The 56,466-nt window shown below is 66.5% G+C and carries 53 protein-coding genes and 1 pseudogene (1 of these 54 only partly in view); 20 read left to right on the top strand and 34 right to left on the bottom strand.

Translation table 11 applies throughout. The annotated features are described in order from the left end of the window. The 4 genes from J7024_RS05370 to J7024_RS05355 form a co-directional block, all read right to left on the bottom strand. Positions 1 to 1,163 carry the 5' portion of an MFS transporter gene (locus tag J7024_RS05370; protein ID WP_175750808.1) on the bottom strand. It extends 163 nt beyond the left edge of the window, so only the first 1,163 of its 1,326 coding nucleotides appear in the window; its start codon is at positions 1,161 to 1,163; its stop codon lies off the left edge, out of view. Between the two features lie 74 nt (positions 1,164 to 1,237). After that, entirely contained in the window at positions 1,238 to 1,987 is a 750-nt protein-coding gene (locus J7024_RS05365; protein WP_234744846.1) for an SDR family NAD(P)-dependent oxidoreductase, read from the bottom strand. 162 nt (positions 1,988 to 2,149) lie between these two features. Further along, the gene (locus tag J7024_RS05360) at positions 2,150 to 3,049 is read right to left on the bottom strand and encodes a LysR substrate-binding domain-containing protein (protein ID WP_124826993.1); all 900 of its coding nucleotides are present in this window, start codon (positions 3,047 to 3,049) and stop codon (positions 2,150 to 2,152) included. Between the two features lie 236 nt (positions 3,050 to 3,285). Continuing rightward, positions 3,286 to 4,170, bottom strand: a complete 885-nt coding sequence (locus tag J7024_RS05355) for a LysR family transcriptional regulator (protein ID WP_175750807.1) — start codon at positions 4,168 to 4,170, stop codon at positions 3,286 to 3,288. Positions 4,171 to 4,251: 81 nt separating this feature from the next. On the opposite strand from J7024_RS05355, the gene J7024_RS05350 reads away from it, so the two are divergent. The 3 genes from J7024_RS05350 (at position 4,252) to J7024_RS05340 (ending at position 6,947) form a co-directional block, all read left to right on the top strand. Next, positions 4,252 to 5,553 carry an aspartate aminotransferase family protein gene (locus tag J7024_RS05350; RefSeq protein ID WP_124826991.1) on the top strand — a complete coding sequence of 434 codons (1,302 nt, stop codon included), beginning with the start codon at positions 4,252 to 4,254 and terminating at the stop codon, positions 5,551 to 5,553. Between the two features lie 84 nt (positions 5,554 to 5,637). Beyond that, positions 5,638 to 6,495, top strand: a complete 858-nt coding sequence (locus tag J7024_RS05345) for an AraC family transcriptional regulator (RefSeq protein ID WP_124826990.1) — start codon at positions 5,638 to 5,640, stop codon at positions 6,493 to 6,495. A 44-nt stretch (positions 6,496 to 6,539) separates the two neighbouring features. Further along, positions 6,540 to 6,947, top strand: a complete 408-nt coding sequence (locus J7024_RS05340) for a DUF2000 domain-containing protein (protein WP_175769972.1) — start codon at positions 6,540 to 6,542, stop codon at positions 6,945 to 6,947. A gap of 26 nt (positions 6,948 to 6,973) precedes the next feature. Here the strand turns inward: J7024_RS05340 and J7024_RS05335 are convergent, their stop codons facing one another. From J7024_RS05335 to J7024_RS05310, 6 genes are all read right to left on the bottom strand, one after another. Then, positions 6,974 to 7,324 carry a VOC family protein gene (locus J7024_RS05335; protein ID WP_124826988.1) on the bottom strand — a complete coding sequence of 117 codons (351 nt, stop codon included), beginning with the start codon at positions 7,322 to 7,324 and terminating at the stop codon, positions 6,974 to 6,976. Positions 7,325 to 7,490: 166 nt separating this feature from the next. Further along, on the bottom strand, positions 7,491 to 8,192 hold the full coding sequence (locus J7024_RS05330) for an ABC transporter ATP-binding protein (RefSeq protein ID WP_096501694.1): 702 nt from the start codon (positions 8,190 to 8,192) through the stop codon (positions 7,491 to 7,493). Next, positions 8,192 to 8,965 (bottom strand): high-affinity branched-chain amino acid ABC transporter ATP-binding protein LivG, encoded by a 774-nt coding sequence (gene livG / locus J7024_RS05325; RefSeq protein WP_124826987.1) that lies wholly within the window; start codon positions 8,963 to 8,965, stop codon positions 8,192 to 8,194. The genes J7024_RS05330 and livG overlap by 1 nt, the downstream gene beginning before the upstream one ends. Beyond that, positions 8,962 to 10,233, bottom strand: coding sequence for a high-affinity branched-chain amino acid ABC transporter permease LivM (locus J7024_RS05320; RefSeq protein WP_124826986.1), 1,272 nt, complete (start codon positions 10,231 to 10,233; stop codon positions 8,962 to 8,964). The genes livG and J7024_RS05320 overlap by 4 nt, the downstream gene beginning before the upstream one ends. An 11-nt stretch (positions 10,234 to 10,244) precedes the next feature. After that, positions 10,245 to 11,171 carry a high-affinity branched-chain amino acid ABC transporter permease LivH gene (gene livH, locus J7024_RS05315; RefSeq protein ID WP_124826985.1) on the bottom strand — a complete coding sequence of 309 codons (927 nt, stop codon included), beginning with the start codon at positions 11,169 to 11,171 and terminating at the stop codon, positions 10,245 to 10,247. Between the two features lie 174 nt (positions 11,172 to 11,345). Further along, positions 11,346 to 12,464 carry a branched-chain amino acid ABC transporter substrate-binding protein gene (locus tag J7024_RS05310; RefSeq protein WP_124826984.1) on the bottom strand — a complete coding sequence of 373 codons (1,119 nt, stop codon included), beginning with the start codon at positions 12,462 to 12,464 and terminating at the stop codon, positions 11,346 to 11,348. An 811-nt stretch (positions 12,465 to 13,275) separates the two neighbouring features. On the opposite strand from J7024_RS05310, the gene J7024_RS05305 reads away from it, so the two are divergent. Next, positions 13,276 to 13,896, top strand: coding sequence for a hypothetical protein (locus J7024_RS05305; RefSeq protein WP_175750804.1), 621 nt, complete (start codon positions 13,276 to 13,278; stop codon positions 13,894 to 13,896). A gap of 260 nt (positions 13,897 to 14,156) precedes the next feature. Here the strand turns inward: J7024_RS05305 and J7024_RS05300 are convergent, their stop codons facing one another. Further along, on the bottom strand, positions 14,157 to 14,378 hold the full coding sequence (locus J7024_RS05300) for a type I toxin-antitoxin system SymE family toxin (protein ID WP_234744845.1): 222 nt from the start codon (positions 14,376 to 14,378) through the stop codon (positions 14,157 to 14,159). Between the two features lie 468 nt (positions 14,379 to 14,846). Continuing rightward, on the bottom strand, positions 14,847 to 15,023 hold the full coding sequence (locus J7024_RS05295; RefSeq protein ID WP_175750802.1) for a hypothetical protein: 177 nt from the start codon (positions 15,021 to 15,023) through the stop codon (positions 14,847 to 14,849). Between the two features lie 38 nt (positions 15,024 to 15,061). On the opposite strand from J7024_RS05295, the pseudogene J7024_RS05290 reads away from it, so the two are divergent. Then, a pseudogene (locus tag J7024_RS05290) lies at positions 15,062 to 15,811 on the top strand (IS256 family transposase); the annotation flags it as partial. Positions 15,812 to 16,131: 320 nt separating this feature from the next. Here J7024_RS05290 and J7024_RS05285 read toward each other — a convergent pair. The 5 genes from J7024_RS05285 to J7024_RS05265 all read right to left on the bottom strand — a co-directional run bounded on the left by J7024_RS05285 (position 16,132) and on the right by J7024_RS05265 (position 21,697). Then, positions 16,132 to 16,641 (bottom strand): OmpA family protein, encoded by a 510-nt coding sequence (locus J7024_RS05285; RefSeq protein WP_234744844.1) that lies wholly within the window; start codon positions 16,639 to 16,641, stop codon positions 16,132 to 16,134. Positions 16,642 to 16,726: 85 nt separating this feature from the next. Further along, on the bottom strand, positions 16,727 to 17,995 hold the full coding sequence (locus tag J7024_RS05280) for a diguanylate cyclase domain-containing protein (protein ID WP_124826982.1): 1,269 nt from the start codon (positions 17,993 to 17,995) through the stop codon (positions 16,727 to 16,729). Then, positions 17,992 to 18,690, bottom strand: coding sequence for a YfiR family protein (locus J7024_RS05275; RefSeq protein WP_124826981.1), 699 nt, complete (start codon positions 18,688 to 18,690; stop codon positions 17,992 to 17,994). The genes J7024_RS05280 and J7024_RS05275 overlap by 4 nt, the downstream gene beginning before the upstream one ends. A gap of 261 nt (positions 18,691 to 18,951) precedes the next feature. Further along, on the bottom strand, positions 18,952 to 21,201 hold the full coding sequence (locus tag J7024_RS05270) for a xanthine dehydrogenase family protein molybdopterin-binding subunit (RefSeq protein WP_124826980.1): 2,250 nt from the start codon (positions 21,199 to 21,201) through the stop codon (positions 18,952 to 18,954). Position 21,202: 1 nt separating this feature from the next. Beyond that, the gene (locus J7024_RS05265; RefSeq protein ID WP_124826979.1) at positions 21,203 to 21,697 is read right to left on the bottom strand and encodes a (2Fe-2S)-binding protein; all 495 of its coding nucleotides are present in this window, start codon (positions 21,695 to 21,697) and stop codon (positions 21,203 to 21,205) included. Between the two features lie 129 nt (positions 21,698 to 21,826). Between J7024_RS05265 and J7024_RS05260 the strand changes: the two genes are divergently transcribed. Continuing rightward, positions 21,827 to 22,720, top strand: coding sequence for a LysR substrate-binding domain-containing protein (locus J7024_RS05260; protein WP_124826978.1), 894 nt, complete (start codon positions 21,827 to 21,829; stop codon positions 22,718 to 22,720). A gap of 13 nt (positions 22,721 to 22,733) precedes the next feature. Here J7024_RS05260 and J7024_RS05255 read toward each other — a convergent pair whose 3' ends face one another. Continuing rightward, complete coding sequence (locus tag J7024_RS05255) at positions 22,734 to 23,624, bottom strand: LysR substrate-binding domain-containing protein (RefSeq protein ID WP_124826977.1); 891 nt, start codon at positions 23,622 to 23,624, stop codon at positions 22,734 to 22,736. A gap of 241 nt (positions 23,625 to 23,865) precedes the next feature. On the opposite strand from J7024_RS05255, the gene J7024_RS05250 reads away from it, so the two are divergent. The 9 genes from J7024_RS05250 to J7024_RS05210 all read left to right on the top strand — a co-directional run bounded on the left by J7024_RS05250 (position 23,866) and on the right by J7024_RS05210 (position 33,984). Continuing rightward, positions 23,866 to 24,768 carry an amidohydrolase family protein gene (locus J7024_RS05250; protein ID WP_175750799.1) on the top strand — a complete coding sequence of 301 codons (903 nt, stop codon included), beginning with the start codon at positions 23,866 to 23,868 and terminating at the stop codon, positions 24,766 to 24,768. A 36-nt stretch (positions 24,769 to 24,804) separates the two neighbouring features. After that, positions 24,805 to 25,710, top strand: coding sequence for an amidohydrolase family protein (locus J7024_RS05245; protein WP_124826975.1), 906 nt, complete (start codon positions 24,805 to 24,807; stop codon positions 25,708 to 25,710). Positions 25,711 to 25,790: 80 nt separating this feature from the next. Continuing rightward, positions 25,791 to 27,185, top strand: a complete 1,395-nt coding sequence (locus J7024_RS05240; RefSeq protein WP_234744843.1) for a UbiD family decarboxylase — start codon at positions 25,791 to 25,793, stop codon at positions 27,183 to 27,185. Then, positions 27,182 to 27,808 carry a UbiX family flavin prenyltransferase gene (locus J7024_RS05235; RefSeq protein ID WP_124826973.1) on the top strand — a complete coding sequence of 209 codons (627 nt, stop codon included), beginning with the start codon at positions 27,182 to 27,184 and terminating at the stop codon, positions 27,806 to 27,808. The genes J7024_RS05240 and J7024_RS05235 overlap by 4 nt, the downstream gene beginning before the upstream one ends. Then, a complete protein-coding gene (locus J7024_RS05230; RefSeq protein WP_124826972.1) occupies positions 27,805 to 28,902 on the top strand; it encodes a CobW family GTP-binding protein in 1,098 nt (365 codons plus the stop codon). The genes J7024_RS05235 and J7024_RS05230 overlap by 4 nt, the downstream gene beginning before the upstream one ends. A gap of 60 nt (positions 28,903 to 28,962) precedes the next feature. Beyond that, positions 28,963 to 30,336: a nucleobase:cation symporter-2 family protein gene (locus J7024_RS05225; RefSeq protein WP_175750797.1), complete on the top strand. Its 1,374-nt coding sequence runs from the start codon at positions 28,963 to 28,965 to the stop codon at positions 30,334 to 30,336. A gap of 78 nt (positions 30,337 to 30,414) precedes the next feature. Continuing rightward, complete coding sequence (locus J7024_RS05220; protein ID WP_175760696.1) at positions 30,415 to 31,797, top strand: amidohydrolase family protein; 1,383 nt, start codon at positions 30,415 to 30,417, stop codon at positions 31,795 to 31,797. A gap of 14 nt (positions 31,798 to 31,811) precedes the next feature. Next, the gene (locus J7024_RS05215; protein ID WP_234744842.1) at positions 31,812 to 32,537 is read left to right on the top strand and encodes a maleate cis-trans isomerase family protein; all 726 of its coding nucleotides are present in this window, start codon (positions 31,812 to 31,814) and stop codon (positions 32,535 to 32,537) included. Between the two features lie 205 nt (positions 32,538 to 32,742). After that, positions 32,743 to 33,984 carry an NAD(P)/FAD-dependent oxidoreductase gene (locus J7024_RS05210; RefSeq protein WP_124826969.1) on the top strand — a complete coding sequence of 414 codons (1,242 nt, stop codon included), beginning with the start codon at positions 32,743 to 32,745 and terminating at the stop codon, positions 33,982 to 33,984. Positions 33,985 to 34,008: 24 nt separating this feature from the next. Here J7024_RS05210 and J7024_RS05205 read toward each other — a convergent pair whose 3' ends face one another. The 9 genes from J7024_RS05205 to J7024_RS05165 all read right to left on the bottom strand — a co-directional run bounded on the left by J7024_RS05205 (position 34,009) and on the right by J7024_RS05165 (position 43,227). Continuing rightward, complete coding sequence (locus J7024_RS05205) at positions 34,009 to 34,770, bottom strand: FadR/GntR family transcriptional regulator (RefSeq protein ID WP_124826968.1); 762 nt, start codon at positions 34,768 to 34,770, stop codon at positions 34,009 to 34,011. Between the two features lie 71 nt (positions 34,771 to 34,841). Further along, positions 34,842 to 35,732 (bottom strand): amidohydrolase family protein, encoded by an 891-nt coding sequence (locus J7024_RS05200; RefSeq protein WP_175750795.1) that lies wholly within the window; start codon positions 35,730 to 35,732, stop codon positions 34,842 to 34,844. A 47-nt stretch (positions 35,733 to 35,779) separates the two neighbouring features. Beyond that, a complete protein-coding gene (locus J7024_RS05195; RefSeq protein ID WP_234744841.1) occupies positions 35,780 to 36,721 on the bottom strand; it encodes an ABC transporter substrate-binding protein in 942 nt (313 codons plus the stop codon). 82 nt (positions 36,722 to 36,803) lie between these two features. Continuing rightward, entirely contained in the window at positions 36,804 to 37,841 is a 1,038-nt protein-coding gene (locus J7024_RS05190) for an ABC transporter permease (RefSeq protein WP_124826965.1), read from the bottom strand. Between the two features lie 19 nt (positions 37,842 to 37,860). Continuing rightward, entirely contained in the window at positions 37,861 to 39,405 is a 1,545-nt protein-coding gene (locus tag J7024_RS05185; protein ID WP_124826964.1) for a sugar ABC transporter ATP-binding protein, read from the bottom strand. Positions 39,406 to 39,417: 12 nt separating this feature from the next. Further along, a complete protein-coding gene (locus J7024_RS05180; RefSeq protein WP_124826963.1) occupies positions 39,418 to 40,194 on the bottom strand; it encodes an SDR family oxidoreductase in 777 nt (258 codons plus the stop codon). A gap of 81 nt (positions 40,195 to 40,275) precedes the next feature. Beyond that, positions 40,276 to 41,553 carry an L-fuconate dehydratase gene (locus tag J7024_RS05175; RefSeq protein WP_175750794.1) on the bottom strand — a complete coding sequence of 426 codons (1,278 nt, stop codon included), beginning with the start codon at positions 41,551 to 41,553 and terminating at the stop codon, positions 40,276 to 40,278. A gap of 23 nt (positions 41,554 to 41,576) precedes the next feature. Then, a complete protein-coding gene (locus J7024_RS05170) occupies positions 41,577 to 42,419 on the bottom strand; it encodes an ureidoglycolate lyase (RefSeq protein WP_234744840.1) in 843 nt (280 codons plus the stop codon). A 43-nt stretch (positions 42,420 to 42,462) separates the two neighbouring features. Continuing rightward, positions 42,463 to 43,227, bottom strand: a complete 765-nt coding sequence (locus J7024_RS05165; protein ID WP_124826960.1) for an SDR family oxidoreductase — start codon at positions 43,225 to 43,227, stop codon at positions 42,463 to 42,465. Between the two features lie 679 nt (positions 43,228 to 43,906). On the opposite strand from J7024_RS05165, the gene J7024_RS05160 reads away from it, so the two are divergent. The 3 genes from J7024_RS05160 to J7024_RS05150 all read left to right on the top strand — a co-directional run bounded on the left by J7024_RS05160 (position 43,907) and on the right by J7024_RS05150 (position 45,857). Then, a complete protein-coding gene (locus tag J7024_RS05160) occupies positions 43,907 to 44,197 on the top strand; it encodes a DUF3331 domain-containing protein (RefSeq protein ID WP_124826959.1) in 291 nt (96 codons plus the stop codon). A 156-nt stretch (positions 44,198 to 44,353) separates the two neighbouring features. Next, on the top strand, positions 44,354 to 45,340 hold the full coding sequence (locus J7024_RS05155; RefSeq protein ID WP_124826958.1) for an oxidoreductase: 987 nt from the start codon (positions 44,354 to 44,356) through the stop codon (positions 45,338 to 45,340). A gap of 214 nt (positions 45,341 to 45,554) precedes the next feature. Then, positions 45,555 to 45,857, top strand: a complete 303-nt coding sequence (locus tag J7024_RS05150) for a DUF4148 domain-containing protein (protein ID WP_096501752.1) — start codon at positions 45,555 to 45,557, stop codon at positions 45,855 to 45,857. A 193-nt stretch (positions 45,858 to 46,050) separates the two neighbouring features. Here the strand turns inward: J7024_RS05150 and J7024_RS05145 are convergent, their stop codons facing one another. The 6 genes from J7024_RS05145 to J7024_RS05120 all read right to left on the bottom strand — a co-directional run bounded on the left by J7024_RS05145 (position 46,051) and on the right by J7024_RS05120 (position 51,844). Beyond that, on the bottom strand, positions 46,051 to 47,004 hold the full coding sequence (locus J7024_RS05145) for an alpha/beta hydrolase (RefSeq protein WP_124826957.1): 954 nt from the start codon (positions 47,002 to 47,004) through the stop codon (positions 46,051 to 46,053). Between the two features lie 22 nt (positions 47,005 to 47,026). Further along, entirely contained in the window at positions 47,027 to 47,515 is a 489-nt protein-coding gene (locus tag J7024_RS05140) for a thioesterase family protein (RefSeq protein ID WP_124826956.1), read from the bottom strand. 4 nt (positions 47,516 to 47,519) lie between these two features. Continuing rightward, positions 47,520 to 48,485 (bottom strand): L-carnitine dehydrogenase, encoded by a 966-nt coding sequence (locus tag J7024_RS05135; protein ID WP_124826955.1) that lies wholly within the window; start codon positions 48,483 to 48,485, stop codon positions 47,520 to 47,522. Between the two features lie 89 nt (positions 48,486 to 48,574). Beyond that, a complete protein-coding gene (locus tag J7024_RS05130; protein ID WP_124826954.1) occupies positions 48,575 to 49,504 on the bottom strand; it encodes a 3-keto-5-aminohexanoate cleavage protein in 930 nt (309 codons plus the stop codon). A gap of 100 nt (positions 49,505 to 49,604) precedes the next feature. Then, positions 49,605 to 50,558 (bottom strand): choline ABC transporter substrate-binding protein, encoded by a 954-nt coding sequence (locus J7024_RS05125; protein WP_124826953.1) that lies wholly within the window; start codon positions 50,556 to 50,558, stop codon positions 49,605 to 49,607. A 314-nt stretch (positions 50,559 to 50,872) separates the two neighbouring features. Next, complete coding sequence (locus tag J7024_RS05120) at positions 50,873 to 51,844, bottom strand: LysR substrate-binding domain-containing protein (protein ID WP_124826951.1); 972 nt, start codon at positions 51,842 to 51,844, stop codon at positions 50,873 to 50,875. A gap of 137 nt (positions 51,845 to 51,981) precedes the next feature. Between J7024_RS05120 and J7024_RS05115 the strand changes: the two genes are divergently transcribed. Both J7024_RS05115 and J7024_RS05110 read left to right on the top strand, forming a co-directional pair. After that, positions 51,982 to 54,282 (top strand): NADP-dependent malic enzyme, encoded by a 2,301-nt coding sequence (locus J7024_RS05115; protein WP_175750791.1) that lies wholly within the window; start codon positions 51,982 to 51,984, stop codon positions 54,280 to 54,282. A gap of 264 nt (positions 54,283 to 54,546) precedes the next feature. Then, positions 54,547 to 54,903: an STAS/SEC14 domain-containing protein gene (locus J7024_RS05110; protein WP_124827041.1), complete on the top strand. Its 357-nt coding sequence runs from the start codon at positions 54,547 to 54,549 to the stop codon at positions 54,901 to 54,903. Positions 54,904 to 55,247: 344 nt separating this feature from the next. Here the strand turns inward: J7024_RS05110 and J7024_RS05105 are convergent, their stop codons facing one another. Beyond that, positions 55,248 to 56,375, bottom strand: a complete 1,128-nt coding sequence (locus J7024_RS05105) for an aminotransferase class V-fold PLP-dependent enzyme (RefSeq protein WP_234744839.1) — start codon at positions 56,373 to 56,375, stop codon at positions 55,248 to 55,250. Positions 56,376 to 56,466 lie beyond the last annotated feature (91 nt).

Raw genomic sequence — 56,466 nt, 5'->3', positions numbered from 1 at the left:
GCGGCGATGCCCGCCGCCGCCGACATGCCGCCCAGCAGCGCCGTCGGCAGCGACCAGAACTGCGACGACGCCGCGAGAATGCCGGCGGACGCAATGCTCAGGCACACGATCGACGCGCCGACGCTGCCCAGTATCGGCAACGTCGCGAAGCCCGCCGCCGCGATCAGCATCGGCACCGCGAGATGGAAGCGGCGCTCGCGACGACGATCCGCGCTCATGCCGATCAGCGGCAATGCAACGATCGCGCACGCATACGGAATCGCGGTGAACAGTCCGACCCACAGCGGATCGGCGACGCCGGCCTTGCGAATGATCGTGGGCAGCCAGAACGTGAGGCCGTACTGCCCGAGCACGACGCAGAAGTAGATCGCGGCCATCAGCCACAGCCGGCGATCGGCGACGAACGCGCGGATCGACAGGTGGGCGGTCGTGTGCGCGGCATCGGCCGACACGTTGCGTGCCAGCAAGGCCTTTTCGGCATCGGTCAGCCATTTCGCGCGGTCGATGCCATCGTCGAGATACAGCAGGATCGCAAAACCCAGCACGCACGACGGCAGCGCTTCGAGCAGGAACAGCCACTTCCAGCCGGCCATCGACATCGCGCCGTGCAGCGAATGCATGATCGCGCCGGATAGCGGGCCGCCGACGATCCCCGCGAGCGGAATCGCCATGAAGAACAGCGACAGCGCCTTCGCGCGACGCGCCGACGGGAACCAGTACGTGAGATACAGGATCACGCCCGGCGCAAAGCCCGCTTCGGCGACGCCGAGCAGAAACCGCAGCACGTAGAACGCGGTGGGCGACTTCACGAACACGAAGCTCGCGGAAATCACGGCCCAGGTCAGCATGATGCGCGCGAGCCAGCGGCGCGCACCGACGCGATGCAGGATCAGATTGCTTGGCACTTCGAACAGAAAGTAGCCGAGAAAGAAAATGCCTGCGCCCACGCCATACACCGTCTCGCTGAAGCGCAGGTCGTTGAGCATCTGCAGTTTCGCGAACCCGACGTTGACCCGGTCGAGATACGCGCCCAGGTAGCACAACATCAGGAACGGGATCAGCCGGCGCGCCACCTTCGCATACGTGGCCGCCTCGAACGTCGACGCATCGTCCCGTTGCAGCATCTCGCCCTGAACGGGCGGTGCGGGGTACTTTGCTCTCATCTTTGTCTCCTGCCATGGCCCCGGGTTGTCCCGGGTGCGTGATGGGCGGCGCCGCGCGTGTCGCGGCGCCGTTCTCAGTGGATCAGCATGCCGCCGTTGACGTCGAGCGTGACGCCCGTCAGGTAGCTCGACAGGTCGCTCAGCAGGAACAGGCACGCGTTGGCGACATCGGCGGCATCGCCGAGCCGGCCGAGCGGAATGCCCTTGACGATGTCCTCGCGCATCGCGGGCGTCAGCTTGTCGCCCGTGATGTCGGTCTGGATCAGGCCCGGCGTGATCGAATTGACGCGGATATGGTCGGCGCCGAATTCGCGCGCCATCGCCTTCGCGAGACCCAGCACGCCGGCCTTCGCGGCGCTGTAGTGCGGCCCGCCGAAGATGCCGCCGCCGCGCTGCGCGGACACCGACGACATGCAGACAATGCTGCCGCCGCGCTGCTCCTGCATCGCCGGCAGCACCGCCTGCGACATGTACAGCGTGCCGCGCAGGTTCACGTCGACAATCGCGTCGAAGTCGCGCCCGGAAATCTCCATCGTCCGCACCGGCTGCGTGATGCCGGCGTTGTTCACGAGGCCGTCGATGCGGCCGAAGCACTCGAGCGTCGCGCGGGCAGCCGCCTCGCACGCGTCGCGGTCGGTCACGTCGCATGCCAGGCCAAGGTGGCCCGGGCCGAGGTCCGCCGCGGCGGCCTGCGCGTCTTCGCGGCGAAGGTCGAGGATCGCCACGCGCGCGCCCTGCGCGGCCAGTGCGCGGGCCGTGGCCTTGCCGATACCGCGCGGCGACGCGGCGCCGGTCACGATGATGGTCTTGTGGTCGAGCAACATCGTTTGTCTCCTGTGTTGATGTGTGTGCAGAGTGTCGGCTTGCCCGACACCCGCATCAACGCGGAAACGCTCAGCCATAGCTGAGAAAATTTCAGATGTCGCCGCGCGCCCCGTCGCGGCGTGCTGCAGCGCAATATCGCCTGCAGAGCGGACGCGCGACGCTCAGCTCGCCCGCCCGTGCGCCGCGACCTCGCGCTCGATCCACGAGAGGAAGCGCTTCACGCGCGGCAGCTCCGCGTTCTGCCGCGGATACACGAGATGATGCGCGCCGACTTCGACCGCGTGGGTCGCGTCGAACACCGGCACCAGCAGCCCTTCCCGGATCTTCACCGACGCAAGCATCAGGCTTTCGAGCGCAATGCCGAGACCCAGCGCGGCGGTTTCGAGCGACATGTACGAGCGGTCGAATGAAAAATCGAAGGTTTTCTGCGTGGCGAGCGACACGCCGGTCCTGCCGAACCACTGCTTCCATTGCACCAGCGGCGTTTCGGAATAGATCAGCCGGTGCGCGAGCAGGTCCTCCGGCGCGTTCACCGGATGCCGTTCCAGGTATCGCGGCGAAGCGAGCGGCGCGATGAACTCGCCGCGCACCGTTTTGACCTCGAGATTGTCCCAGTTGCCGTAACCGTGACGCACATCGATATCGTAGAAGCCGTTCGAGAACGACACGTTTTCGTACGAGCACGCCAGGTTCAGCTGGATATCGCCGTTCGCCTCCTGAAACGACGACAGCCGCGGCAGCAGCCACATCAGCCCGAAGCTCGGGCTCGAATGCACGCGCAGGATATCGACCTCCGTGCGACTCGACGCGCGCTCGGTGGCGCGGCTCAGATCGGCCAGCGAGCCGGTGACGTCCGCCAGGTAGCGTTCCCCGGTGGGCGTGAGGACGAGGCCGCGCCCCGAGCGCTGGAACAACGGCTGACCGATCTGCGATTCGAGGTTGCTGAGCTGGTGGCTCACGGCGGACGCGGTCAGGCCGAGCTCTTCCGCCGCGCGGTTGACGCTTTTGGTTCGGGCCACGCTTTCGAATGCGATGATTGCCTTGAGCGGTGGGATGCGCATGCTGGAATCCGTTGAAGAGAGCGGTTCGTCCGACAGGCCGGCGGCGGTATCGAAGCATCGACCGGGCCGCGGCATCCCGGTCGATCAGGGGTCAATTCTAGAGCGCCGGCCGGCTCCGGCCGCGCGTCCCCGCGGATCGACACGCGGTTTTCGCGCGATCCCGTCGCGGACAACCTTCGCGGTGATGCCGAACGACTGACGGCCGCCGCGTCATTGTCCGGAGCGAAGACTTCGCATCACAGCACCGGCAACACCGCCCGAATGTGCTCGGCAAACGCGACCGTCAGATGCGACGGCCGCTTCCGGTCGAACTTAAGCGTGATCCCCACCGCCGGCAACGGCGGCAACCCGCGGTCGCCGGCGAGAATCGCCAGATCCGCGGGCACGGCCGTCTGCGTCATCACCGCGAACGCCTGCCCGGAACGCACCAGCGCGGTCAGCCCCGCAAGGCTGCTGCTCGCATACGCGACGCGGTAATCGCGCCCCGCTCGATCCAGCGCCTCGCAAGCCGCGATGTGATCGAGCGTATCGGGATCGGACAGCGCGAGCGGCAACGGGTCGAACTGCGCGGCATCCAGGCCCGGATAACCGATCCAGACCAGTTGCTCGCGACGAATGAAGTCATCGTCCGAATCGTCGTCCGGCAACGAGATCATCGCCAGATCGACCGCCCGCTTGTCCAGTTGCTCGAGCAAGCGCGGCGTCGGCCCGCACACGACTTCGACGATCGCCTGCGGATGCTGGTTCGAGAACTGCCGCAACAGCGTCGGCAGGAACACAGCCGCGTAATCGTCCGGGCAGCCGAAACGGATGCTGCCCGACAGCCCCGTGCCGCACAGGTCGGCCATCGCCTCGTCGTGCTGCCGCAGGATACGCTGCGCATGCGCGAGCAGCCGCTCGCCGGGATGCGTCAGCAGTACGCCGCGGCCGGTGCGCTGGAACAGCGGCTGATCGACGACCTCCTCGAGCCGCCGCATCTGCTGGCTCAGCGCGGACTGCGTGCGGCCGACCCGCGCCGCCGCGCGGCTGAGCGAGCGCACCTCGGCGATCACGACGAACGAGCGCAGCAGGTCGATTTCGAGCGAGCGCCCCAAGGTATTAGCTCCTTTTCTACCTTGCATAAGAACTATTCGTTTCCATCAAACCAGACCGGCGCCTAGACTGCAAGCGACCCCTGCCCTTGCCCTTGCCGGAGAAGCCCGATGTCCCTGAACGACGACGCAACCTTCTGGCGCAACGCCAGACAGCACCTGATCCGCTACGGCGGCACATTCGAGCCGATGATCATCGAGCGTGCGCAAGGCAGCTTCATCTACGACGCGGACGGCCGCGCGATCCTCGACTTCACGTCGGGCCAGATGAGCGCGGTGCTCGGGCACAGCCACCCGGAGATCGTCTCCGTGATCGGCGAATACGCCGGCAAGCTCGACCACCTGTTCAGCGGAATGCTGTCGCGTCCGGTCGTCGATCTCGCGACGCGCCTGGCCGACATCACGCCGCCGGGGCTCGACCGCGCGCTGCTGCTGAGCACCGGCGCGGAATCGAACGAAGCGGCGATCCGGATGGCGAAGCTCGTCACCGGCAAGTACGAGATCGTCGGCTTCGCGCAGTCGTGGCACGGGATGACGGGCGCCGCGGCGTCCGCCACGTACAGCGCCGGGCGCAAAGGCGTCGGCCCGGCCGCCGTCGGCTCGTTCGCGATTCCGGCGCCGTTCACGTACCGGCCGCGCTTCGAGCACAACGGCACGTACGACCCTCTCGCCGAGCTCGACTATGCGTTCGACCTGATCGACCGCCAGTCGAGCGGCAACCTCGCCGCGTTCATCGCGGAGCCGATCCTCAGCTCGGGCGGCATCATCGAATTGCCGGAAGGCTACATGGCGGCGCTCAAGCGCAAGTGCGAAGCGCGCGGGATGCTGCTGATCCTCGACGAAGCGCAGACGGGCGTCGGCCGGACCGGCACGATGTTCGCGTGCCAGCGCGACGGCGTGACGCCCGACATCCTCACGCTGTCGAAGACGCTCGGCGCCGGGCTGCCGCTCGCGGCCGTCGTCACGTCCGCGCAGATCGAGGAACGCGCGCACGAGCTCGGCTACCTGTTCTATACGACGCACGTATCGGATCCGCTGCCCGCCGCGGTCGGCCTGCGCGTGCTCGACGTGGTGCAGCGCGACGGCCTCGTCCGGCGCGCGAACGTGATGGGCGAACGGCTGCGGCGCGGCCTGCTCGACCTGATGGAGCGCTTCGACTGCATCGGCGACGTGCGCGGGCGCGGCTTGCTGCTCGGCGTCGAGATCGTCAAGGATCGCCGGACGAAGGAACCGGCGGACGGCCTCGGCGCGAAGATCACGCGCGAATGCATGAACCTCGGGCTCAGCATGAACATCGTGCAGTTGCCCGGCATGGGCGGCGTGTTCCGCATCGCGCCGCCGCTGACCGTCAGCGAGGCCGAGATCGACCTCGGCCTGTCGCTGCTGGAACAGGCGATCGCGCGCACACGCTAGCCGCGCGGTCCCGTCGCTGCCATACCGGTTTAGCGCGATCTGCGTACACTACCGGGCAGGCAACGACGGCGAACGAGGCAAGCGATGACAACCGCTGTGAACGGAACCGGCACGACCGACCACTGGCTCGTCGCGCGGCGCGACGCGGAAACGGGTATCGAAAGCCTGCACGCGCATTTCAACGGCCACGCGTACGATGCGCACGATCACGACGACATGCTCGTCGGCTTCACCGAACAAGGCGTGCAACGCTTCCAGTGCCACCGGTCGCTGCATACGAGCGTGCCGGGCCGCGCGATCCTGATCGAGCCCGGCGCGATGCACGACGGCCACGCGCCCGAAGCCGGCGGCTTCACCTACGGCATGCTGTACCTGCCGCAAGCCTGGGTCGCGCGCGCCGCGCACCGTCTGGACCTGCCGGGGCTCGGCGCTGTCGAAGCCACCTTCGGCCATACGCTCGTCGACGACAGCAGCCTCGTCGAGGCGATCCGGAACGCCTTTTTTGCAATCCACGACAACGAAGGCCGGCTCGCACGCGACCAGACACTGGATCGCCTGCTGATGCGGCTCGGCGGCGAACTGCGCGGCCCGCTCGCGCCGGAAAGCGGCGTCGTGCCGCCCGCGATCGCGCGCGTGCGCGATCTGCTGCATGAGCACATGGACGGCAACATCGGCCTCGACGAACTCGCCGGCGTCGCCGGCATCGACCGGTTCCGGCTGACGCGCATGTTCCAGCGTGCATTCGGCACATCGCCGCACGCCTACCTGGTGCGCCTGCGGCTGCGCGCCGCGCGCCGGTTGCTCGCGGCCGGCCGTACCCCCGCCCAGGCAGCCGCGGATGTCGGTTTCGCCGACCAGAGCCATCTGGGCCGCTGGTTCCGCCGCGCTTACCGGATCACGCCGGCCGCGTACCGGCAGCTCTGCACAAACGTTCCAGACTGATCTCGCACGGTATTCGATCATGAGCGCTTCAACGAGGAGCACTCATGTTCGATACGAAAGTGGCATTGATCGTGCGCGACGATCTCGCGGCGTGGCAGAAACTCAATGTGGTCGCGTTTCTCGCGACGGGCGTCGCGGCCGGTGCGCCCGAAGCGCTCGGCGAGCCTTACGAGGATGCGGCAGGCCGCCGCTACAGCCGGATGCTCGGCCAGCCGATGCTGGTGTTCTCGGCCGACTTGAACGGGTTGCAGGCCGCGCACCGCCAGGCGCTGTCGCGCGAACTCACGATCGTGCCCTACGTGCGCGCGATGTTTTCGACCGGGCACGATGCAGCCAACCGCGAAGCGTTTCGCGCCGAAGATGCGGCGAATCCCGACCTGGTCGGCCTGGCGTTGCACGGACCGAAGAAGGCCGTGGACAAGGCGGTGAAAGGATTGGCGCTGCACGCGTGAGGCTCGGGCGACGCCGCCGCTTCGAGTCAGCTGTGAGCGAGCACGTTGACGAGCTTGCCGAACGGATCGCGGACGTAGAAACGCCGCACGCCCCACGGTTCGTCGGCCGGGCCGTATTCGACGGGAATGCCGGCTGCACGCACACGTTCCAGCGCTTCATCAACGTCGTCGACCTCGATCGAAAGGTCGGGGGTCGGCGTACCCGATCCGCCCTCCGATGCGAAGCTGATCTGCACGTCCATCTGCTCGGCATTGCCGTAAGTCGCGATCCAGCCGTGGTCCATCAGCAGGTCGAGGCCGAAGATCCGTTGGTAAAAACGCCTGGCGTCGTCGACGGACTGCGTGTCGACGTTCGCGACGATGCGTTTGACTTTCATGGGATTCCTCTCGAATGCGAATGCGATTTGACGGGAATGGCTACCTACTTTATGGCAAGTCGGGCAGTGCTTCACCGGGTTCGGCCCAATTTGCCGCGATCGGAGCCAAATCGGCTACATCACTCCTGTCGGCCGCCGGCCCGTTGCAGGCCGGCGGCTTCCCGCCTCAACCGCCGAGATAGGCCTGCTTGATCCGGTCGTTCGCGAGCAGGTTCGCGCCCGTGTCGGCCAGTACCACGCGCCCCGTTTCGAGCACGTAACCGCGATCGGCCACACCCAGCGCCTTGTTCGCGTTCTGCTCGACCAGGAACACCGTGACGCCCTCGTCGCGAATCGCACGGATGATGTCGAAGATCTGCGCGATCACGAGCGGCGCGAGGCCGAGCGTCGGCTCGTCGAGCAGCAGCAAGCGCGGCTTGCTCATCAGCGCACGGCCGATCGCCAGCATCTGCTGCTCGCCGCCCGACATCGTGCCGGCCCGCTGCGTCGCGCGCTCCTTCAGCCGCGGAAACAGCTTGAACACATGCTCGATGCCGTCGTCGATCTCGTGACGGCTCGCGAAGAAGCCGCCCATCTTCAGGTTCTCGAGCACCGTCAGGCTCGGGAACACGCGCCGCCCTTCCGGCGAGATTGCCATCCCCTGCCGCATGATCTGGTGCGTCGACATCCCGGTGATGTCGTTGCCCTCGAACAGCACGCGGCCCGACGAGGCGCGCGGCGTGCCGCACACGGTCATCATCAGCGTCGTCTTGCCGGCGCCGTTGCTGCCGATCAGCGTGACGATCTCGCCCTTGTTCACCTCGATCGACACGCCCGCGAGCGCCTCCACCGCGCCGTAGTGCGTATGGACCTGTTCCAGCTTCAGCATCACTCTTCCCCCAGATACGCCTTGATCACGCGCGGGTCGTTGCGGACCGCTTCCGGCGTGCCGATCACGATCGGCCGGCCGTGCTCCATCACGAGGATGCGGTCCGACACGCCCATCACGAGGCTCATGTCGTGTTCGATCAGCAGCACCGATACGCCGAATTCACGGCGCAGCTTGTCGATCAGGTGCTGCAGTTCGATCTTTTCCTGCGGGTTGAGGCCGGCCGCCGGCTCGTCGAGCATCAAGAGGCGCGGCTCGGTGATCATGCAGCGCGCGATCTCCAGGCGCCGCTGGTGCCCGTACGACAGCGTGCCGGCCGGCCGGTTGGCGACCGCCTTCAGCCCCATCCGGTCGAGCCATACCGCCGCGCGTTCGAGCGCCTCCTTCTCCGCGTGACGATATGCGGGCGTCGCGAACAGGCCATGCAGCAGCCCCGACTTCACCTTGCGATGTTGCGCGACGAGCAGGTTCTCGACGACGGTGAGCGACTTGAACAGGCGGATGTTCTGGAACGTGCGCACCAGGCCCTTCAACGCGATCTTGTGGCTCGGCAGCCCGCCAATCGCGTGGCCGTCGAGCACGACGTCGCCGCCGGTCGGCTTGTAGAAGCCGCCGACGCAGTTGAACACCGTGGTCTTGCCCGCGCCGTTCGGCCCGATGATCGCAAACACCTCGTTGCGGCGCACATCGAAATCGATGCCGTCCACCGCGAGCAACCCGCCGAAGCGCATCTGCAGCCCGGCGACCTTCAACAGTTCTGCATTCGCGCTCATTGCGGCAACTCCACGTGGGGACGGCTCGCGGGCAGCAGGCCCTGCGGACGCCACATCATCATCAGCACCATCACCAGACCGAAGATCAGCATCCGGTACTCGGCGAACCCGCGCGCGACTTCCGGCAACACGGTCAGCAGGATCGCCGCGAGAATCACGCCGAGCTGCGAGCCCATCCCGCCGAGCACGACGATCGCGAGAATCAGCGCCGATTCGATGAAGGTGAACGATTCAGGATTCACGAGGCCCTGACGCGCCGCGAAGAACGCGCCGCCGATGCCCGCGAACGCCGCGCCGAGCGTGAACGCCGACAGCTTGATGCGCGTCGGGTTCAGGCCGAGCGAACGGCACGCGATCTCGTCGTCGCGCAGCGCTTCCCACGCGCGCCCCATCGGCATGCGGATCAGGCGGCTCGTCACGAACAGCGTGAAGCCGACCAGCAGCAGCGCGATCAGGTACAGGAAGATCACCATGTGCTCGCCGCTGTACTCCAGCCCGATCAGTTCATGGAAGGTCTTCGCGCCTTCGACGCTCGCCGTGCGCGCCATCTCGAAGCCGAACACCGTCGGCTTCGGAATGCTCGAGATGCCGTCCGGACCGCCCGTCAGGTCGGTCAGGTTGTTTGCGAGCAAGCGGATGATTTCGCCGAAGCCGAGCGTGACGATCGCCAGATAGTCGCCGCGCAAGCGCAGCACCGGGAAGCCGAGCAGGAAGCCGAACGTCGCCGCCGCGATCGCCGCGAGCGGCAGGCACTCCCAGAACGACAGCCCGAAATACTGGTTCAGCATCGCGTACGTATAGCCGCCGACCGCGTAGAACCCGACATAGCCGAGATCCAGCAGCCCCGCGAAACCGACCACGATGTTCAGCCCCAGACCGAGGATCACGTAGATCAGCGCGAGCGTCGCGACGTCCACTGCACCGCGCGAGCCGAAGAACGGCCACACCAGCCCGACCGCGAGGAGCACCCAGATGATCGCGCGCTGCTGCCGCGCGCCCATCGCGGGCGCTGCCGGCAGCTTCACGGCCGCTTTGGCGCGCATGAGCCACGGCTTGAACAACTGGAACAGGAACACGCCCGCGACCGCGATCCACACCGGTCGCCAGTGCGGCGTCAGCACGACCTGGTAGCCGTCGAGCTTCAGTTGCAGCCCGAGCACGGGGATCGTGAGGATCGCCGTCAGGATCGCGGCGGCCACGGCATTCTTCAGCGCCTGGCCGAACGAAGCGTCGGCGGCCGGGCGGCGAACGGAAATGACTGTACTCATCTGCGTCTCCGTCAAACCTTTTCGATGTCCGACTTGCCGAGCAGGCCGGTCGGGCGGAAGAGCAGGATCAGCACGAGCAGGCCGAACGCGACGACGTCCTTGTACTCGGCCGGCATGTAGCCTGCGGCGAAGGTTTCGGCAAGGCCCAGCAGCACGCCGCCGAGCATCGCGCCCGGGATGCTGCCGATCCCGCCTAGCACCGCGGCGGTGAACGCCTTGATGCCTGCGACGAAGCCGATATACGGGTTCAGCTTGCCGATCGTCAGCCCGATCAGCACGCCGCCGACGGCCGCCAGCATCGCGCCGAGCACGAACGTGAACGAGATCACGCGGTTCGTGTCGATGCCGAGCAGGTTCGCCATCTTCATGTCCTCCGCGCACGCGCGGCACGCCCGGCCCATCCGCGAATGCGAGATGAACAGCGTGAGCGCGATCATCAGCACGAGCGTCACGCAGACGATCAGGAGACGCGCATACGGGATCGTCACGTCGAAGTCGCCGCCGAGATGGATGTCGAACGCGCCGGAGATCAGGATCGGCACGGACACGTCGCGCGCACCCTGGCCGATCTGCACGTAGTTCTGCAGGAAGATCGACATGCCGATCGCGGAGATCAGCGGCACGAGGCGCGGGCCGCCGCGCAGCGGGCGATACGCGACGCGCTCGACCGCGAAGCCGTACAGCCCCGTGACGATCACCGACACGATCAGTGCGGCGCCGAGCACGAGCGGCAGCGGATAACCGGCGGAGATGCCGATGGCCGTGAGGGTTACGAGGCCCACGTACGCGCCGATCATGTAGATCTCGCCATGGGCGAAGTTGATCATGCCGATGATGCCGTAGACCATCGAATAGCCGATGGCGATCAACGCATAGATCGCACCCAGCGTCAGGCCGTTGACCAGCTGCTGGGCGAATTGCGGAAAGAAGTCAGTCATGTGCGGGAAGCTCCCGTTGGCGCTGTGTCGCATGCCGTCGCCGGATCACGGCGGTCGGCCGCGCGCAACGCACGGTGTCGTCTCGGGCCGCCCCTTGGCCGCGCAACGGCCAAATGCGCACGCGCCCTGCCCGGGTGACGGGCAGAGCGGGTGCGCGGGGGCGGGTACTCCGTATTACTTGGCGGCGGTCTTCGTCGCGTCCTTGTGCCACGTGTAGACGACGAACTTGAACGCCTTCAGGTCGCCCTGTGCGTCATACGCGACCTTGCCGATCGGCGTGTCGAACGTCGTCTTGTGCATGTACGCGGCGACCTTCGTCGGGTCCGTCGTCTTCGCTCCCGCGATCGAGTCGGCGATGATCTTCACCGCTGCGTACGCCGGCATCTGGAACGGGCCGTTCGGATCGCGCTTCTTGTCCGCGAACGCCTTCACCAGCGCCGCGTTGGCCGGATCGGCCGAGAAGTCGGCCGGCAGCGTGACCAGCATGCCTTCCGAAGCCGGGCCGGCGATGGCCGTCACGTCCTTGTTGCCCACGCCTTCAGGCCCCATGAACGTGGCCTTCACGCCCTGCTCGCGCGCCTGGCGCATCAGAAGGCCCATTTCCGGGTGGTAGCCGCCGAAGTAGACGAAATCGACACCTTGCGACTTCAGCTTCGTGATGATCGCCGAGTAGTCCGAATCGCCGGCGTTGATGCCTTCGAACAGCACGACCGGGATCTTCGCGGCTTCGAGGTCCTTCTTCACCGACGTCGCGATGCCCTGGCCGTACGACTGCTTGTCGTGCAGGACCGCAACCTTCTTCGGCTTCACGTGGTTGATGATGTATTGCGCGGCAGCCGGGCCTTGCTGGTCGTCACGGCCGATCGTGCGGAAGATGAAGTGGCGCTTCTTGCCTTCGGTCAGCTGCGGCGCGGTGGCCGACGGCGTGACCATCACGATGCCTTCGTTTTCGTAGATGTCGGACGCGGGAATCGTCGAACCCGAGCACACGTGGCCAATCACGTACTTGATCTTCTGGCTGACGATCTTGTTGGCGACGGCGACGGCCTGCTTCGGCTCGCATGCGTCGTCCATCATTACCACTTCGAACTTGTTGCCGCCCGCGCCGCCTGCGGCGTTGATCTGCTCGATCGCGGTCAGCGCGCCGGCCTTCACCATGTCGCCATACTGGGCGACCGAGCCGCTCATCGGGCCAGCGATGGCGATCTTCACGGTGTCCGCTTGCGCGGCGGCGGCGCCCGCGGCGAACAGCACGGCGGCGACGGAAATGGACGTAAGACGGGACAGCGTCATCAGGAGCTCCTCGATGTTGTTAGTCATACGGGCAAAGGCGGCATGACTTGCGCAATCGAACAGCACCCGGGGCGAGGACATGGGACACGCCCGAGACACATAGAAGACGGAACTCCGGCGGAATGTTGCGTAGCGGGGCCCGGCTCTTGCAGTCCCCGAAGGGGACGTCTGGTTCGGAAAGACATCGTGATGCGTCTTGCATTGCGCAAGCGTTTCGCCTGCCCCGCTTGCCAACCGCTTGATCGGAGGGATGGTCCGACAGCCGTTGGCAAGGCAGCCGAAATTATATGGGCGTTTTTTAATCGTCTGTCAAAAATGCCGCCCTTCTTGGGGAAAACACGGAGAAACTTGCCGATTCCCGGGTGGCTACTCGGTAGCAACCTGATCGTGGCACCATCGTTTGCGGACGGGTGCAATTGGGTTGCGATTCGGGTGGGTTGGTGAGGTTCAGGCTTGCCGGGATTGGGTTTTGGGGATTCGGTGGTTCGTGGGAGGCTGCTTTTTGATTGTTTGGGGTCCGATCGTTGAAAATTATTCGACTGATGATTGTTGGGGCGTGCACCGACTCGGGGCGGTAGTCCACGGGCGTCAATCATTCTGATTGCTAACGCGCGGCGTCACACAGAAAGCTTTTTGTGATTTTTATGAAATAATCCGGGCTCGCTTCTGCAATCCAGCCAGCCTTCCTGCGGGTCGCACCCTCCGCGCCTCGCAGTCGCTTCAGGGCCGCGTCGACGCCCCTCCGTCGCCGAGCCGCCAGCCAGTGATCTGCCGTTTTTTCTCATTGCTTATCACGTGGTTCGGAGCCCCGATGAATCCTCCTCTTCGCTTTTCTTCTGCCGCCGCGCTTGCTTGCGCGCTTTCTGTTTCTACCGTCGATGCTTCCGGTCACGATTCGCTGGTCGATCGTTCAGACGGGGCCAATGTGTTTCGTTCGGAACGTCGGGCTATGGCTCGGGACGTTGAGCGTTCAGTGCCAACGACGCAGCGCGTGAAGTACGCGGCGCCGGTTGAACGCAGTCCGTTCGATACGCCGGATACGCGGCCGTTGAGGGTTTCGGGCGATTCGCTTAAACCGCAGCCTTCGGCGGAACATGGATCTCGCGATTCTGTTTGGCCTTCGAATCGCGTCGAGCTCGGTGCGGGCGGGAACGATAGCTTCGGTCGCGTGCTGCCGAGACACGAACAGCGCGAGCTGAACTGGAATGAATATCTGCGGGCCAATGGGTCACATGCGCGTGGCGGCGGGAATGCGTATGCGCCTGCGTGGCCCTTCGATGCTGCGCGCGGTCCGCACGCTGTGCCGAATCCGTACGATCCGTCAGTGCCGCAACCAGAAACGCGGACGTTTTATGACGGCGGCGCGGGTTCGCGTTGCACGGCGACGGGTGGTGCTGGGACGGCGCGGTCGTCTTGCAATATCGCCTGGTGATGTTTTTTCGTGGCCGGAGGCTGCTGCCCTACCCGGCTTGATGTGCTGCCTTGCGCTCCGCGGTTGCATGCTTGCTGCACCGAGGCGCGCATTTGCGCGAGTTGAAGTTCGATCAGGCCGCGCGGTGCTGTCTGCGCGGCCTTTTGTATCGCCGGCTCATCGGCGATCACGGTCTGAATGTAGGGGTTCGCGCCACACTAGCCGATCGGCCGATTCGCATCGAGACGAATCGGGCCGATGTACAGCGCCGCTGTCGCATCTCACATCGTCGTGATGACCAGCCATCCCGGATCGACCGCTATCCGCACCTTTTGGCCTGGCTCAAAACCCACGTCATTGATGAGCCACATTCCGCCAATCTTCATATACGGAAAGAACGTCTTCGGCCTCGGACCAAATCTTTTCGGAACACCCCAGATTTCCTGGACCGTCACGTAGCGTTCCGCAATCGGGGGACGTGCTTTATCATTCGCCTTAGCCATGGGCAACTCCTTGTAAGTTGGCTGTGGCCAGCGGGTCGTGAGTGTTGGTAGCACTTGCGGCCCGCGCTCGTTTACTGCAGTGTTTTTTATATTTCGGATTCCTCCCTTTCCACTTCATCGATGAAATAGTGCTTGGACCGGATCTACAGGCTGCTTAGCGCTCGTTCGCGCGCGATCAGCATTGAATACTTCTATTAGACCATCGCTAACACCATATATTTTCCGCTTGCGCGAGCGTTAGCCATTAGGCATAGGCACGTAATTTCGTCAGCACCCACCGGGCTATTGCATGCGACGATGCGAACGGAAAAAGTGAGCTGAAACAGACGTCGGTCGGCCTCGGAACGCAACGATTCGAAACAGTTTGAATGAATCGGCTTCACTCAGCGCAAGAACGCGTTTCGGGACAAAAGCGCCTGTTGCTTCCCTTCGGACGACCGGATCCGCTGACCCTGCCGACGGGCGACTTCAGCGCACTGACGCGTCCGGCGTACTCATGAAGAGCACGCTCAACCCCGGCGCGCGGAAATAGTCGAGCGTACCCTTTGCGCCAAGGAAGTATCCGTGCCCGACCTCGTCGGGCACCGCATTCTTCTGCAGAAACAGCGTGCCGGCTGTCGCCAGGATTGGTCTGCGTGATGCCACCGCTCCAGTCAAAAGAAAGCTCGAGAAACGCCTCGAAACTTGAGGCGATGTATCCGGTCGTCTTCTTCGACGCGCTGCGGGTCAAGATCCGCGACGACGGCGTGGTCAGCAATAAGGCCGTCTATATGGCTTTGAGCATTCAGGCCGACGGCCAGCACGACGTACTCGGCCTCTGGATCGAGCAGACCGAGGGCGCCAAGTTCTGGCTCAAGGTGTTCAACGAACTCAAGACGCGCGGCTGCCAGGGCATCCTGATCGCCGTGGTTGATGGTCTAAAAGGATTGACCGAGGCCATCAGCGCAGCCTACCCGCGGACAACCGTGCAGACCTGCATTGTGCATCTGATCCGCAACAGTCTCGAGTACGCCAGCTACAAGGATCGCAAGGCACTGGCCGCCGCGCTACGCCCGATCTACGCGGTCGCCAGCGAAGAGGCGGCAAGGCAGGCGCTACAAGACTTCGCCGACGGTCCTTGGGGCGCGAAGTACCCGACCATCGTGCAATCGTGGCAGCGGGCATGGGAGCACGTCGTACCGTTCTTCGTGTTCCCGCCGGAAATTCGACGGGTTGTATACACGACAAACGCCATAGAAAGTCTGAACATGCAGCTGCGCAAGATCATCAAGACGCGTGGTCACTTCCCGAATGACGAGGCGGCCATCAAGCTGCTCTGGCTGGCGCTGCGCAATGTGCTGGCCAAGACCGTACGGACCGCCTTCGACTGGAAATCGGCGATGAACCAGTTTGCTATCCTGTTCGGAGACCGATTTATGCCGGCGCGTGGATAACGTGCTGCTCAACCGCCTCGCCCACAAAAATGCGGACAGGTTCAGGGCCATACACGTTCCGGTCGTCGCTGCGCTGGCAGCATGGCCACGCAGCGTTCAAAACTGACGGAACGATTTTATTCAGGCAATTGAAATCCTCGTTTCGAACGTGTCGAACGGCTTGCAGCCGCGCATGACTGTTTCACGACGCCGATACGTCCCGGATGCCACGTACATCAAGGTCCGCTGCGCGCGAACGGACGCGCGCGAATGTGCCCCGCAATGGTGGCAAACAGTTACAACGGATTGCCCCGAGGCACGCCCGTGCGCGGCGCGCCCCGTCACCTCGGCGAGATCACGATCGCCGCCCGCCGGTTCTGCGCCCGCCCGGCCGGTGTGCGGTTATCTCCTACCGGATCGCTCTTCCCCCTCCCGACGATCACGATGCGCTTCCCGTCCAGCCCGACATCCACCAGCTCGATGGCAACGACCTCCGCCCGCCGTCTCGACAACTCGAGATCGTAAGCAGCTTCCCCTTCCTCATCCGAGTAACCATAAACCCGGACCCCATTGATCCCCGCCGACTTCAACGTCCTGCCAATCCGCTCGACAATCCGCCTCACATCGGGCCGGAGGTTATATCGATCGAAGTCGAACAAAATCGGCCCGGTCGCCCCGAACTCGAACCCCTGCTCCGTCTCCTGAAAACCGGCCGACTTCAGCGCCGTGACCTGCGTCTGCGTGAGCCCCCGATGCAGCGGCGCCGTCTTGCACCCGCCCAGCAGCAGGCACAGCAGCACCGCGCTCCCGACGCACATCCGCCCTATGCACACTGGCAACGAGTTTTCCATCATCGACCCCTATGTACGCGCCCGCGTCGCGTGCGCTTTTTATCCCGCCGCTACGGCCTCGCCCGTAGCGCGAAACCAATAGACCTCAAACCGGTCCGGCAACGCCTTCCGCCTGCTGCCACGACCCCGGTCGCGTACGCTTGGCCCGGTACATCGCGGCATCGGCCGCGCGCAGCAAGCCGCTGGCGTCGGACGCATGGTCGGGATACAGCGCAACGCCGGCACTCATCATGGTGGCCACCATGCGTCCGTCGGACAGCTCGATCGACGGCACCATGCCGGACAAAATCGCGTCGGCGATCCGGCCTACGCTGTCCGCTTCGCGCACGGCCGTCAGCATCACCGCGAACTCATCGCCGCCCAGGCGCGCGACCAGATCGGTCTCGCGCACCTGCGTGCGCAGCCGCGCGGCAACGCCAACCAGCACCGCATCGCCCGCGTCGTGTCCGAGACAATCGTTGATCTCCTTGAAGCGGTCGCAGTCGAGATACAGGATCGCGACCCGCTGCCCCGTCACGACGGCATCGCAAAGCGCAAGCGACAGACGCGTCTCGAACTGCGCGCGGTTGGGCAGCCCCGTGAGCGCATCGTGAGTCGCCCGGTGTTCGAGCGACGCGTTCTCGTCACGCAGCGTGTTCTGCCAGTCTTCGAATTCATCGAGCAACGCATTGAAGTCATCGCCGAGCTGGTTCAGTTCGGCGATCGCCACGGGCTCGACGCGCCGCGCGAACGCCCGCTCGCGCCGCACGGCGTGCGCGACGCCGGCAAGCGCGCGCAGCGGCGCGACGATGTTGCGAAGCAGACGCTTCGAGCTGACATACGCGCCGAGCACGCTGACGGCCAGGCAGCCGAGAATGCCGCCGATGCCGCCGAGCAGGAACCCGAAGAACTGATGTCCGCGGCCACGCACGATGACCTGACCAACGACGATGCCGTCATGCATCACCGGGACGGTCGCGGGCCCGGGCAGCGCAAGATCGGCGACGCCGCGCTCGAGCCGGGCAATTCGTCCTTCGGCAGGCAGCTTCCAGGTCGCGAACAACTGGCCCTTGCTGTCGGTGACCACCACCTGCGCGACGTCCTCGTCGTTGGCGATGGTTGCGATGGCCTCGCTCGCGGCGACGCGATCGCCGAACACGAGCGCCGCCTCGACGGTATAACCCAGCGAGCGCGCCAGCAGGTTCAGGTTGTTGCCGGCGTATGCGCGCAACGCGATCACGGCGACGACGATCAGCGACACGGCAGCCATCGCAACCGCGACGAAAGCCAGGCGCAAATGCGCGCGGCGCAACACGCTCTGCAGCGTCGGGCGCGGCACACGTGAAGACGAAATGGAGGACGCGGAACGTGTCATGGCGTCAGCGGCCGCCGCGCGAGGTTGAGGACATTCGGATGGACGCGCACGCCGCTGCGCGCGACGGCATCGAGATTGATGTCGAAGGTGACGCGTTCGCGGTCGACCGTGAGGCAGAACATCGCGCCCGCGGTGCAGGACGCATCGTGTTCGGCAATCGTCAGCACGGGGTGGCCGGCCAACGCGGCCCTCACGCGCGTTCGCTCGTCGCTGCCGAGGGTGCCGAGATAGACGACGTCGCACGCGATGCCCAGCGCGGGATCGTCGAAGCGTACGCGCTCCACGTCGAGCACGGTCGAGCCGGCCTGCAACGGGGCGGTGAGTCCGCCCGCGTAGTCGGGCTTGCCCGTCACGCACAGATGCAGACGAACGGGCGTCGCGGGCCAGCGCGTGAAACTGACGATGCCGAGCACGACCTGGCGCACGGCGGAGTCGGATGACGAAATCGCCGGATCGGCGGGAGGCACTGCGGCGGCGATCTGCACCGCGTCGATCGGCACATCCGCATCGGCGAAAACCCCGGCCATTACGCCCGGCGCGGCGCTCAGAACGCAAACGATTGCGACGAACGCATGCCGCAACGAGGCGACTCGACCCGGTCGGCCGGACGCCCTCCACGCGGCGATTGCCGCCGCGCCAGCTGGCGTCGATGCGGCCGCATGGTTCGCGACCGCCGCGCACACTCTCGCATCCATGATGGAAACATCTGCCGCAGTCGTTCCAGGTGATGCCCCGGCTTGCCATGCGCGTGCCGACACCGTCTCACACGCACGAACGCTTCCATCTTAGGTAAAAATGCGTATCCCAAACCAGTGGGATACACCCGCGAATCACGTCGAAAAGCCGGCTGGACCGGTGCCGCGGCAGCCCGCACCGATCCAGCGTCGACGGCGGCGAATTGATCAGCGGATTACGCAACCGAAAGCTGCAAACTTCATACTTTCTTCAGCGGCGCGCTATACGATCGCCGACAGATCGAACGGTGTCTGCCTCAACCGCTTCCCCGTCAGCCTGAACACCGCATTCGCGATCGCCGGCGTCACGGCCGGGCTCGACAACTCGCCGACGCCGCCCGGCTTCGCCGGATCGCCCTGCACGATATGAATGTCGGTCTCCGGCATGTCGCTCATCCGCATCACGCGATACGTATCGAAATTCGACTGCTGCACGCGCCCGTTTTTGAAATCGACGCGATCGGACGTCGCATGGCCGAGCCCCCACATCAATCCGCCGTACAACTGCTCGTCGACGCCGGCCGGCGACACGGCGATCCCGCAATCGGCCACGCACGTGAGCTTCTCCACGCGCACCGCGCCGCTCTTGCGAGCGACGCGCGCCACCACCGCGACATAGCTGTCGTACGCCTGATTCGTTGCGATGCCGAGCGCGACACCGTCCGGCAACGGCTGCCCCCAACCCGCGCGCCGCGCAGCTTCGCGCAGCACGGCCGCATGCCGCGGCCGGTCGCGCATGTGCGCGAGCCTGAACTCGACGGGGTCGCGCTTCGCCGCATGCGCGGCCTCGTCCATCACCGACTCGACCGCGAACACGTTCGGGATATAGCTGACCGCACGAAACCAGCCGGTCGGCACGCCCGTCTCCATGCGGATCCAGCCGAGGTCGCGATGCGGCGCCGCGTACGCGAATTCCCACTTCGTGATCGCTTCGGTCGTGCTGAAATCCATCCGGTCGGCGCGCTCCAGATAGCCGGGCTCCCACTGCTGCGGCGACGCGGGCATCACGCCGCGCAACCACAGCGACGCGAGATTGCCCCTCGCATCGAGCACCGCGCGCGCGCGGTGATGGCTCGCCGCGTGATAGAACAGCGCGCGCATCTCGTCCTCGCGACTGTTCATCAGCTTCACCGGCTTGCCTGTCTTCAGCGCGAGCCACGTTGCCTCGAACAGCCAGTACTTCGATTCGCGCGCGCCAAAGCTGCCGCCCGACACGAGTTCGTGCAGCGTCACGCGATGCGCGGGAATGCCGCCGATCACGTCGGCCGCCTCCATCGCGGTGGACGGCACCTGCAACCCGCCCCAGTACTCGATCCCGCCGTTGCGCGCCCACACGGTGATGTTGATCGGCTCCAGCGGATTCGCCGCCTTGTGCGGCATCGAATACGACGCCTCGATCGTGCGTGCGCCGGCGACGTTCGCCTTCGACGGATCGCCGTCGGCGATCGTCGGCACGACACGCGCGGCCGGATCGTCGATCCACGCGGCCTGGCGGGCGGCGAGCGTGCTGCTGTCGAACGTCTCGAACAGGCTGTCCTCCCATTCGATCCTCAATGCGGCCTGCCCCTTGTGCGCGGACCAGTAGTCGTCCGCGAGCACGGCGACCCCAGCCTGATTGCCGCCGAGCACGTCGGGACGCGGCGGGATCTGCAGCACGTCGCGCACGCCGGGAATCGCGAGCGCGGCCTTCGCGTCGACGCTGCGCAAGCGCGCGTCGATGACCGGCGCGCGCGTGACGACGGCGACGAGCATCCCCGGCAGCGACACGTCGATGCTGTACGGAAACGATCCGTCGGCCTTCTGCGCGGCATCGCGCTTCCTGCGCAGCTTGCCGATATAGCGAAACCGGGCGGGATCCTTCAGCACGACTTGTTTCGGCGCGGGCAGTTGTGCGGCCGCGGACGCGAGCGAACCGTACGTCGCGCGGCGCCCGCTCGCCGCATGCAACACGGCGCCGTCGGCCGTCGTGCACGACGACACCGGCACATGCCATTGCTGCGCGGCTGCGTCGACGAGCATCGCGCGCGCCATCGCACCCGCGCGGCGCAGCCGGTCGTATTCCATCGCGACGCTCGTGCTGCCGCCGGTCGAGAACACTTTCCACAGCGGATGGATGTAGTCGGCGAAGAACGGATCTTCGGGGGTCACGACATCGACCTTGAACGGATCGACGTCGAGTTCCTCGGCCACCACGGCGGCCAGCGCAGTGCGCGTGCCGGTGCCCGAATCGTGTTTGTGCACGACGAGCTTGATCGTGTCGTCGGGCAGCACGCGCACCCAAGCGTTCGGCTCGAACTCGCCGGCGGCAGGATGCGGATCGCCGCTCACGTTCCTGCCCGCGGCCATCGCATCGGGCATCCGGAAGCCGATCGCGATGCCGGCCGCGAGCAACGCGGAACTCTGCTTGAGGAAGCGGCGGCGCGGCGTGTTGCCGCTATCGTGCGGCACATCGGTCGTGAGATCGTCGCGCATGTCACGCCTCCTTCGCCGGTTCGGCTTCAGCCTTCAACGCAGGATCGCCCGACGCCGCGCGCCTGATCGCGCGATGAATCCGCGCATACGTGCCGCACCGGCAGATGTTGCCTGACATCGCCGACACGATCGCTGCATCGTCGAGCGGCTGGCCGCCCTTCAGCAGCGCGGCCGCCTGCATCAGTTGCCCCGGCTGGCAGTAGCCGCATTGCGGCACGTCCTCCGCCACCCACGCGAGTTGCAGCGGATGGCGGCCGTCCGGAGACAGTCCTTCGATCGTCGTCACGTGCTGCCCGTTCGCGGCGACGGCCGGGATCAGGCACGACCGCACGGCCTGCCCTTCGAGATGCACCGTGCACGCGCCGCACAAGCCCTTGCCGCAGCCGAACTTCGTGCCAGTGAGCTTGAGCCGGTCGCGCAGCACCCACAGCAACGGCATATCCTCGGGTACATTCTCGAGCGAATGGCGTGTATCGTTCACGACGATGTCGATCATGCGCTGTCTCCTGATTCGCATTCATGGTGTTCGCCCGCGTCGATGGCGCGGCGCCGGAGCATTATCGAAACGCGATGCGCGGGCGCGGGCGCGATCATTTCATCGAATCCCTGTCAGTCGGACTAACAGATGCTCAAGCGATACCCTTCGATCCAGTCGATGCAGGCGTTTCTGCAGGCCGCGCGGGTCGGCAGTTTTTCGAGCGCGGCACGCCAGCTGGCGCTCACGCACAGTGCGATCAGCCAGCAAATTCGCTCGCTCGAGGAATTCATCGGCCAGCCGCTGTTCGCGCGGGCCGGCGGCCGCGTGATGCTGACCGATGCCGGCACGCTGTTCGCGAACCAGTTGTCGGACGGCCTCGAACAGATCGATCGCGCGCTGTCGTCGGTGAAGGGGCGCACGACGGGGCCGTCGATCCGGCTCGACGTCGATCCGGAACTGATGCAGGGCTGGCTGCCCGCACGGCTGCCGGCGCTGATGCGCACGCTCGACGACGCGACGCTGACGGTACTGTCGTCGCCGCGTCACGACCGCGATGCATTCGATCGCGTCGATGTTGCGCTGCGCTATGGCTACGGAGAATGGGAAGGCGTCGACTGCGCGCTGGTGTGCCCCGACCGGCTGACCGCGATGGCCGCGCCCGCGCTGCTCGAACGCCACGGGCTCACCGCACCGCTCACGCCGGAGCAGGTGCTGGAACTGCCGCTGCTCGGCTATACGAAGCGTTCGTGGATTCCGTGGCTCGAAGCGGCCGGCCTCGAACCGACCGAACCGCAGACGATCGCGGTGTTCGACAACGCGGCCGGGCTCGTCGCGACGCTCGCGTCAGGGCTGGGCGCAGGCCTCGTCCGCGGCCTGCTTGCGGCCGACGCGTTGCGCGACGGCCGGCTCGTCGAACTCTGCACGATCGCGATTCCGACGCACTACAACCTCCATGCGATCTGGCCGCGCGAGCGGCACGCGCGCGTGAAGCCGCTGATCGACGCGATCGGCGAGCTGGTCGCGAAGTCGCTCACCCGCTGAAGCATGCGCGGACTCACGTGCTGAATGCCGTCGCGACTTCGCGCACGGTATCGAGAAATGCGCCGAGCACCGCGGACGTATCGTCGGCGCGATAGCGCGCCTGCAGCGACACCTCGAGTTCCGGCGACGACAGCGGCACGAACGCGACGCCGCCAGTCGAAATCTGCAGCGACGACGCCGGCAGCAACGCCACCCCCAGCCCCTCGCGCACCAGCGACAGCAGCGTGTGCACCTCGACGACTTCATGCGCGATCCGCGGCGTGAAGCGCGCATCGACGCAACTCTGCTGCAGGAACCGCGCCAGTTGCGAGTGCCGCAGGCCGAACGACACGAACTGCTCGTTCGCGAGTTCGCCGAGCGCGATGGCGTCGCGCGACGCGAGCGGATGACCTGCCGGCAACACGGCCACGGCCGTCTCGCGCACGACGATCTCGCTGCGGATCGACGGATCCTCCTGGAACAGCCGGAAGAAGCACACGTCGAGCCGCTTCTCCTTCAACGCATCGATCTGCGCGGCGGGCGTCATCTCGTGCAGCGACCAGTGCACGTGCGGATGGCGTTCGGCGAACACGCGCAACGCGCGCGGAATCGGCGCGACCATCGCCGAACTGATGATGCCGACCGCGAGACGCCCCACCTCGCCGCGCCCCGCGCAACGCGTGAGATCGATCGCGCGATCGAACTGCGCGACGATCAGCGGTACCTGCTCCTTCAGTGTTTTCCCTGCCTCGGTGAGTTCCACGCGATGCTGCGAGCGCACGAACAGCGCGGTGCCGAGCTGCTCCTCGAGCAGGCGGATCTGCTGGCTCAACGGCGGCTGCGAGATATGGAGCCGCGCGGCCGCACGCCCGAAATGCAGTTCGTCGGCAAGCACCGCGAAGTAACGCAACACACGCATGTCCATATCGCAAACGTATCAAGAGCGTCAGTAAAAAATATTGTACAGAGCACATTCGGCTTGTGACACTCGGTCCCAAGCAGCAGTGCACGTCGCAGTGTGTCACTCGATGCCGGCGAGGGGAAGGCGCCAAAAAAGGCGCCTTGCAAAAGGCCGCATGAATCCGACCGACACGGTCGCTTCATCGACGTGCCTGCCCGCGACCCGGCAACCGGCCTTTCCGGTTCCTCTCAAGGAGATCGAGTAGATGATCATCGACACCAGCTGTTACCCGACGAATCTCGTCGACCTCGCGTGGCGTCACGACGGCCCGCCGTTTACCGGCGAGCGCCTGATCGAGACGATGAACGGCCCGTTCCTCATCAACGGCAAGCCGCGCCGCGTCGACAAGGCGTTCATCCAGCCACCGCAAGGCAACACCATCTATACCTACACCGACGGTGAAAAATCGGGCGCCGAATCGATCGACGCGTACATGGCGTACACGGTCGAAATGGTGCGCAAGCACCCCGACCGCTTCATCGGCTGCTTCGTCTACAACCCGCGCTGCGGCGTGGAAAACGGCGTGAACGCGATCGATCACTACGTCCGCAAGCTCGGCTTCCGGATGGTGCAGTTCCAGGCCAACATGCATGCGTACCGGCCCGACCGCGCGCTCGACTGGCTGCGCCCCGCGCTGAAGAAATGCGCGGAGCTCGGCGTGCTCGTGAAACTGCACACGGGCGACGGCCCGTACAGCATCCCGACCGAGTGGGTGCCGATGATCAAGGAATTCCCGACGGTCAATTTCATCATGGCGCACTTCGGCGTGCAGACGGGCGGCGTCTATTGCTTCGAGCCGTTCCAGCTCGCGATGGACCTGCCGAACGTGTATTGCGAATCGGGCTGGTGCCTGCAGTCGCGCATCGTCGAATTCGCGAAGGTGCTGCCGAAGCACAAGATCCTGTTCGGCTCCGACACGCCGCCGAACGAGCCCGGCATGTGGCTGCGCCTGCTCGAAGTGCTGTGCTTCGAGCCGCCGCAGGGGATGAATCTCGACGAGGACACGCTCGAGGATTACCTCGGCAACAACACGGCCCGGATGATCGGTCTCGAACCGACGCCCGCGCCGCGCACCGTCGAAGAAGCGCGAGCGCTGCTCGCCGCCTGACGCCCGCGCCCTTCTCTCCCGAATCCGGAGCATTGCATGATCATCGATACGCACCTGCACCCGACCAACCTCGTCGACGAGGCCTGGCGCCACACCGGCGAACCGTTCACCGGCGAACGCCTGCTGAAGATGATGGACGGACCGTACATCATCAACGGCAAGCCGCGCCGCATCGACATGGGCTTCATCCAGCCGCCGCCGGGCAACACCGGCTATCGCGACGGCAACCGCCGCGGCCGCGAAGGCATCCGCGACTACATGGCGTACATCGCCGAACTGACGCAGAAGTACCCGGACCGCTTCATCGGCAACTTCACGTACAACCCGCGCTGGGGCCCGGAGAACGGCGCGGCAGAGCTGGAATTCCACATCAGGGAGTACGGCTTCAAGATGGTGAAGCTGCACGCGAACATGCACGGCTACCGGCCCGATCGCGCGCTCGACTGGCTGCGCCCCGCGATGAAGGTTTGCGCGAAGTACAACATCGTCGTGCTGATCCACACCGGCGACGGCCCGTACACGATCCCGACGCAGTTCTACCCGATCATCCGCGAGTTTCCGATGGTGAACTTCATCATCGGTCACTTCGGAATCCAGACGGGCGGCAACTACTCGTTCGAAGCGTTCTGGATGGCGATGGACACGCCGAACGTGTACTGCGAATCGGGCTGGTGCTACCAGTCGCGGATCGTCGAATTTGCGCGCGAGCTGCCGCGCAACAAGATCGTGTTCGGCACCGATTCGCCGCCGAACGAGCCCGGCATGTGGCTGCGCGAGCTGGAGATGCTATGCGGTCCCGCGCCGCAGGGGATGGATCTCGATGAAGACGGCCTCGAGGACTACATGGGCAACAACATCGCCCGCCTCGTCGGCATCGAGCCGACCCGGCCGCCGAAGGATCTCGACGAAGCGCACAAGCGCCTGACGGCGACCTACGTGTAACGCGCCGGCGGCCGGAGCGCGCATCGCCGCACGCATCGCGCGGTCCGGCCTTTCCTCTTCCGCATCCGACGGAGTGCATCATGGCGTCCAGTCCTTTCGCCGAGCAGCAGGATTTCCACCATTTCGCGACCGCGTACCGCGATCGCTTTCCGGACGACGTGCTGACGGTCGCGCAGCCGCTGTCCGCCGACCAGGACGTCACGGCCGTCGTCGCGTCGCTCGCCGCACGCGGGCGGCACGACATGCTCGTCTGCGAGCGTGTCGACGGTCTCGCGACGCCGCTCGTCACCAACGTGTTCGCGTCCCGCACACGGATCGGCCGGCTGTTCGGCGTCGATGCGAACGGCCTGTTCGACGCATGGCAGCAGCGCGCGAACGCGCCCGTCGCGCCGGTCGCCGTACCGCACGGCCCCGTGCTCGACCAGGTGATCGAAGGCGACGCGGTCGATCTCGCGCAACTGCCGATGATCCGCCACTTCGAAACCGATCGCGGGCCTTACGTCACCAACGCGGTGATCGTCGCCGAGGATCCGGTGACGGGCGTCGCGAACCTCAGCTATCACCGCTCGATGCCGCATGCGCGCAACGCACTGGCGACGAGCCTCCATTCGCGCGGCCATCTATGGCGGATGCTGCAGACCGCCAAGGCACGGGGCGACACGCTGAAGGTCGCGATGGTGATCGGTGCGCATCCGCTGTTCATGCTCGCGGCCGCCGCGCGCCTGCCGTTCGGCGCCGACGAGCGTGCCATTGCCGGCGGGTTGTTCGGCGCGCCGTTGCAGCTCGTCCGCACGCCGCGCCACGGAATCGGCGTGCCGGCCGCCGCCGAGTTCGTGCTCGAAGGCACGATCGATCCTGACGCACACGCCGACGAAGGCCCGTTCGGCGAGTTCACCGGATACTCGTCGGACCGCTCGACCAACAACGTACTGCGCATCGACACGATGATGCGGCGCAACGATGCGTGGCTCGTCGACGTGGTCGGCGGCCCGTATGCCGAGCACCTGACGCTTGCACGGCTGCCGCGCGAAGCCGAGATGAGCGAGAAGCTGAAAGCGCGCTTTCCGGCCGTCACCGCGATCCACTACCCGAACTCCGGCACGCACTTCCATTGCTACGTCGCGCTGAAGCAGACGCGCGACGGCGAAGCGCGGCAGATCATGCTCGCGCTGCTCGGCTGGGATCCGTATCTGAAGAACGTCGTCGCGGTCGACAGCGACGTCGACATCACCGACGACGCGCAGGTGCTGTGGGCGATCGCCACGCACTTCCAGCCGCATCGCGACCTGTTCGTCGTCGACGGCCTGCCCGGCAGCCCGCTCGATCCGTCGTCGTCGTCCGACGGCACGACATCGCGGATGGGCATCGACGCGACACGCGGCGCGCGCTTCGACGGCGTGCGCGCCCGCGTCGGCGACGCGGCGATGCAGCGCGCCGCACATGTGATCGCGCAACTCGGCGGAGCCGCGCGATGAGCGCGCGCAGGCTCGTGGTCGGCATCAGCGGCGCGTCCGGCTTCGTCTACGGGATGCGGCTGCTCGCACTGCTGCGCGCGCTCGACATCGAGACGCACGTGGTCGTGTCGCGCGCCGCCGCACTGACGATGGCGCACGAGACCGACTTCAAGCTGTCGGACGTCGTATCGCTCGCGAGCGTGCTGTATCGCAGCGACGACATCGCGGCGCCCATCTCGAGCGGGTCGTTCCGCACGCTCGGGATGATCGTCGCGCCGTGCTCGATGAAGACGCTCGCCGAAATCGCGAGCGGGCTGTCGTCCGGCCTGATTTCACGCGCGGCCGATGTCGTCTTGAAAGAGCGCCGCCGGCTCGTGCTGCTCGCCCGCGAAACACCCTACACGCTCACGCATCTGCGCAACATGGCGACCGTCACGGAAATGGGCGCGATCGTCGCGCCGCCCGTGCCGGCGTTCTATGCGCGCCCCGCTTCGCTCGACCAGATGATCGACCACACGCTCGGCCGCGTGCTCGACCTGTTCGACCTCGATTCCCGCACCGTCCATCGCTGGAAGGAAAGCGGGTCCCGGCCCGACCTGCAGCCCAATCCGCAGCCCAACCGACTCAACGGAGACGCATCATGACCCACATCCATACCACCCACAGCCACGTCGAGAAGATCCCGGTCACCGTGCTCACGGGTTTTCTCGGCGCGGGCAAGACGACGCTGCTGAATTACATCCTGCGCGAGAAGCACGGCCGCAAGATCGCGGTGATCGAGAACGAGTTCGGCGAAATCGGCATCGACGGCGGCCTCGTGCTCGAATCGACCGAGGAAATCTACGAGATGACGAACGGCTGCGTGTGCTGCGTCGGCGCGGTGCGCGAGGACCTCGTGCGGATCGTGCGGATGCTCGTCGCGCGGCCCGACCGGCTGGATCACATCATCGTCGAGACGAGCGGTCTCGCCGATCCGTATCCGGTCGCGCAGACCTTCTTCCTCGACGATCCGATCGCGAAGGAAGTCGCGCTCGACGCGGTAGTCACGATGGTGGATGCGAAGCACATTCGCGCGCACCTCGACGATCTCGTGCTCGACGGCCGCGACAACCAGGCAGTCGACCAGATCGTCTGCGCAGACCGGATCGTGATCAACAAGGTCGATCTCGTCGAGGCGCCGGACGTCGATGCGCTGACCGCGCGGCTGCGCGAGCTGAACACGACCGCAGAGATCGTCACCTCCAGCTATGCGCAGGTCGACCTCGATCGCATCCTCGGGATCGGCGCGAACGAGTTTGCGCAGATTCTCGTCGAGAGCGACGGATTGCAGGCCGCAGCGCCGCACGCGGAACACCACGAGCATGAGCCCCATGCTCACGACGAGCATGCCCTTGCACACGACGACGACCACGACCACCACGAACACGACGACAGCGTGTCGTCGGTGGGCATCGAAGTCGACGCGGACGTCGATCTCGACGCGCTCGAAGCCTGGCTCGGCGAACTGCGCCGCGCCGACACCGCGAACCTGTTCCGGATGAAAGGCATCCTGGCCGTGCACGGCCGCGTGCAGCGCTACGTGCTGCAGGGCGTGCACGGCGTGATCGAATTGCGTGCCGCGCAGGCGTGGGGGTGCGAGCCGCGCGCTTCACGCATCGTTTTCATCGGCCGCGATCTCGATCGCGCCGCGCTGACCGACCGCTTCCACGCCTGTCTCGCCGCCCCGGTCGCGGCCTGACGGGAGTCCAGGCGGGCGCGCAACGCGCCCGCCCGATAACGAACATCAGGAGACACGCCCATGAACTCTGCCTCACATCCCGTCGATCGGGTCCTGCCGCGCCGCCAGATGCTGACGCTCGGCCTGCAGCACATGCTCGTCGCGTATATCGGCGCGATCGCGGTGCCGCTGATCGTTGCATCCGCATTGAAGATGTCGCCCGCCGATACAACCGTGCTGATCAGTACCGCGCTGTTCTGTTCCGGCATCTCGACGATCCTGCAGACGGTCGGCGTCTGGAAGCTCGGCGTGCGTCTGCCGATCCTGCAAGGCGTCGCATTCAGCAGCGTCGGCCCCGTGATCGCGATTGGCCTCACGCCCGGCGTCGGCTTCGCCGGCGTATGCGGCGCGGTGATCGGCGCGGGAATCATCACGACCTTCGCCGCGCCGCTCGTCGGCCGGCTGCGGCGCCTGTTCCCGCCGGTCGTGACGGGCTGCATCGTCACCGTGATCGGCTTGCAGCTGTTCCCGGTCGCGTATCACTGGGCGGGCGGCGGCGACGCGGCGAAGCTGCAGTTCGGCGAGCCGTCGTTCCTTGCCGTCACGCTGGTCGTCGCGATCGTGATCCTCGCGATCAACCGCTTCGCGAATGCGTTCCTGCGCAACCTGTCGGTGCTGATCGGGCTCGTCGCCGGCAGCCTGCTCGCCATCGCGCTCGGGATGGGCAACTTCGCGAACGTGGCGGCAGCGCCCTGGTTCACCGTGCCCTACCCGTTCCATTTCGGCACGCCGGTGTTCGCGGTCGTGCCGGTGCTGACGATGGTGGTCGTGATGATCGTGCAGATGGTCGAGTCGATGGGCCTGTTCGTCGCGATCGGCGACATCGTCGAGAAGCACGTGAGCGAGGACGACGTCGTGCGCGGCCTGCGCGCGAACGGCGTCGCGAGCGCGATCGCCGGCACGTTCGCCGCGTTCCCGTTCATCGCGTTCATGGAGAACGTCGGGCTCGTGATCCTGACCGGCGTGCGCAGCCGCTGGATCGTCGCGATCAGCGGCGTGCTGATGTGTGTCGTCGCGCTGGTGCCGAAGATCGGCGCGATCGTCGCGTCGACGCCGTCCGCCGCGCTCGGCGGCGCGGGCATCGCGATGTTCGGCGTGGTCGTCGCGGCCGGCGTGCAGACGCTCGCGAAGGTCGACTTCGAGGGCAATCGCTACAACGTGCTGATCGTCGGCTTCACGATCGCGACCGCGCTGATTCCGGTGATGGCGCCGAAAGTCTTCGCGCACATGCCGGACTGGACGCAGCCGTTCCTGCATAGCGGCGTCGTGATCGCGTGTCTCGTGTCGGTCGTGCTGAACGCGCTGCTCAACGGCGTGCAGGCAGCCGATCCCGTCGAATCGCACGTGCTGCCCGACACCGCACACCGCAGCCCGATGGCGCGCGAGTGCGACTGATCGACCGCGCGCCGCGTGCGGCGCGCGCATGACGACCAACGCATGACGACGAACATCCTAATCCGAGGAAACCCGATCGTGAACCTTCCCTCTTCTTCATTGCTGATCCGCCACCCGGTCGCGGTCATGAGCGGACGCACCGGCAGTGCCGCGCGACTCGGCCGGACCGACCTGCGCATCCGTGACGGCCGGATCGAATCGATCGCGCCCGATCTCGCGCCGCTGCCCGGCGAGCGCGTGATCGACGCCAGCCACTGCGTTGTCTACCCCGGCTGGGTCAACACGCACCATCATTTGTTCCAGAACCTGCTGAAGGCGGTGCCGGCCGGTATCGACGCGGATCTGCAGGCATGGCTCGCTGCCGTTCCGTATCCGCGCGTGGCGCGCTTCACGCCGGCGCTCGCGCGCATCGCCGCGCGGCTCGGTTTCGCGGAGCTGCTGCTGTCGGGCGTGACGACCTGCGCCGATCACCACTACCTGTATCACGCGGGCGGCACGACCGAGACCGGCGACCTGCTGTTCGACGAAGCAGCCGGCTTCGGAATGCGCTTCGTGCTGTGCCGCGGCGGCGCATTGCAGGCGGCCGGCGATCATCCCGGCTTCGCCGGTACCGCGCTGCAACCCGAAACGCTCGACCAGATGCTCGCGGACATCGAGCGGCTGAAAGCGCGCCATCACGACGCGAGCGCCGCATCGATGCGCCGCGTGGTCGTCGCGCCGACGACGCCGACATTCTCGCTGCCGCCCGATTTGCTGCCCGAAGTCGCACGCGCGGCGCGCGGGATGGGCTTGCGGCTGCATTCGCACCTGTCGGAGACGACGCGCTACGTCGACTTCTGCCGCGAGCGCTACGGCAAGCTGCCGGTCGAGTTCGCCGCCGATCACGAATGGCTGGGCCCCGACGTGTGGTTCGCGCACCTCGTCCATCTCGACGCGAGCGAGATCGCGATGCTCGCGGAAACCGGCACCGGCTGCTCGCACTGCCCCGTCAGCAACGCGCGGCTCGGCAGCGGCATCGCCCCCGCGCCGCGCATGGCGGCGGCCGGCGTGCCGGTGTCGCTCGGCGTGGACGGCGTCGCGTCGAACGAGTCGGGCAGCATGACGCACGAGGCCAACTTCGCGTGGCTCGTGCATCGCGCGGCGCATGGTGCGTCGGCGACGACCGCCGAGGACGTGCTGAACTGGGGAACACAGGGCGGCGCGCGCGTGCTCGGACTCGATGCGGTCGGCACGCTCGACGTCGGCCAGGCCGCCGATCTGGTGCTGTACGACGTGAGCGGGCCGCGCTTCAACGGCTTCCACGACTATGCGATCGCGCCGGTCGCGGCCGGCGAGCCGTCGCCGGTGAAATACAGCATCGTGAATGGCCGCGTCGTGGTGGACAACGGCGAGATTCCGGGCCTCGACCTCCCGGCGCTGCGCCGCGCGGCGCTCGATGCGGTGCGGCAATTGCTCGACTGAAGGGAGGCGGCGCGATGAATCCTCGCACCCGCATCGGCATCGTGACGCCGTCGTCGAACACCGCGCTCGAACCACTGACGTCCGCGATCGTCGCCGAGCTGCCGAACGTCAGCGTGCATTTCGCGCGCTTCACCGTGACCGAGATCGCCCTGAGCGCGGCCGCGCTCGACCAGTTCGACGCGGAGCACATTCTGGTCGCGGCCCGGCAACTGGCCGACGCGCGCGTCGACGTGATCGGCTGGAGCGGCACCTCGGCCGGCTGGCTCGGCTTCGAGCTCGATGCCGCGCTGTGCCGCGGCATCGAGCAGGCGACCGGCATTCCGGCGACGACGTCCGTGCTGGCGCTGAACGAGTTGCTCGAACGTACCGGCGTGCGGCGGCTCGGGCTGGTCACACCGTATCTGGACGACGTGCAGCAGCGGATCATGCGCCAGTATGCGCAGCTCGGCATCGACTGCGTGGCCGAGCAGCATCTCGGGCTGCGCGACAACTACAGCTTCGCGGAAGTGCCCGACACGCAGCTCGCCGCGCTGATGCGCAAGGCCGCGCAGGCGCGGCCGGACGCGGTGACGACGTTCTGCACGAACCTGCATGCGGCGCATCTGGCCGGATCGTTCGAAGAGGCGACCGGTATCGCGGCTTACGACACGGTGTCGACGGTCGTGTGGAAGGCGCTGAGGATGGCGGGGATCGATACGCACGGGCTGGCACGGTGGGGGAGATTGTTCGGGATGCATTGATCGATCCGGGTGGCCGATCGTTTGTCGACGCAGCCCGCCGCTTGCCGCCCGCCGTCGTCGCGCGGGCCGCCCGCGGCGCGCACGCCCCCACGTGTCCCTCTTGGTGCCGCACGTCTGCGCGAGTATGCTTTGAGCTCATACGATCTCCAACCCGGGCGCATACACCGCACTGCGGCCAGGCGCCCCGCAAACGGCCACTCACACGATGGATTTCGACGTAATCGTTCTGGGCGCGGGCATCGTCGGCGTGTCCGCCGCGCTGCACCTGCAGGATCGCGGCCGCAAGGTCGCGCTGGTCGACCGCGGTGCGCCCGGAGAAGGCACGAGCTTCGGCAACGCGGGACTGATCGAGCGCTCGTCGGTCGAGCCGTATCCGTTCCCGCGCAGCCCGTTCACGCTGATGCGCTACGCGCTGAACCGCTCGACCGATCTCTACTGGCACAGCACGTCGCTGCCGGCATTCGCGCCGTGGCTCGCGCGCTTCTGGTGGGAATCGGCGCCGATGCGTCATGCGGCGGCCTCGCGCGACATGCTGCCGCTGATCGAGCGCTGCATCGTCGAGCACGACGCGCTGATCGCGCGCGCCGGTGCAGCCGAGCTGATTCGTGCGAGCGGCTGGATGGAAGCGTTCCGCACGCCGGCCGCGTTCGAACGCGCGGTCGCCGATGCGGGGCTCACCGCGCGCCGCCACGGGCTCGGCATCACGCCGCTCGACGCCGCGGCACTGCGTGCGCGGGAGCCGAGCCTCGCGCCGGGTTTCTGCGGCGCGCTGCACTGGCTCGATCCGAAGAGCGTCGTCGATCCGTCGGCGCTCGTCAAAACCTACGCGCAGCTCTTCGTGCAAGGCGGCGGCACCCTGCTCAACGGCGACGCCGCGAGCCTCGAGGCGTTATCGCCGGGCTGGCAGGTCACGACGGACGAAGGCAGGATCGCCGCGCCGGCCGTCGTCGTCGCGCTCGGCCCGTGGTCCGACACGGTGTTCGGCAAGTTCGGCTACAAGATCCCGCTGCGCGAGAAACGCGGCTATCACATGCACTACGCGCCGTCCGAACGCGGCACGCCGTCGGCGCCGATCGTCGATCGCGAATACGGCTACGTGATCGCGCCGATGCGGCGCGGCCTGCGGCTGACCACCGGCGTGGAAATCGCGCGCCGCGGCCTGCCGCCGACGGGCGTGCAGCTCGAACGCGCGGAACGCGTTGCGCGCCCGGTGTTCGGTTTCGGCGAACGGCTCGACCCGCAGCCGTGGCTCGGCTTTCGCCCATGCACGCCCGACATGCGGCCGGTGATCGGCCCCGCGCCCGCGCATCGCGGGCTGTGGTTCGCGTTCGGGCACAACCATCACGGGCTGACGCTCGGCCCCGTGTCCGGCCGCCTGCTGGCCGAGATGATGACGGGCGAAACCCCGTTCACCGATCCGACGCCCTACCGCGCCGACCGCTTCTGATGTCGAACGACTGAACGCCCGCGCTCAGTCGAGCGCGCGGCCGAAGATCCGGATCACCTCGTCGAGATGCTCGGCCATCGCGCGGCGCGCGGCTTGCGGATCGCGCGCGCGGATTGCGTCGAGGATCGCGCGGTGCTCCAGCTCCGACCGGTGCGGCATGTCGTTCGGCATGTACAGCGACTGCAGCCGCTGGAACATCGGGTCGTATTTGTGCGCGAGCAGTTGCTTGATCATCAGCGCATACGCGGGGTTGTCGCTCGCTTCCGCGATACGGATATGGAACAGCCGGTCGCCCGGATGCGTGAGCGAGCCGCTGCGGTTGTCTTCCTGGTTGCGCAGGAACGCTTCATGGATCCCGTCGATCTGCGCGTCCGAGCCGTGTTTCGCGGCGAGCGACGCGGCTTCCGGCTCGATCAGCCGGCGCGCCTGCAACAGCGCGAACGGCGGGATTTCGGTGTCGAGGTCGAGCGCGATGCCGAGTTCCGGATCGATCTCGACGATCGAAAACGGCGCGACCTTCGTGACGGGTTGCGGCTCCGGCACGACAGCCGCCTCGGGCTGGCGCACCTTTACGCCGTCGCCGACGCGCACGCTGACGAGCCCGTTGACTTCGAGCGCGATCAGCGCCTCGCGCACCGACGTGCGCGACACGCCGAACCGTTCGGCCAGTTCGCGCTCGGGCGGCAGATAACTGCCCGGCGGAAAATCGCCGGACTCGATCATCGTGCTGAGCTTGTCGGCGATCTGCTGGTACAGGCGGCGGTTCTGGATCGGCTGGATGGACATACGTTGATACAGGTGAGCGGTTTCGTTGCGGCCGGCCTGCCGAATGAAGCGTCAGGCCGTTCGCGCCTATTTTATATGCCGGGCTTCGACTCGAACGGCACCGCATAGCAACGCGCGGCCGTGCCCCCCCACAATGCGCCGCGCTCGGCCGCCGACAGCCGCGCTTCGGCCCAGCGCTCGACCAGCGACGCCACTTCGTCATACGACGCCGCGAGCAGACACACCGGCCAGTCCGAGCCGAACATCAAGCGTTGCGGCCCGAATGCGTCGAGCGCCGCATCGAGGCACTGCTCGATGTGCCGGATGTCCTTCGCGCGCAGGCCGCGCCGCCAGTCCGTCTCGGTCACGAGACCCGACAGCTTGCACACGACATGCGGCAGTGCACCGAGCTCGCGCAACCCGGCACGCCAGCGCGCCAGCGCGGTGTCGTCGCGCTCGAACTCGGCGAGCGCGGGCTTGCCGGCATGATCGAGCACGAGCCAGTGCGCGTCGTGCCGCGCGCAGAACGCACGCACGTCGGGCAACTGGCGCTCGAACACGAGCACGTCGTACACATAGCCGTTCGCCTGCAGCCAGGCGACGCCGCGATTGAACGCGGGGGCCTCGACGAACGCGGCGACGTCGGCTTCGTCCTGCACCTGATGACGAAAGCCGCGCAGCTTCGGGCTCGCCCATGCGGCGATGCGGTCGGCCAGCTCCGGCGCACCGAGGTCTTCCCAGCCGACCACGGCCGCGATATGCCCGTCGTCGCGAGCGAGATCGAGCAGGAATGCCGTCTCGTCGCGTCCGGCGCGCGCCTGCACCGCGATCGACGCGCCGAGCGCCTGCGCATGCATCTGCGGCCACAGCATGTCGGGCAGGTAGTCTCGCGCGAGCACGCCCATCCCGTGGCCGATCCACGGATAGTCGGCCGGGCGGTAACGCCAGAAGTGCTGATGAGAATCGATACGCACTGCGCCCATGGTGTCCTCGTCTTCCGCCCTTACCCACGCATGACATTACGTCTCGCTCAGTCGTACAACACCGCGGCGATCTTCGGGTCGTCGATGTTGGACTTGTCGTACCAATAGAAACCGGTATCGATGACCTTCGGCAGCTTCTCGCCCTTGATCGCCTTCACGGCCGCCTCGACGGTCTTGTAACCGATCCCGATCGGGTTCTGCGTGATCGCGCCGGCCATCAGCCCGCTGCGGATCGCATCCTTCTGCTGCTTGCCCGAATCGTAGCCGACGATCACGACCTTGCGCTTCATCTCGCGCACGCCGTTGACCACGCCGATCGCCGAGCCTTCGTTGGTGCCGAACAGGCCCTTGAGCTTCGGATACGCCTGCAGGATCGACTTCGTCACTTCGGTCGACTTCAGCTGGTCGCCCTCGCCGTACTGGACAGTCACGACCTGCACCTTCGGGTGCGCCGACTTCATTCGTTCGAGAAAGCCGTCGCGGCGGTCGATGCCGGTGCGGCTCGTCTGGTCGTGCGCGACCACGGCCACCTCGCCTTCGTCGCCGATCAGCGCGGCGAGCTTGTCGGCGGCGAGCGCCGCGGCGGCCTTGTTGTTGGTCGCGGCGGTCGTCACCGGGATGTCGCTGTCGACGCCCGAGTCGAACGCGATCACCGGGATCTTCTCGGCCTGCGCCTTCTTCAGCAGCGGCAGCGCGGCCTTGCTGTCGAGCGCCGCGAAGCCGAGCGCGGCCGGCTTCTTCGCGATCGCGGCGGACAGCATGTCGATCTGCTTGTCGACCATCACCTCGGTTTCGGGGCCCTCGAACGTCACCTTCACCTTGTAGTCCTTCGCGGCCTGCATCGCGCCGGCTTTCACGGCCTGCCAGAACTGATGCTGGAAGCCCTTCGAGATCAGCGGGATGTAGGTTTCCTGCGCATGCGCGCCGGCCGTGACGCCGACGGCGAACGTCAGCCCGACGATCGCGTTCAACACCTTGCTCCTGATCACTTCGCGTCTCCTTGGTTGGTATCGACTGAAATGCCGGCCAGGCCGGCGGTGAAGCGGATGCACGCACGTCAATGCGTCGACGTCAGCGGCGACGCCGGCGCAGGATGTCCACGTACACGGCGAGGATGATGATCACGCCGGTGACGACCGTCTGCCATTCCTGCGCGACCGACATGATGCGCAGGCCGTTGGTCAGCACGCTCATGATGAATGCGCCGATGATGGTGCCGACGATGCTGCCCGCGCCGCCCGACAGCGACGTGCCGCCGATCACCACGGCCGCGATCGCATCGAGCTCGTAGCCCTGCCCGAGCGCGGGCTGCGCGGAATTCAGCCGCGACGCGATCAGCAGCCCCGCGATCCCGCACACCGCGCCGCTGAACGTGTAGACGGCGATCTTCCACGCATCGACGTTCACGCCGGACAGCCGCAGCGCTTCCTCGTTGCTGCCGAGCGCGAACGTGTAGCGGCCGAAGATGGTCCGGTTCAGCACGATCGACGCACCGATCGCGACGAGGAACAGGATCAGCACGGCGTTCGGAATCGGCAGCGACGGAATCAGGTTGCCGATCAGCGAATCCTGCGCGATCGACGTGAAGCCGGGCGTGTCGTTGAAGTAGATCGGCCGCGTGCCCGAGATCACGAGCGACAGCCCCTTGAGCAGCATCATCATGCCGAGCGTCGCGATGAACGGCGGCACCTTCATCTTCGCGATCACGAAACCCGACACGCTGCCCGACAGCGCGCCGAACAACAGCGCGGCCAGGATCCCGAGCGGCAGCGGCATGCCCCAGTTCGTCAGCACGACGCCGGCCATCACCGCGCAGAACGTCATCAGCGTGCCGACCGACAGGTCGATGCCCGACGTGATGATCACGTAGGTGCAGGCGACGGCCAGCACGCCGTTCACGGCGGTGGCCTGCAGGATCGAAACGAGGTTGTCGACTTCGAGGAAGTTCGGCGATGCGATGCTGAAGAACACGATCAGCAGCACGAGGCTCGCGAACGCAAGCAGCTTCTGCCGCGCGGCCGGGTTGAAGAGGCGGGCGCGCAGGCCCGGTGCGGCCGCCGGCGTGTCGCCGGTGGCAAGAGGCGGGACGGGATGCGTATCGTTGGACATGATCGGGTAGGCGTCTGAATCAGGACAATACGGTCGACTCGCGCTGCGTCGCGAGCTGCATGATCTTTTCCTGCGTGGCGTCGGCCGCGCGCAGCTCGCCGGTCACGCGCCCTTCGCACATCACGAGAATCCGGTGGCTCATGCGCAGCACCTCGGGCAGCTCCGACGAGATCATCACGATCGCCTTGCCGTCGGCGGCGAGCGCGTCGAGCAGCTTGTAGATCTCGCTTTTCGCGCCGACGTCGATGCCGCGCGTCGGCTCGTCGAAGAACAGGATGTCGCAGTCGCGCAGCAGCCACTTCGCGATCACGATCTTCTGCTGGTTGCCGCCCGACAGCAGCCGCGCCGGCTGCGCGACCGACGGCGTGCGAATCGAAAGCTGCCGCACATACGACTGCGCGGTGTCGCGCATCTCGCGTGCATCCAGAAACACGCCGCGGCGCACGAAGCGGCGCATGCTCGACAGCGCGATGTTGTTCTGCACGTCCATCCCGACCGCAAGCCCGAAGTGCTTGCGGTCCTCCGACAGATAACCGATGCCGTGCCTGACCGCGTCGGCCGGCGTGCGGATCGTCACGGTCTTGCCGTGCACGCGGATCTCGCCCGCATCGATCGGGTCCGCGCCGAACACGGCGCGCGCGACCTCGGTGCGGCCAGCGCCCATCAACCCCGCGAAGCCGAGGATCTCGCCGCGCCGCAGCGTGAAACCGACGTCGCGGATCGCGCGGCCGCGCGACAATCCGCGCACTTCGAGCGCGACGTCGCTGGACGACGTATCGGGCGGTGTACGGAACGTCGTGTCGAGCTGGCGGCCGACCATCATCGCGATGATCGCGTCCATCGACGTTTCGGCCATCGGCACGGTCGCGACGTACTTGCCGTCGCGCATCACGGTCACGCGGTCGGCGATCTGGCGCAGCTCGTCCATCTTGTGCGAGATGTAGACGATGCCGACGCCGTGCGCGCGCAGGTCGCCGATGATGCGAAACAGCTCGGCGATCTCCGCGTTGTTCAGCGCGGCGGTCGGCTCGTCCATGATCAGCACGCGCGAATCGAACGACAGCGCCTTCGCGATCTCGACCATCTGCTGCTTCGCGACCGTCAGCCGGCCGACCGGGGTGCGCGGATCGAGATCGAGCCGCATCCGCGCGAAGATCGCGGCTGCGTCGCGGTTCAGCCTGTCTTCGTCGACGAACACGCCGAAGCGGCCGCGCGGCTCGCGGCCGATGAAGATGTTCTGCGCGACGCTCAGGTGGTTCATCAGGTTCAACTCCTGATGGATGATGCCGATGCCGAGCGCCTGCGCGGCACGCGGATCGGCGATCTCCACCGCGCGGCCGTCCATGCGGATCTCGCCGCCGTCCCGCTGGTACACGCCGGCGAGGATCTTCATCAGCGTCGACTTGCCGGCGCCGTTCTCGCCCATCAGCGCATGCACTTCGCCGGCGCGCAGATCGAACCGGCAATCGTCGAGCGCCTGCACGCCCGGAAAGCGCTTGCTGACGCCGGTCAATGCGATCAGCGCCACGGGTGCGGCGGTCGTCGGGTTCGGATCGGGTTGCATGGCGCGCCGTCCTCAGCCGATCGCACGATCGAGATGCGTATAGCCGCCATCGACGAACAGCCACTGGCCCGTCGTGTGCGATGCGCGTTCCGACAGCAGGAACACGGCCGTGTCGGCGATCTCGTCGGCCGTCGTGAAGCGCTTGCCGAGCGGCACCTTGCCGGCGATTTCCGCGAGCTTCGCTTCCGGGTCGTCGAAGCCGGCGATCCAGTTCTGGTAGAGCGGCGTCATCACCTCGGCGGGAATCACCGCGTTCACGCGCACGCCGTCGTTCCGCAATGCGACGGCCCATTCTCGCGTCAACGCGAGTTGCGCGCCCTTCGACGCGCAATAGCCGCTCGTGTTGCCCTGCCCGGTCACGGCCGTCTTCGACGAGATGTTGACGATCGCGCCGCGCGTCGCCTTCAGGTGCGGCACGCAGTAATGCGCCATCGCGTAGTAGTGAATCAGGTTGCGCTCGAGCGACGCGACGAACGCGTCGCGCCCGGCGTCGAGGCCGACGCTGTCGTTGATGCCGGCGTTGTTGACGAGGCCGTCGATGCGGCCGAAACGCGCGACGGTCTGTGCGACGGCCTCGCGGCATTGCGCGTCGTCCTGCAACTCGGCGGACACCCATGCGGCGCGCGGCTGCTTCCGCGTGAGCGCATGCCAGAACGTGTCGTCCGGCGCGTGCCGCGCGAACACCACGGGAATCGCGCGTTCGTCGGCCAGCCGCATCGAGATCGCCGCGCCGATGCCCGATGCACCGCCGGTCACGATCGCGACCTTGTCTTGCAGATTCAAATCCACTTCGCGTCTCCGTCGTTCGTGTCGTCGCCGCGCAGGCCGCGCGCGGCGCATCGTACGTCGTGCTTCGTCGTGCGCCGTCCTTCAGCCGCGGAACCGATACTGCTCGAGCGACTCGGGCTTCATCTCGATCGAGAAACCGGGCGCCGTCGGCGGCATGTACGCCGCGCCGCGCACGACGCACGGTTCGACGAAATGCTCGTGCAGGTGATCGACGTATTCGGTCACGCGCCCTTCCTTCGTACCGGAAATGCACACGTAGTCGATCATGGACAGATGCTGCACGTATTCGCACAATCCGACACCGCCGGCATGCGGACACACCGGCAGCCCGTACTTCGCGGCCAGCAGCATCACCGCGAGAATCTCGTTCACGCCGCCGAGCCGGCATGCGTCGATCTGCACGACGTCGATCGCGCCGCGCTCGATGAACTGCTTGAACAGCACACGGTTCTGGCACATCTCGCCGGTCGCGACCTGCACCGGCGCGATCGCCTCGCGGATCTTGCGATGCCCTTCGACGTCGTCGGGGCTCGTCGGCTCCTCGATGAACCACGGCTTCGCGAACGCGAGTTCGCGCACCCAGTCGATCGCCTCGTCGACTTCCCACACCTGGTTCGCGTCGATCATCAGCTTGCGCTGCGGGCCGATCACCTCGCGCGCGATCGTCACGCGGCGGATGTCGTCTTCCAGGTTCGCGCCGACCTTCAGCTTCACGTAGTCGAAGCCCGCGTCCACCGCTTCGCGGCACAGCCGGCGCAGCTTGTCGTCGCTGTAGCCGAGCCAGCCCGCCGACGTCGTGTAGCACGGATAGCCGTCGCGCTCGAGTGCCGCGATCCGCGCGGCCTTGCCGGGCGCCTGCCGGCGCAGCAGGTCGAGCGCTTCGTCCTGCGTCAGGCAGTCGGTCAGGTAGCGGAAATCGACCGCGCGCACGATGTCTTCCGGGCTCAGGTCGACGACGAGCCGCCAAAGCGGCTTGCCGACCGACTTCGCCCACAGATCCCATACGGCATTGACGACGGCCCCCGTCGCCAGATGGATCGCGCCCTTGTCGGGACCGATCCAGCGCAACTGGCTGTCCGATGTCACGTGGCGCCAGAAGCGGCCCATGTCGTCGCGGATCCAGTCAAGGTCGAGGCCGACGACGAGATGACGCATCGCGTCGATCGCCGCGCAGCAGATTTCGTTGCCGCGCCCGATGGTGAACGTGAGCCCGTGGCCTTCGAGCCCGTCGTGGTCGGTGTCGAGCACGACGTACGCGGCCGAGTAGTCCGGGTCCGGGTTCATCGCATCGGAGCCGTCGAGCTGGCGCGAGGTCGGGAAGCGCACGTCGAGGACGCGCATCGATCGAATGATAGGCATGACGAACGGTCCGTTGAATGGAATCAGGCCTGCACGGTGCGCTGACGCTGCTCGCCGAGCCCGTCGATCCCGAGCGTGATCGACTGCCCGGCGCGCAGATAGATGGGGGGCTTCTGCCCGAGCCCGACGCCCGGCGGCGTGCCGGTCGAGATCACGTCGCCCGGCTGCAGGCTCATGAAGCGGCTCAGGTAGCTGATCAGGTGCGGCACGCGGAACACCATCGTCGCGGTCGTGCCGTTCTGGTAGCGGTGGCCGTCCACCTCGAGCCACAACCGCAGCGCGTGCGGATCGGGCACTTCGTCGGCCGTCACGAGCCACGGGCCGAGCGGGCCGAACGTGTCGTTGCCCTTGCCCTTGTCCCACGTGCCGCCGCGTTCGAGCTGGTATTCGCGCTCCGACACGTCGTTCACCACGCAATAACCGGCGACGTGCGACAACGCCTCGGCTTCGTCGATATAGCGGCCGCCCTGGCCGATCACGACGCCGAGCTCGACTTCCCAGTCGGTCTTCTCCGAGCCGCGCGGAATCTCGACGTCGTCGTTCGGCCCCGAGATCGCGCTCGTCCATTTGCCGAACACCACCGGTTCCTTCGGAACGTCCATGCCCGATTCGGCCGCGTGGTCGGAGTAATTGAGGCCGATGCAGATGAACTTGCCGACGCGGCCGACGCACGCGCCGAGGCGTGGCGTGCCCTCGACGAGCGGCAGCGACGACGGCGGGATGTCGCGCAGCCGCGCGAGCGACGCCGGGGTGAGCACATCGCCGGCGACGTCGTCGATCACGCCCGACAGGTCGCGGATCTTGCCCTGCGCATCGAGCAGGCCCGGTTTCTCATGGTGTTTGTCGCCAAATCTCAGCAGTTTCATGGGGTCGTCCGAACGGAAACGGAAAGTGAATGTGAGGGCTCGGTCAGTTTGACCAGCCGCCGTCGATCAGATGAATCGCGCCGGTCGTAAACGACGCTTCGTCGGAGGCAAGGTACAGCGCGAGCGCGGCCACTTCTTCCGCGGTGCCGATGCGGCCCATTGGCTGGCGCGCGACGAATGCCTGCCGCACGGTATCGGTCGACACCTGGCGCGTGCGCGCCTGCTCGGCGATCCGCTGCTCGAGCGACGGCGACTCGATCGTGCCGGGGCAGATTGCGTTGCAGCGGATGCGCTGCTCGACGAAATCGGCCGCGACCGCCTTGGTCAGCCCGATCACGGCGGCCTTGGTCGTGCCGTAGACGAAGCGGTTCGGCACGCCCTTCACGCTCGACGCCGCCGATGCCATGTTAACGATCGACGCGCCGCCCGCTTCGAGCATTGCCGGCAGCAGCGCGCGGATCAGCCGGTACATCGACGTGACGTTCAGGTTCAGCGAGAACGCCCACGCGTCGTCGTCGCAATCGAGGATCGAGCCGTGATGGACGAAACCGGCGCAGTTGAACAGCACGTCGAACGCCCGTTCCTGCGCGGCGAGTGCCGCGACGTCGTGCGCATCGGTCACGTCGAGCCGCCGCGTCGCCAGCCGGCCGCCCGCGCGTTCGGCGTCGGCCGCGAGCTGCGCGAGCGCGGCTTCGTTGATGTCGGTCGCCAGCACGTCGGCGCCCTCGCTCGCGAACCGCAGCGCGGTCGCCCGACCGATGCCCTGCCCGGCCGCCGTGACCAGCGCGTGCTTGCCCTGCAATCTCATGCGCACCTCTCCGAATAGATGCCGGCGAACCGGCCGATTGGCACAAAGGACCAAAGGTCCAACCAATCATAGGAACAGATTCCGGATTTGTCACGGCCGCGCGATTCAGTATTTTCCCGAGCGGGAGAATCGGCCGGGAAGCAGTGCCGCAGGTGGCGGATCGGCGTGCAATCCGTACCCGGACGGTCGGCTGCACATCGCGCGAAGCCAATGCCGGCGGGCGTTTCCGCCGGTTTCTGCGGCCCGCATCACGCCGCGGCCGGCGAATCTGACAGAAAAGTCATGCTGCCGTCAGGGTTTCAACGGGATACGCGCGCGATCATCGTGTGGCCGGACCGCGCCGCCCGGCACACCGCATCCCCCGCCCGCCGACGGTCCCTGGCGGGCACCTCCGTCCCCCGCGGTGGGCCACGTGACTGAGCGAGCAGACACGGCGGCGCGGGCCGATTTTCCGCCCCGGGCGTACGCGTCCGGGGCGTTTTTGTCCGCCCTTTTTAAAGAAAATGCAGGTTGATTGTTTCTAAATCGGCAAAAGGTAATTTGAGCCAGACAGGATGTTTTTTCCGGTCACAGACGCTTACATTTAGCGCACCACTCATGGAAACCGCTACGGATTCGCCATCGGGTAGTGACATCCACTGCCAAGGCCGAAACCGCACGAGCTTTAGGAAACGGCAAAATGAAGGCCTCTAAATCCCTGCCTGCGCTCGATCCCGCCGACGTCCACGTCGAAATTCTCGAACGTTCCGATACGCTGCTCGTCGTCCGCTGGGTCGAACCCGGCCGTTGTCATTACGGCGAACAGCGCTGGCGCCGCCGCTTCGCGCAGCGCACCGGCACCTGCGCGCTGTCGCGCCAGGTCATCCAGCGCGGCGACGAAGTATTCCGGCCGGCCGAGCGCCCGGCACCCGCGAATGCGGCCGCGATGATCTCCGCCGCCGAAGTACTCGGCATGGCCGGCGGCCGATAACGCGCACCGCCCGCATGCGCGGGCCGGCTGCGTCACGCGCCTAGAACCGCCGGTCTAAATCCCCCGCTTGTCTGCTCCGCCTGCGCGGACTATCGTTACAGCATTCAATGTAACGATTACGCGCCGTGGTGCATCGCCACGCCGAGGGAGGCAGACATGCATGCATGGAGCGCGCGCCACGTCCCGGCGCAAGGCGGCAAGGTCGCGGTCGTGACCGGCGCCAACAGCGGTCTCGGCTGGCAGATCGCGGAAACGCTCGCCGCCAAGGGCGCAACCGTCGTGATGGGTTGCCGCGATGCCGTCCGCGCCGCGCAGGCGGCCGATGCGATCCGCCGTCTTCATCCCGCTGCCCGCGTCGAAGTCGATCCGCTCGACCTCGCCGATCTCGCATCGATCCAGCGCTTCGCCGACGGCGTGTCCGAACGCCACGGCCGCGTCGACATCCTCTGCAACAACGCCGGCGTGATGTTCCTGCCGCTGCGGCATACGCGCGACGGCTTCGAGATGCAGTTCGGCACCAACCACCTCGGCCATTTCGCGCTCACCGGCCATCTGCTGCCCGCGCTGCGCGCCGCCCGCCGGGCGCGCGTCGTCACGATGTCGAGCGGCCTCAACCGCGGCGGCCGGATCCGCGTCGACGACCTGCGCGCCGAGCATCGCTACAACCGTTATCTCGCCTATTGCGACAGCAAGCTCGCGAACCTCGTGTTCGCGATCGAGTTGCAGCGCCGCTTCCAGCGTGCGGCATTCGCGGGGATCAGCGTCGCGGCGCACCCCGGCTACGCGGCGACCAACCTGCAGTTCGCGGGCCCCGCGATGGACAGCTCGCCCGCCCGCACCGCCCTGATGCGTGCGGCGAACCGTTATCTCGCGCAGCCCGCCGACCGGGGCGCGCTGCCGGCGATTCATGCGGCGACGGCGCCCGACCTCATCGGCGGCTCGTATATCGGCCCATCCGGCTGGTTCGAGTCGCGCGGCCTGCCAGCACCTGCGAGCGTGCCGCGTTCGGCCCGCGACGCGGCCGTGGCCGCGCTGCTGTGGGAAGCGTCGGAAACCGCAACGGGCGTGCGTTTCCTGAGCGCGGGCGCCCCCGCCGGGCGGCCGCTCGCCAAGCCGTTCGACGCTGCGGCCGAGGCGCGCTGAACGGCATGCCGCCGGCTCGCTCATTCTTCACACTTATTGCGCAAACGGAAACGAAAGGATGTTGAAAGACTGATTCGCCGCACTACTGTTACCACTCAGGAAACAATCTATCGTCAAAATCAGCGTTTACCCTGAAGCCCCCGGTGACTAAGATTTAGTCAATCGCTTAAGACATGGTGTCGAGAGCGAACCCAATAAAACACCGGAGGTCATCATGAAATCGCTCGTTTCCGCAGTTGTTGCCGCTGTCGCCCTGTCCGCTTCGTTCGGTGCTTTCGCACAAAGCACCGTGACCCGCGCACAAGTCCGCAACGAACTGGTTCAGCTCGAACAAGCCGGCTACAAGCCGGGCCTGTCGAGCCCGTACTACCCGAACGACATCCAGTCGGCGGAAGCGCGTGTTCATGGTGCCGACGCCAGCGGCTATGGCGCACAACCGGCTCCGGTCGTCCACTCGGGCGCCCCGGCCGCCGCAGCGTCGTCGAACGCTCGCGACTCGATCTTCTTCGGCCAGTAAGCCGACACGCCCCCGGCGGGCACACCGCGCATCGCGCGATGAAGCTGTAACCGGACGAGCCCGCAGTGCGGGCTCGTCTTTTTTATGAAACGTATACCTCCGCCGCCCGGCAGCGGGTGGCTTCGCCCGGGCGCGTTGCGGCCGGGCGCTTTTTCGTATTCAGGGAAAAACGGCGGCCGGGCGTGAGCACCGGTCACCCGCAGGGCGCAAGCAAGAACTCACCGACCATCCGGTGCATCCGCGCCGCCTGCGTGCTGGTGCCAAGCGCACGCCAGCAGCCGTGCACGAGCCCCTCTCCCATCCAGTAACGCGCGGCGCCGCCGGCCCCGAGAATCCTTTCGACATAGACGCGCGCGTCGTCACGCAGCGGATCGTGTTCCGCGCCGATCGCAAGCACCGGTGGCAACCCGTCGAAACGCGACGCGGCAAGCGGCACCGATGCGCGCAACAGCGGGGCGTCGTTCAACGCGGTTTCATCCGCATCGCCCCAGTACAGCGCGCGATAACTGTGGACATCGTCGAGCGTCAGCATCGGCGCGTGCGCTTCGGTCTCGCGCGCGGGCGATTGCGGTTCGATGCCGAGCATCGGATAGACGAGTGCGATGCCGTCGACGCCCCGTTCGTTCGCATCGCGCAGCGCGGTCGCGACCGCCGCCGCGAGATTGCCGCCCGCGCTGTCGCCCGCGAGGGTCAGCGGCCGCACGCATGGGCCGAACGGCCAGCATGCATCGCGCGCGGCCCGCGTGACGGCCATGCAGTCCTCGAGTGCAGCAGGTACGCGATGCTCGGGCGCGAGCCGGTAGTCGACCGCGATCACTGCCAGCCCCGTGTCGGCCGCCAGTTGCGCGGTGATCAGCGCGTGACTGTCGAGCGAGCCGACGACGAAGCCGCCGCCGTGAAAGAACAGCACGGTGCCACGCGGCGCACCGTGCGCGGGCGCATGCCGCCGCAGCGCGATCGCGCGCCCGTCCGGTGCGTGCCACACCGCATCGTGCCGCACGACGCCGGCCGGCAGCGCGGCGGGCGTCCATGCGGCCGCGAAGCGATCGTAGAGGCGGCGCTGTTCGTCGGGCGAGCGCGCGGCGGTATCGGCCGGATACGCCGCGTCGACAGCCGCGACGAACGCGGCGATTTCCGGTTCGAGCATCGGGCGTGCGCTGCCGTCGAAATCAGCGACGCGGCGGCAGGCCGATCACGCGGCCCGCATACGCGGGCACCGCGCAATCGCGCTGCAATGCGTGAAGCCCGGCCACGCGCACGGCGACGTCGTCGTCGAACGGCGCCGATTTCGCGCCGTCGCGCGTGTCGACGTGCAGCATCATCTGCTCGCTCGCCGACACCGCGCCGTCGTGCCCGTCCGCGAACAGTTCGAGATACATGTGCAGCCGCTTCGCGTCATGCGCGAACACTCGTGCATCGACGCGCACGTGCGTGCCTTCCTTGATCTCCTGCAGATAGTTCACATGCGCTTCGAGCGTATAGACCGAGCGGCCCCGCTCGCGACGCGTGGCGTCGTCGAGGCCGATGCGGTCCAGCAGCGCATCGGTCGCGAAGCTGAAGATCAGCAGATAGAACGCGTCGCGCAGATGGCCGTTGTAGTCGACCCACTCGGGCCGTACGACGTCGCGGTAGATCGTCAGCGGGGTATCGCCGGTCATGTTGTCAGTCCTCGAATCGCATCCCGTGCCGCGCCTTCACTGCGGCGATCGCCTTCAGCACCTCGGTAATGCACTCGTCGCGATAGCGCTCGAGTTCCTTGATGCTGCGCTTGCCTTGCTGCTCGCTCGTGCCTTCGACGACACTGTCGATCAGTGCGTCGGTCAGCTTCGGCGCGACCAGCTTGGTCCACGGCAGTTCGAGCGCGGGGCCGAACTGCTGCATGAAGTGTCGCATGCCCGCGTCGCCGCCGGCCAGCGTGTAGGTCAGGAACGTGCCCATGAACGACCAGCGGATGCCGGCGCCGAAGCGGATCGCGTCGTCGATCTCGCCGGTCGTCGCGACGCCTTCGTTGACCAGATGCAGCGCCTCGCGCCACAGCGCTTCGAGCAGCCGGTCCGCGATGAAGCCCGGCACTTCCTTGCGCACGTGCAGCGGCCGCATGCCGAGCTTGCGATAGATCGCCATCGCCGCTTCCACGGCTTCCGGCGACGTGCGCGCGCCGCCGAGCACCTCGACGAGCGGCAGCAGGTAGACCGGATTGAACGGATGGCCGACCACGCAGCGCTCCGGATGCACCGCCCGCGCATAGAAGTCGGTCGGCAGCAGCCCCGACGTCGACGACGCGATGATCGCGTCGGGCTTCGCCGCGCGGCTGATCTGTTCGTGCAGTTCGAGCTTCAGCGCCTCGCGCTCGGGCGCGCTTTCCTGGATGAAGTCGGCATCGGCGACGCAGGCCTCGATCGTCGACGCGAAGCGCAGCCGCGCGGGATCGGCGCCCGGCGCGAGGCCGACGCGTTCGAGCGCGGGCCATGCATTCGCAACGTTCGCGCGCAGCCGCTCTTCCGCGCCCGGTGCCGGATCCCATACGACCACGTCGAGACCGTACGCGAGCGCACGACAAATCCACCCGCTGCCGATCACGCCGGTGCCAATCGCGGCGAACGTCCTGATGTCGGTCTTCACAGCCATGTCAACGCATCCTTCAAATCGAGGGGGATCGGACGGCGGCCGCACTCGTGCGCGCGCCGCCGCAATAAAGCTGGATCAGTTGCAGACACTCACGCGAATTCGGTCACCGCACGCCGTTCGAGCGGACGTTCGCCGCGCGCCGGCAGGCCGAGCTTGCGACGCCCTTCGGCCGGCGTCAGCACGCGGCCGCCGAGCCGTTCGACGATTTCCCGCGCGCGCTCGACGAGTGTGCCGTTGGTCGCATGCACGCCGCGATCGAGCCAGATGTTGTCTTCGAGGCCGACGCGCACGTGGCCACCGAGCAGCATCGCCTGCGCGACCATCGGCATCTGCATGCGGCCGATCCCGAAGCCGGCCCAGTGCGCGCCCGGCGGCAGGTTGTCGACCATCGCCTTCATCGTGCCGGTGTCGGCCGGCGCGCCCCACGGAATGCCGAGGCACAGCTGGAACAGCGGCGGATCGTCGAGCAAACCTTCCTTCAGCAATTGCTTCGCGAACCACAAATGGCCCGTGTCGAAGATTTCCAGCTCCGGCTTCACGCCGAGTTCCTGGATGCGCTTCGCACCGGCGCGCAGTTGCGCGGGCGTCGACACGTAGATGTAGTCGCCGTCGCCGAAATTCAGCGTGCCGCAATCCAGCGTGCAGATTTCCGGCAGCAGTTCCTCGACGTGCACGAGGCGCGTGAGGCCGCCGACGAGATCGGTGCCCTTGCCGAAGCGCATCGGATCTTCGCCCGGGCCGATTTCCAGATCGCCGCCCATGCCGGCCGTCAGGTTGATGATCACGTCGACGTCGGCCGAGCGGATCCGGTCGACCACCTCGCGGTACAGATTCGGATCGCGGCTGCCGCGGCCCGTCTGCGGATCGCGCACGTGGCAGTGCGCCACCGTCGCGCCGGCCCTGGCCGCTTCGATCGCGGCGGCCGCGATTTCCCTCGGCGTGACCGGAATCGCCGGGTGCTTGCCGACCGTGTCGCCCGCGCCGGTGACCGCGCAGGTGATGATGACTTCGTTGTTCATGCTGTGAGCCCTCGCTTGATTCGGATGGTGTCGCCCGATTTCCGTCGTACTGCAGATGATTTGTCGCTGCGCGCCGGGAACGCCCGGCGCGCACGGGCCGTCACAGGCCGAGATAGGCCTTCACGGCGGGCAGCCCGTCCTTGCCGTCGAACGTCTTGACGCCGGCCAGCCACGCGTCGAGCACCTGCGGATTCTTCTTCAGATACGCCTTCGCGGCGTCGGCCGGCTTCGTCTTGTTCATCACCGACTGCATCAGCTGGTTCTCGAGCTGTGTCGAGAAACGCAGGTTCTCGATCAGCTTGCCGGCATTCGGGCAGCGGGAAATGAAGTCGGGCGCCGTCAGCGTGTACACGCGCGCTTCGCCATAGTTGGGACCGAAGGACGCGTCGCCGCCGGACAGGTAGTTCATGCTGATCTGGATGTTCATCGGATGCGGTTCCCAGCCGAGGAACACGACCCACTTCTTCTCGCGGATCGCGCGCTCGACCGTGACGAGCATCCCCGCCTCGCTCGATTCGACCAGCTTGAAGCCGCCGAGGCCGTACTGGTTCGTGTCGATCATCTTCTGGATCGTCGCGTTCGCGCTGCTGCCCGGCTCGATCCCGTAGATCTTGCCGTCGAGCTCCGCGCGGTGTTTCGCGATGTCTTCGAAGGTCTTCAGGCCGGCCTGGTATTCGTAGCTCGGCACCGCAAGCGTCGCCTTCGCGCCCGACAGGTTCGGCGGTTCGACGACGTTGATCGACTTGCTGTCGAGGAACGGCTGAAGCTGCTTTTGCTGCACCGGCCACCAGTAGCCGAGCGACACGTCGAGTTGCTTGCTCTTCAGGCCGGCGAACGAGATCGGCACCGATGCGATCGTCGTCGTCGGCTTGTAGCCGAGCCCTTCGAACACCGTCGAGGCGAGCGCCGTGGTGGACGTGATGTCGGTCCAGCCGATATCCGCAAAGCGTACGTTGCGGCAGGTCGCGGCATCCGTTTCGGCCTGCGCCGCAGTCGCGAATGCGCCGGTCGCCAGCACGGCCGCGACGAACGCGGCGATCTTTGTCGACTTCATGGTTTCTCCCCTGTGGGCCGATGTGCGACGGTGCGCGGAGTGCGTCCCGGCCTGCATCGTGGGAGTAAAAGTAACGAGCCATATTGGTCGCAAGACGACCGGCGGCGACCTGTTCTTGACTATTTGCGACTATGGGTGGAAACCACTATGCACGGGCTGTGGCTTGTGCGGCGAGGGTTTGGAGCAAATCCAGATGGGCGGGGGGTTGTCCGGATGCGGCGCAGGGAAGGCAGACCGGACATGCTTCGGCGGCGGCGCGCGAGCAGGTGTGACGCGGTTCCCGGCCCCGCGCGTCCGGGCCGGGAACCGAAGCGTTATCGGGGGACTTCGACGTAGGTTTCCCTGCAGATCTCACGCAGTGCCTGAACCAGCAGATCCCGCGTCGGCACATGCGATTCGTCGGCGCGGGTAAACAGCGCGATGGGCGGCAGCGTCCAGACCAGCGAGTAAGGCACGATCGCCACCCCGGCGATGCGCACCATTTCCTCCGCGATATCGGCCGGCACGATCGACACGGCCTCGTCGCTCGACGCGATCATTTCGCCAATCAGCTTCGACGAGTAGCTTTCGACGATCGGCACCGGCGGCGCAATGCCCGCCGACAGAAACAGGTCGGTCACCTGCTCGCGCATCGGCGTGTGCGGGGCGCCGAGAATCCAGTCCAGCGCACGCAACTTCTCCCAGTCGAGCCTCGCGCGGGCCAGTTTCGCGGCCAGCCGCCGGCTCGCGATCATCCGCGGCTGCTGCTGGTACAGCACCTCGAACGACACCTGCCCCAGATCGACCGCCGACGATGCCCGCCCGATCACGAGGTCGACGCTGTGATCCCGGAGTTGCAGCAGCAGCTGGTCGCTGGTGCCTTCGTGAATCGTCACCGTCACGCGCCGCTCCATCCGCGATTGCAGCCGCTTGAGCGCCGCCGACAGCATCTGGCCCGAAATGAACGGGATCACGCCGATATGCAGGTGGGCCGCATGCCCGGCGGCAACCGCCTCCATCTCGCGGGCGAGGTGGTCGAGGTCCTGCAGCATCGCCCTGGCCCGCTCGAGCACCACCGCGCCCAGCGCGGTCGGCCGCATCCCGCGCGACGAGCGCTCGAACAGCGGCGTGCCGAACATGCTTTCCAGCTCCGACAGCGCGTTCGTCACCGCCGGCTGGCTGCTGGCCATGTGCTCCGCGACGCGCGTCAGCGACCCGTGCTGCTGGATCTGCAGCAGCAGCATCAGGTGCCGCATCTTCAGGCGGGCGCCGAGCCGCCTGACCACGTCGTTCGCGTCGAATGTCATTGACTGGTCAATCATTCATCATGAAAAAGTGATGGACCAATATTAAAACAGAATCATCTCGTTATGGCCGGTGCCTAGAATCACTCCCCATGGATCGCGCCGGGACTGGCCTGGCGCACATGCCCGGACCCAAGAACATGAAACAGACAGAGACTCAGCAGCAGGCAGCGTTCGACTATCACGAGTTTCCGACCCCGGGGAAGATCTCCGTCGTCGCCAGCAAGCCGCTCGTGACGCAGCGCGATCTCGCGCTCGCCTACACGCCCGGCGTCGCGAGCGTCTGCGAGTCGATCGCGGCCGAGCCGCTGAACGCGCACCGCTTCACGAGCCGCGGGAATCTGGTGGGGGTCATCACCAACGGCACCGCGGTGCTGGGTCTGGGCAACATCGGCGCGCTCGCGTCGAAGCCGGTGATGGAAGGCAAGGCGGTGCTCTTCAAGAAGTTCGCGGGCATCGACGTGTTCGACATCGAGATCAACGAAACCGACCCGGACAAGCTCGTCGACATCATCGCCGGCCTCGAACCCACCTTCGGCGGGATCAACCTCGAGGACATCAAGGCGCCGGAGTGCTTCACCGTCGAGCGCAAGCTGCGCGAGCGCATGAAGATCCCCGTCTTCCATGACGACCAGCACGGCACCGCCATCACCGTCGCCGCCGCGTTCATCAACGGGCTGAAGGTCGTCGGGAAGTCGATCAAGGACGTGAAGGTCGTGACGTCGGGCGCCGGCGCGGCCGCGCTGGCCTGTCTGGACCTGCTGGTCGACCTCGGGCTGCCGATCGAAAACGTGTGGGCGACCGATATCGAAGGCGTCGTCTATCGCGGCCGGACCACGCTGATGGATCCGGCCAAGGAACGCTTCGCGCAGGAGACCGATGCACGCACGCTGTCCGAGGTGATCGGCGGTGCCGACGTGTTCCTCGGGCTGTCTGTCGGCGGCATTCTGAAACCGGAAATGCTGAAGGCAATGGCCGCGCGCCCGCTGATTCTCGCGCTCGCCAATCCGACGCCGGAAATCTTCCCGGAGCTCGCCCATGCGACGCGCGACGACGTCGTGATCGCGACCGGCCGCTCGGACTTCCCGAACCAGGTCAACAACGTCCTGTGCTTCCCGTACATTTTCCGCGGCGCACTGGATGTGGGCGCCACCACGATCACCCGCGAAATGGAAATCGCCGCGGTTCACGCGATCGCCGGCCTCGCCCAGGAAGAGCAGAACGACATCGTCGCGGCGGCCTATGGCGGCGACGAAGTGTCCTTCGGCCCGCAATACCTGATTCCGAAGCCGTTCGACCCGCGCCTGATCGTCCGTATCGCACCGGCCGTGGCCAAGGCTGCGATCGAAGGCGGCGTGGCGACGCGCCCGCTCGCGGATCTCGACGCGTACGTCGAGCAACTGCAGCAGTTCGTCTACCACTCGGGCGCATTCATGAAGCCGCTGTTCGCGGCCGCGCGTCAGCTCGTGCGTGACGGCGGCAAGGCGCGCATCGTGTTCACCGAAGGCGAAGACGAACGCGTGCTGCGCGCGGTGCAGGTCATCGTCGACGAAAAGCTCGCGCGTCCGATCCTGGTCGGCCGTCCGGAAGTGCTGCTGGCGCGGATCGAGCGGTTCGGCCTGCGCCTGCGACTCGGCGAGGACGTCGAAGTCACCAACCCGGAATACGACGAACGCTTCCCGCAATACTGGACGACGTACTGGGAACTGCGCTGCCGCGACGGCATTTCGAAGGAAATGGCGCGCGTCGAAATGCGCCGCCGCCTGACGCTGATCGGCGCGATGATGGTGCGGCTCGGCGACGCCGACGGGATGATCTGCGGTACCGTCGGCGAGTATCACAATCACCTGCGCTTCGTCGACGAAGTGATCGGCAAGAAACCCGATGCGTCGACCTACGCGGCGATGAACATCCTGTTGCTCAATCAGCGCACGGTGGCGCTGGTCGATACGCACATCAACGACAACCCGGATGCGGAACAGATCGCGGAATACACGATCGCCGCGGCGCGCCAGATGGAGTGGCTGAATCTGACGCCGAAGGTTGCGTTGCTGTCGCGGTCGAACTTCGGGTCGGGCAGCGCGGCGTCGGGCGTGAAGATGCGCAAGGCGCTGGACATCATTCGCGCGCAGGCGCCGGATATCGAGGCGGACGGCGAAATGCACGGCGACTGCGCGCTCGACGAAGCCCTGCGGTCGCGACTGCTGCCGATGTCGCCGCTCAAGGGCGCGGCGAACCTGCTCGTGTGCCCGAACGTCGATGCGGGAAACATCGCCTACAACCTGCTGAAGACCGAAGCCGGCAGCAACGTTGCGGTCGGGCCGTTCCTGCTCGGCGTGAATGCGCCGGTGAATATCCTGACGTCGAGCTCCACCGTGCGACGGATCGTGAACATGACCGCGTTGACGGTGATCCAGGCGAATCGCAACGTGGCCGGCTGATCGATTCTTCGCGGCACAGTTGTTCATCGAGCGGCGGATAGCCGGATCCGGAAGGGTTCGGCGATCCGCCGCTTTTTCGTACCGGTGCCGCTCTGGCTGGCGTGCATGGCGGCCGTATCTGTCGCGTCGGGCATTGAAGCAAGCAAAGCCCGGTGCTCGCAGGCAAACCGCTCGCGCAGGAAGGCGTACCATGAAGAAGCCATCGAGCGCCGGGCTTGCGTTCGTGCCCGGGCGCGCCACGTCTTCCCGACTCGGAGTCCCGCCATGATCCTGTACCACTCCACCCCCGATTCGCCGGTCGTCGAAATATCCGTCGAAGGAAAAATCACCGACCACGAACTGCGCGAAACCATCGAGCGCATGCGCAGCGATCTCGAGCTGAACGGCAAAACCCGTGTGCTCGAACGCATCGAACATTTCAGCGGTATCGAGCCGAAGGCGTTGTGGACCGACGTGACGCTCGGCGTGCCGCTCGCCCGCAAGATCACGCGGGCTGCCGTAGTGGCCGACGCGAGCTGGATTCACGCGTCGATGCATCTGGCCCGGTTCTTTACGAAGGCCGAAATCAAGGCGTTCCACGTGAACGAGCTGGAACAGGCGCGTGCCTGGGTCGCCGCGTGAGAAGCCCGAACGGGCCGAGACTGGTGGAGTCGATCCGGCGCGGATAGCCCAGGTGGGCGATCGACTCGGCAATGATGTCGTGCCGGTACGGCAGACAGGGGGCCGTGTTCTCGCGGCGCGACCCGTGGGCGCTCATCCGGTCTCGCTCCGGACGGTTTGCGCAACCCGCTTACATCATCGAAGATCGTTCGGCGCGTCCGGGGGCGCTGCCACGACCTTCGAGGCGTGGGCCGCTTTTCGGGAAGCCGCCGAGCCGCACGGTGCAGGCGGCGCATCCAGTGGCGCCGAACAACCCGGTCTCGCCACTTCATGCGCCGCCATGCGCGCTTTCAGAGAGAAACGCTCTACAGAACACGCTCCAGCGCGCTGGCGAATCTGGCAACCGCGGCATCGACATCATGCAGTTTGTCGAGACCGAACAAACCGATCCGGAAGGTCTTGAAATCCGCCGGCTCGTCGCATTGCAGCGGCACGCCGGCCGCGATCTGCATGCCGACATCGACGAATTTCTTGCCGGACCGGATGTCGTCGTCGTCCGTGTAGCTGACCACGACGCCCGGGGCCTCGAAGCCCTTCGCCGCCACGCTCCTGAACCCCTTTTCGGCCAGCAGCGCGCGGATGCGCGTGCCGAGTTCGAGCTGTTCCGCCCTCACCTTGTCGAAGCCGTACGCTTCCGTTTCCTTGATGACGTCGCGCAGCGTGGTGAGGCTGTCCGTGGGCATCGTCGCGTGGTACGCGAACCCGCCGTTCTCGTACGCTTCCATGATCTGCAGCCACTTGCGCAGATCGCAGGCGAAGCTGGTGCTGGTCGTCGCATCGATTCGCTCGCGCGCGAGGGGGCTGAGCATCACCAGCGCGCAGCCGGGCGATGCGCTCCAGCCCTTTTGCGGCGCGCTGATCAGCACGTCGACGCCGCTCGCCTCCATGTCGAGCCAGATCGTGCCGGACGCGATGCAATCCAGCACGAACATGCCGCCGACCGCATGCACGGCGTCGGCCACCGCGCGCATATAGCCATCGGGCAGCATCATCCCGGATGCGGTTTCGACGTGCGGCGCAAAGACGAGATCCGGCTTGTGCTCGCGGATCGCCGCGACGACTTCGTCGATCGGGGCCGGCGCAAACGCGGCCTGCCTTCCCGATTCGACCGGACGCGCCTTCAGCACGATCGATTCGGACGGAATGCTGCCCATGTCGAAAATCTGCGACCAGCGGAAGCTGAACCAGCCGTTGCGGATGACCAGACATTTCTTGTTCGTCGCGAACTGGCGGGCGACGGCTTCCATGCCGAACGTCCCGCTGCCCGGGACGATGGCGACCGCCTTCGCGTTGTAAACCTTTTTCAGGGCGGCGGAAATGTCGCGCATGACGCCTTGAAAGCGCTGCGACATGTGATTGATCGACCGGTCGGTATACACCACCGAATATTCGAGGAGCCCGTCGCGGTCGACATCGGGAAGTAATCCTGGCACGTTCGCCTCCGGTAAAGGATGAACCATGTGATGAGAGCGCGCGGTATTCATGGGCGGATACCGCTGCGCCCATGCAAAGCTGCGTTTTTGC

It is taken from the genome of Burkholderia sp. WTPI3, assembly GCF_021483755.1.
Lineage (GTDB): Bacteria > Pseudomonadota > Gammaproteobacteria > Burkholderiales > Burkholderiaceae > Burkholderia.
The sequence above is the reverse complement of the archived record's forward strand: the minus strand, read 5'-3'. Positions and strand labels throughout refer to the sequence as shown.

Excerpts from the sequence above, each read along its gene's own strand:
- J7024_RS05340 (WP_175769972.1), top strand. The coding sequence starts at position 6,540 with ATGTTCGATACGAAAGTGGCATTGATCGTGCGCGACGATCTCGCGGCG.
- J7024_RS05170 (WP_234744840.1), bottom strand. The coding sequence starts at position 42,419 with ATGAAACTGCTGAGATTTGGCGACAAACACCATGAGAAACCGGGCCTG.
- J7024_RS05265 (WP_124826979.1), bottom strand. The coding sequence starts at position 21,697 with ATGATCGACATCGTCGTGAACGATACACGCCATTCGCTCGAGAATGTA.
- J7024_RS05135 (WP_124826955.1), bottom strand. The coding sequence starts at position 48,485 with ATGGCTGTGAAGACCGACATCAGGACGTTCGCCGCGATTGGCACCGGC.
- J7024_RS05285 (WP_234744844.1), bottom strand. The coding sequence starts at position 16,641 with ATGGAAAACTCGTTGCCAGTGTGCATAGGGCGGATGTGCGTCGGGAGC.
- J7024_RS05145 (WP_124826957.1), bottom strand. The coding sequence starts at position 47,004 with ATGCTCGAACCGGAAATCGCCGCGTTCGTCGCGGCTGTCGACGCGGCG.
- livH (WP_124826985.1), bottom strand. The coding sequence starts at position 11,171 with ATGACTGACTTCTTTCCGCAATTCGCCCAGCAGCTGGTCAACGGCCTG.
- J7024_RS05260 (WP_124826978.1), top strand. The coding sequence starts at position 21,827 with ATGCTCAAGCGATACCCTTCGATCCAGTCGATGCAGGCGTTTCTGCAG.
- J7024_RS05300 (WP_234744845.1), bottom strand. The coding sequence starts at position 14,378 with ATGGCTAAGGCGAATGATAAAGCACGTCCCCCGATTGCGGAACGCTAC.
- livG (WP_124826987.1), bottom strand. The coding sequence starts at position 8,965 with ATGAGCGCGAATGCAGAACTGTTGAAGGTCGCCGGGCTGCAGATGCGC.
- J7024_RS05185 (WP_124826964.1), bottom strand. The coding sequence starts at position 39,405 with ATGCAACCCGATCCGAACCCGACGACCGCCGCACCCGTGGCGCTGATC.
- J7024_RS05225 (WP_175750797.1), top strand. The coding sequence starts at position 28,963 with ATGAACTCTGCCTCACATCCCGTCGATCGGGTCCTGCCGCGCCGCCAG.
- J7024_RS05355 (WP_175750807.1), bottom strand. The coding sequence starts at position 4,170 with ATGCAAGGTAGAAAAGGAGCTAATACCTTGGGGCGCTCGCTCGAAATC.
- J7024_RS05310 (WP_124826984.1), bottom strand. The coding sequence starts at position 12,464 with ATGACGCTGTCCCGTCTTACGTCCATTTCCGTCGCCGCCGTGCTGTTC.
- J7024_RS05275 (WP_124826981.1), bottom strand. The coding sequence starts at position 18,690 with ATGGATGCGAGAGTGTGCGCGGCGGTCGCGAACCATGCGGCCGCATCG.
- J7024_RS05230 (WP_124826972.1), top strand. The coding sequence starts at position 27,805 with ATGACCCACATCCATACCACCCACAGCCACGTCGAGAAGATCCCGGTC.
- J7024_RS05155 (WP_124826958.1), top strand. The coding sequence starts at position 44,354 with ATGCATGCATGGAGCGCGCGCCACGTCCCGGCGCAAGGCGGCAAGGTC.
- J7024_RS05305 (WP_175750804.1), top strand. The coding sequence starts at position 13,276 with ATGAATCCTCCTCTTCGCTTTTCTTCTGCCGCCGCGCTTGCTTGCGCG.
- J7024_RS05150 (WP_096501752.1), top strand. The coding sequence starts at position 45,555 with ATGAAATCGCTCGTTTCCGCAGTTGTTGCCGCTGTCGCCCTGTCCGCT.
- J7024_RS05350 (WP_124826991.1), top strand. The coding sequence starts at position 4,252 with ATGTCCCTGAACGACGACGCAACCTTCTGGCGCAACGCCAGACAGCAC.
- J7024_RS05345 (WP_124826990.1), top strand. The coding sequence starts at position 5,638 with ATGACAACCGCTGTGAACGGAACCGGCACGACCGACCACTGGCTCGTC.
- J7024_RS05115 (WP_175750791.1), top strand. The coding sequence starts at position 51,982 with ATGAAACAGACAGAGACTCAGCAGCAGGCAGCGTTCGACTATCACGAG.
- J7024_RS05125 (WP_124826953.1), bottom strand. The coding sequence starts at position 50,558 with ATGAAGTCGACAAAGATCGCCGCGTTCGTCGCGGCCGTGCTGGCGACC.
- J7024_RS05245 (WP_124826975.1), top strand. The coding sequence starts at position 24,805 with ATGATCATCGATACGCACCTGCACCCGACCAACCTCGTCGACGAGGCC.
- J7024_RS05160 (WP_124826959.1), top strand. The coding sequence starts at position 43,907 with ATGAAGGCCTCTAAATCCCTGCCTGCGCTCGATCCCGCCGACGTCCAC.
- J7024_RS05255 (WP_124826977.1), bottom strand. The coding sequence starts at position 23,624 with ATGGACATGCGTGTGTTGCGTTACTTCGCGGTGCTTGCCGACGAACTG.
- J7024_RS05365 (WP_234744846.1), bottom strand. The coding sequence starts at position 1,987 with ATGTTGCTCGACCACAAGACCATCATCGTGACCGGCGCCGCGTCGCCG.
- J7024_RS05210 (WP_124826969.1), top strand. The coding sequence starts at position 32,743 with ATGGATTTCGACGTAATCGTTCTGGGCGCGGGCATCGTCGGCGTGTCC.
- J7024_RS05165 (WP_124826960.1), bottom strand. The coding sequence starts at position 43,227 with ATGAGATTGCAGGGCAAGCACGCGCTGGTCACGGCGGCCGGGCAGGGC.
- J7024_RS05320 (WP_124826986.1), bottom strand. The coding sequence starts at position 10,233 with ATGAGTACAGTCATTTCCGTTCGCCGCCCGGCCGCCGACGCTTCGTTC.
- J7024_RS05280 (WP_124826982.1), bottom strand. The coding sequence starts at position 17,995 with ATGACACGTTCCGCGTCCTCCATTTCGTCTTCACGTGTGCCGCGCCCG.
- J7024_RS05110 (WP_124827041.1), top strand. The coding sequence starts at position 54,547 with ATGATCCTGTACCACTCCACCCCCGATTCGCCGGTCGTCGAAATATCC.
- J7024_RS05130 (WP_124826954.1), bottom strand. The coding sequence starts at position 49,504 with ATGAACAACGAAGTCATCATCACCTGCGCGGTCACCGGCGCGGGCGAC.
- J7024_RS05360 (WP_124826993.1), bottom strand. The coding sequence starts at position 3,049 with ATGCGCATCCCACCGCTCAAGGCAATCATCGCATTCGAAAGCGTGGCC.
- J7024_RS05240 (WP_234744843.1), top strand. The coding sequence starts at position 25,791 with ATGGCGTCCAGTCCTTTCGCCGAGCAGCAGGATTTCCACCATTTCGCG.
- J7024_RS05215 (WP_234744842.1), top strand. The coding sequence starts at position 31,812 with ATGAATCCTCGCACCCGCATCGGCATCGTGACGCCGTCGTCGAACACC.
- J7024_RS05335 (WP_124826988.1), bottom strand. The coding sequence starts at position 7,324 with ATGAAAGTCAAACGCATCGTCGCGAACGTCGACACGCAGTCCGTCGAC.
- J7024_RS05250 (WP_175750799.1), top strand. The coding sequence starts at position 23,866 with ATGATCATCGACACCAGCTGTTACCCGACGAATCTCGTCGACCTCGCG.
- J7024_RS05235 (WP_124826973.1), top strand. The coding sequence starts at position 27,182 with ATGAGCGCGCGCAGGCTCGTGGTCGGCATCAGCGGCGCGTCCGGCTTC.
- J7024_RS05190 (WP_124826965.1), bottom strand. The coding sequence starts at position 37,841 with ATGTCCAACGATACGCATCCCGTCCCGCCTCTTGCCACCGGCGACACG.
- J7024_RS05120 (WP_124826951.1), bottom strand. The coding sequence starts at position 51,844 with ATGACATTCGACGCGAACGACGTGGTCAGGCGGCTCGGCGCCCGCCTG.
- J7024_RS05200 (WP_175750795.1), bottom strand. The coding sequence starts at position 35,732 with ATGGGCGCAGTGCGTATCGATTCTCATCAGCACTTCTGGCGTTACCGC.
- J7024_RS05330 (WP_096501694.1), bottom strand. The coding sequence starts at position 8,192 with ATGCTGAAGCTGGAACAGGTCCATACGCACTACGGCGCGGTGGAGGCG.
- J7024_RS05205 (WP_124826968.1), bottom strand. The coding sequence starts at position 34,770 with ATGTCCATCCAGCCGATCCAGAACCGCCGCCTGTACCAGCAGATCGCC.
- J7024_RS05270 (WP_124826980.1), bottom strand. The coding sequence starts at position 21,201 with ATGCGCGACGATCTCACGACCGATGTGCCGCACGATAGCGGCAACACG.
- J7024_RS05140 (WP_124826956.1), bottom strand. The coding sequence starts at position 47,515 with ATGACCGGCGATACCCCGCTGACGATCTACCGCGACGTCGTACGGCCC.
- J7024_RS05175 (WP_175750794.1), bottom strand. The coding sequence starts at position 41,553 with ATGCCTATCATTCGATCGATGCGCGTCCTCGACGTGCGCTTCCCGACC.